55 protein-coding genes (2 of these 55 cut by a window edge) are annotated in these 56,421 nt (G+C 62.4%); 36 read left to right on the forward strand and 19 right to left on the reverse strand.

All coding sequences use genetic code 11. The annotated features are described in order from the left end of the window. The 5 genes from VNC39_RS10050 to VNC39_RS10075 all read left to right on the forward strand — a co-directional run. Positions 1-513: the 3' portion of an acyl-CoA dehydrogenase family protein gene (locus VNC39_RS10050; protein ID WP_325398737.1), read on the forward strand. It extends 630 nt beyond the left edge of the window; 513 of the gene's 1,143 nt are visible here — the last part of the coding sequence; the start codon falls outside the window, past its left edge; it ends in the stop codon at positions 511-513. After that, positions 510-1,847 (forward strand): FAD-dependent oxidoreductase, encoded by a 1,338-nt coding sequence (locus tag VNC39_RS10060; RefSeq protein ID WP_408840520.1) that lies wholly within the window; start codon positions 510-512, stop codon positions 1,845-1,847. Before VNC39_RS10050 ends, VNC39_RS10060 begins: the two co-directional genes overlap by 4 nt. Before the next feature lie 46 nt (positions 1,848-1,893). Continuing rightward, a complete protein-coding gene (gene cynS / locus VNC39_RS10065; RefSeq protein WP_325398739.1) occupies positions 1,894-2,343 on the forward strand; it encodes a cyanase in 450 nt (149 codons plus the stop codon). Between the two features lie 284 nt (positions 2,344-2,627). Next, entirely contained in the window at positions 2,628-3,407 is a 780-nt protein-coding gene (locus VNC39_RS10070; protein WP_325398741.1) for a sulfite exporter TauE/SafE family protein, read from the forward strand. A 16-nt stretch (positions 3,408-3,423) separates the two neighbouring features. Next, positions 3,424-4,350, forward strand: a complete 927-nt coding sequence (locus VNC39_RS10075; protein ID WP_325398743.1) for an MBL fold metallo-hydrolase — start codon at positions 3,424-3,426, stop codon at positions 4,348-4,350. 108 nt (positions 4,351-4,458) lie between these two features. Here the strand turns inward: VNC39_RS10075 and VNC39_RS10080 are convergent, their stop codons facing one another. Beyond that, the gene (locus VNC39_RS10080; protein ID WP_325398745.1) at positions 4,459-5,391 is read right to left on the reverse strand and encodes a DMT family transporter; all 933 of its coding nucleotides are present in this window, start codon (positions 5,389-5,391) and stop codon (positions 4,459-4,461) included. A 94-nt stretch (positions 5,392-5,485) separates the two neighbouring features. Between VNC39_RS10080 and VNC39_RS10085 the strand changes: the two genes are divergently transcribed. Next, positions 5,486-6,415 (forward strand): LysR substrate-binding domain-containing protein, encoded by a 930-nt coding sequence (locus VNC39_RS10085; RefSeq protein ID WP_325398747.1) that lies wholly within the window; start codon positions 5,486-5,488, stop codon positions 6,413-6,415. Positions 6,416-6,482: 67 nt separating this feature from the next. On the opposite strand, the gene VNC39_RS10090 is transcribed toward VNC39_RS10085, so the two are convergent. The 5 genes from VNC39_RS10090 to VNC39_RS10110 all read right to left on the reverse strand — a co-directional run bounded on the left by VNC39_RS10090 (position 6,483) and on the right by VNC39_RS10110 (position 11,937). Then, positions 6,483-7,808, reverse strand: coding sequence for an MFS transporter (locus VNC39_RS10090; protein ID WP_325398749.1), 1,326 nt, complete (start codon positions 7,806-7,808; stop codon positions 6,483-6,485). 120 nt (positions 7,809-7,928) lie between these two features. Further along, positions 7,929-9,077: a mandelate racemase/muconate lactonizing enzyme family protein gene (locus tag VNC39_RS10095; protein WP_325398751.1), complete on the reverse strand. Its 1,149-nt coding sequence runs from the start codon at positions 9,075-9,077 to the stop codon at positions 7,929-7,931. Beyond that, positions 9,074-10,372, reverse strand: coding sequence for an MFS transporter (locus VNC39_RS10100; RefSeq protein WP_325398753.1), 1,299 nt, complete (start codon positions 10,370-10,372; stop codon positions 9,074-9,076). Before VNC39_RS10100 ends, VNC39_RS10095 begins: the two co-directional genes overlap by 4 nt. Before the next feature lie 85 nt (positions 10,373-10,457). After that, positions 10,458-11,549 carry a mandelate racemase/muconate lactonizing enzyme family protein gene (locus VNC39_RS10105; RefSeq protein ID WP_325398755.1) on the reverse strand — a complete coding sequence of 364 codons (1,092 nt, stop codon included), beginning with the start codon at positions 11,547-11,549 and terminating at the stop codon, positions 10,458-10,460. Positions 11,550-11,559: 10 nt separating this feature from the next. After that, positions 11,560-11,937, reverse strand: a complete 378-nt coding sequence (locus tag VNC39_RS10110; protein WP_325398757.1) for a DUF4440 domain-containing protein — start codon at positions 11,935-11,937, stop codon at positions 11,560-11,562. Positions 11,938-12,044: 107 nt separating this feature from the next. Between VNC39_RS10110 and VNC39_RS10115 the strand changes: the two genes are divergently transcribed. From VNC39_RS10115 to VNC39_RS10135, 5 genes are all read left to right on the forward strand, one after another. Continuing rightward, entirely contained in the window at positions 12,045-12,962 is a 918-nt protein-coding gene (locus VNC39_RS10115; RefSeq protein WP_325398759.1) for a LysR family transcriptional regulator, read from the forward strand. 444 nt (positions 12,963-13,406) lie between these two features. Then, complete coding sequence (locus VNC39_RS10120; RefSeq protein WP_325398761.1) at positions 13,407-15,536, forward strand: hypothetical protein; 2,130 nt, start codon at positions 13,407-13,409, stop codon at positions 15,534-15,536. 73 nt (positions 15,537-15,609) lie between these two features. Then, a complete protein-coding gene (locus tag VNC39_RS10125) occupies positions 15,610-17,007 on the forward strand; it encodes a M20 family metallopeptidase (RefSeq protein WP_325398763.1) in 1,398 nt (465 codons plus the stop codon). 21 nt (positions 17,008-17,028) lie between these two features. Beyond that, positions 17,029-18,159, forward strand: a complete 1,131-nt coding sequence (locus VNC39_RS10130) for a serine hydrolase domain-containing protein (protein WP_325398765.1) — start codon at positions 17,029-17,031, stop codon at positions 18,157-18,159. A 331-nt stretch (positions 18,160-18,490) separates the two neighbouring features. Further along, entirely contained in the window at positions 18,491-20,017 is a 1,527-nt protein-coding gene (locus VNC39_RS10135) for an ABC transporter substrate-binding protein (protein ID WP_325398767.1), read from the forward strand. Between the two features lie 92 nt (positions 20,018-20,109). On the opposite strand, the gene VNC39_RS10140 is transcribed toward VNC39_RS10135, so the two are convergent. The 6 genes from VNC39_RS10140 to VNC39_RS10165 form a co-directional block, all read right to left on the reverse strand. Further along, positions 20,110-21,087: an ABC transporter ATP-binding protein gene (locus VNC39_RS10140; RefSeq protein WP_325398769.1), complete on the reverse strand. Its 978-nt coding sequence runs from the start codon at positions 21,085-21,087 to the stop codon at positions 20,110-20,112. Beyond that, positions 21,084-22,076 (reverse strand): ABC transporter ATP-binding protein, encoded by a 993-nt coding sequence (locus VNC39_RS10145; RefSeq protein WP_325398771.1) that lies wholly within the window; start codon positions 22,074-22,076, stop codon positions 21,084-21,086. The genes VNC39_RS10140 and VNC39_RS10145 overlap by 4 nt, the downstream gene beginning before the upstream one ends. Further along, positions 22,073-22,948, reverse strand: a complete 876-nt coding sequence (locus VNC39_RS10150; RefSeq protein ID WP_325398773.1) for an ABC transporter permease — start codon at positions 22,946-22,948, stop codon at positions 22,073-22,075. The genes VNC39_RS10145 and VNC39_RS10150 overlap by 4 nt, the downstream gene beginning before the upstream one ends. After that, positions 22,945-23,859, reverse strand: a complete 915-nt coding sequence (locus VNC39_RS10155) for an ABC transporter permease (protein WP_325398775.1) — start codon at positions 23,857-23,859, stop codon at positions 22,945-22,947. Before VNC39_RS10155 ends, VNC39_RS10150 begins: the two co-directional genes overlap by 4 nt. Before the next feature lie 212 nt (positions 23,860-24,071). Next, positions 24,072-24,749, reverse strand: a complete 678-nt coding sequence (locus tag VNC39_RS10160; RefSeq protein ID WP_325398777.1) for a GntR family transcriptional regulator — start codon at positions 24,747-24,749, stop codon at positions 24,072-24,074. Between the two features lie 10 nt (positions 24,750-24,759). Further along, positions 24,760-25,893: a mandelate racemase/muconate lactonizing enzyme family protein gene (locus tag VNC39_RS10165; protein WP_325398779.1), complete on the reverse strand. Its 1,134-nt coding sequence runs from the start codon at positions 25,891-25,893 to the stop codon at positions 24,760-24,762. Between the two features lie 101 nt (positions 25,894-25,994). On the opposite strand from VNC39_RS10165, the gene VNC39_RS10170 reads away from it, so the two are divergent. Both VNC39_RS10170 and VNC39_RS10175 read left to right on the forward strand, forming a co-directional pair. Next, positions 25,995-26,579 (forward strand): type 1 glutamine amidotransferase domain-containing protein, encoded by a 585-nt coding sequence (locus VNC39_RS10170; protein WP_325398781.1) that lies wholly within the window; start codon positions 25,995-25,997, stop codon positions 26,577-26,579. Between the two features lie 88 nt (positions 26,580-26,667). Beyond that, positions 26,668-27,978 (forward strand): MFS transporter, encoded by a 1,311-nt coding sequence (locus VNC39_RS10175; protein WP_325398783.1) that lies wholly within the window; start codon positions 26,668-26,670, stop codon positions 27,976-27,978. 111 nt (positions 27,979-28,089) lie between these two features. Here VNC39_RS10175 and VNC39_RS10180 read toward each other — a convergent pair whose 3' ends face one another. Next, a complete protein-coding gene (locus tag VNC39_RS10180; protein ID WP_325398785.1) occupies positions 28,090-28,428 on the reverse strand; it encodes an ArsR/SmtB family transcription factor in 339 nt (112 codons plus the stop codon). A 107-nt stretch (positions 28,429-28,535) separates the two neighbouring features. Between VNC39_RS10180 and VNC39_RS10185 the strand changes: the two genes are divergently transcribed. The 8 genes from VNC39_RS10185 to VNC39_RS10220 all read left to right on the forward strand — a co-directional run bounded on the left by VNC39_RS10185 (position 28,536) and on the right by VNC39_RS10220 (position 36,927). Next, positions 28,536-29,282: a glucose 1-dehydrogenase gene (locus tag VNC39_RS10185; RefSeq protein ID WP_325398787.1), complete on the forward strand. Its 747-nt coding sequence runs from the start codon at positions 28,536-28,538 to the stop codon at positions 29,280-29,282. 144 nt (positions 29,283-29,426) lie between these two features. Next, positions 29,427-30,638 (forward strand): MFS transporter, encoded by a 1,212-nt coding sequence (locus VNC39_RS10190; RefSeq protein WP_325398789.1) that lies wholly within the window; start codon positions 29,427-29,429, stop codon positions 30,636-30,638. Positions 30,639-30,730: 92 nt separating this feature from the next. Next, a complete protein-coding gene (locus tag VNC39_RS10195) occupies positions 30,731-31,387 on the forward strand; it encodes a DsbA family oxidoreductase (protein WP_325398791.1) in 657 nt (218 codons plus the stop codon). A 166-nt stretch (positions 31,388-31,553) separates the two neighbouring features. Next, the gene (locus VNC39_RS10200; protein ID WP_325398792.1) at positions 31,554-32,441 is read left to right on the forward strand and encodes a LysR family transcriptional regulator; all 888 of its coding nucleotides are present in this window, start codon (positions 31,554-31,556) and stop codon (positions 32,439-32,441) included. Between the two features lie 99 nt (positions 32,442-32,540). After that, entirely contained in the window at positions 32,541-33,764 is a 1,224-nt protein-coding gene (locus VNC39_RS10205) for a YbfB/YjiJ family MFS transporter (RefSeq protein ID WP_325398794.1), read from the forward strand. Beyond that, a complete protein-coding gene (gene sdhA / locus VNC39_RS10210) occupies positions 33,761-35,557 on the forward strand; it encodes a succinate dehydrogenase flavoprotein subunit (RefSeq protein WP_325398796.1) in 1,797 nt (598 codons plus the stop codon). Before VNC39_RS10205 ends, sdhA begins: the two co-directional genes overlap by 4 nt. 48 nt (positions 35,558-35,605) lie before the next feature. Beyond that, positions 35,606-36,319: an SDR family NAD(P)-dependent oxidoreductase gene (locus tag VNC39_RS10215; protein WP_325398798.1), complete on the forward strand. Its 714-nt coding sequence runs from the start codon at positions 35,606-35,608 to the stop codon at positions 36,317-36,319. Positions 36,320-36,441: 122 nt separating this feature from the next. Next, the gene (locus VNC39_RS10220) at positions 36,442-36,927 is read left to right on the forward strand and encodes a YybH family protein (protein WP_325398800.1); all 486 of its coding nucleotides are present in this window, start codon (positions 36,442-36,444) and stop codon (positions 36,925-36,927) included. Between the two features lie 41 nt (positions 36,928-36,968). On the opposite strand, the gene arsH is transcribed toward VNC39_RS10220, so the two are convergent. Beyond that, on the reverse strand, positions 36,969-37,697 hold the full coding sequence (gene arsH / locus VNC39_RS10225) for an arsenical resistance protein ArsH (protein WP_325398802.1): 729 nt from the start codon (positions 37,695-37,697) through the stop codon (positions 36,969-36,971). A 66-nt stretch (positions 37,698-37,763) separates the two neighbouring features. After that, positions 37,764-38,144: an ArsR/SmtB family transcription factor gene (locus VNC39_RS10230; RefSeq protein ID WP_325398805.1), complete on the reverse strand. Its 381-nt coding sequence runs from the start codon at positions 38,142-38,144 to the stop codon at positions 37,764-37,766. Between the two features lie 246 nt (positions 38,145-38,390). Between VNC39_RS10230 and VNC39_RS10235 the strand changes: the two genes are divergently transcribed. From VNC39_RS10235 to arsB, 5 genes are all read left to right on the forward strand, one after another. Next, positions 38,391-38,807 (forward strand): arsenate reductase (azurin) small subunit, encoded by a 417-nt coding sequence (locus VNC39_RS10235; RefSeq protein ID WP_325398807.1) that lies wholly within the window; start codon positions 38,391-38,393, stop codon positions 38,805-38,807. Positions 38,808-38,823: 16 nt separating this feature from the next. Continuing rightward, entirely contained in the window at positions 38,824-41,409 is a 2,586-nt protein-coding gene (locus tag VNC39_RS10240; RefSeq protein WP_325398809.1) for an arsenate reductase (azurin) large subunit, read from the forward strand. A gap of 370 nt (positions 41,410-41,779) precedes the next feature. Beyond that, entirely contained in the window at positions 41,780-42,343 is a 564-nt protein-coding gene (locus tag VNC39_RS10245; protein WP_325398928.1) for an arsenate reductase ArsC, read from the forward strand. An 8-nt stretch (positions 42,344-42,351) separates the two neighbouring features. Then, a complete protein-coding gene (gene arsC / locus VNC39_RS10250; protein ID WP_325398811.1) occupies positions 42,352-42,786 on the forward strand; it encodes an arsenate reductase (glutaredoxin) in 435 nt (144 codons plus the stop codon). A gap of 38 nt (positions 42,787-42,824) precedes the next feature. After that, positions 42,825-43,847, forward strand: a complete 1,023-nt coding sequence (gene arsB / locus VNC39_RS10255; RefSeq protein WP_325398930.1) for an ACR3 family arsenite efflux transporter — start codon at positions 42,825-42,827, stop codon at positions 43,845-43,847. 128 nt (positions 43,848-43,975) lie between these two features. Here the strand turns inward: arsB and VNC39_RS10260 are convergent, their stop codons facing one another. Together VNC39_RS10260 and VNC39_RS10265 are read right to left on the reverse strand one after the other, a co-directional pair. Next, positions 43,976-44,239, reverse strand: coding sequence for a DksA/TraR family C4-type zinc finger protein (locus tag VNC39_RS10260; protein ID WP_325398813.1), 264 nt, complete (start codon positions 44,237-44,239; stop codon positions 43,976-43,978). 96 nt (positions 44,240-44,335) lie between these two features. Continuing rightward, positions 44,336-45,259, reverse strand: a complete 924-nt coding sequence (locus VNC39_RS10265; RefSeq protein ID WP_325398815.1) for a LysR family transcriptional regulator — start codon at positions 45,257-45,259, stop codon at positions 44,336-44,338. 129 nt (positions 45,260-45,388) lie between these two features. Here VNC39_RS10265 and VNC39_RS10270 point away from each other — a divergent pair, with 129 nt between their 5' ends. The 9 genes from VNC39_RS10270 to VNC39_RS10310 all read left to right on the forward strand — a co-directional run bounded on the left by VNC39_RS10270 (position 45,389) and on the right by VNC39_RS10310 (position 53,662). Then, entirely contained in the window at positions 45,389-45,817 is a 429-nt protein-coding gene (locus VNC39_RS10270; RefSeq protein ID WP_325398817.1) for a DoxX family protein, read from the forward strand. Further along, positions 45,795-46,499, forward strand: a complete 705-nt coding sequence (locus tag VNC39_RS10275; RefSeq protein ID WP_325398819.1) for a pirin family protein — start codon at positions 45,795-45,797, stop codon at positions 46,497-46,499. Before VNC39_RS10270 ends, VNC39_RS10275 begins: the two co-directional genes overlap by 23 nt. 106 nt (positions 46,500-46,605) lie before the next feature. Continuing rightward, positions 46,606-46,884 (forward strand): metal/formaldehyde-sensitive transcriptional repressor, encoded by a 279-nt coding sequence (locus VNC39_RS10280; RefSeq protein WP_325398821.1) that lies wholly within the window; start codon positions 46,606-46,608, stop codon positions 46,882-46,884. A gap of 7 nt (positions 46,885-46,891) precedes the next feature. Then, a complete protein-coding gene (gene dmeF, locus VNC39_RS10285) occupies positions 46,892-48,124 on the forward strand; it encodes a CDF family Co(II)/Ni(II) efflux transporter DmeF (protein WP_325398823.1) in 1,233 nt (410 codons plus the stop codon). A gap of 28 nt (positions 48,125-48,152) precedes the next feature. Then, positions 48,153-49,391 (forward strand): FAD-dependent oxidoreductase, encoded by a 1,239-nt coding sequence (locus VNC39_RS10290; RefSeq protein WP_325398825.1) that lies wholly within the window; start codon positions 48,153-48,155, stop codon positions 49,389-49,391. Positions 49,392-49,507: 116 nt separating this feature from the next. Further along, positions 49,508-50,935: an MFS transporter gene (locus tag VNC39_RS10295; RefSeq protein ID WP_325398827.1), complete on the forward strand. Its 1,428-nt coding sequence runs from the start codon at positions 49,508-49,510 to the stop codon at positions 50,933-50,935. A 293-nt stretch (positions 50,936-51,228) separates the two neighbouring features. Further along, positions 51,229-51,765: a Dps family protein gene (locus tag VNC39_RS10300; RefSeq protein ID WP_325398829.1), complete on the forward strand. Its 537-nt coding sequence runs from the start codon at positions 51,229-51,231 to the stop codon at positions 51,763-51,765. Positions 51,766-52,020: 255 nt separating this feature from the next. After that, positions 52,021-52,215 carry a DUF3311 domain-containing protein gene (locus tag VNC39_RS10305; RefSeq protein WP_325398831.1) on the forward strand — a complete coding sequence of 65 codons (195 nt, stop codon included), beginning with the start codon at positions 52,021-52,023 and terminating at the stop codon, positions 52,213-52,215. Between the two features lie 13 nt (positions 52,216-52,228). After that, complete coding sequence (locus VNC39_RS10310; protein ID WP_325398833.1) at positions 52,229-53,662, forward strand: sodium:solute symporter family protein; 1,434 nt, start codon at positions 52,229-52,231, stop codon at positions 53,660-53,662. Between the two features lie 205 nt (positions 53,663-53,867). On the opposite strand, the gene VNC39_RS10315 is transcribed toward VNC39_RS10310, so the two are convergent. After that, on the reverse strand, positions 53,868-54,878 hold the full coding sequence (locus VNC39_RS10315) for an alpha/beta fold hydrolase (protein WP_325398835.1): 1,011 nt from the start codon (positions 54,876-54,878) through the stop codon (positions 53,868-53,870). 387 nt (positions 54,879-55,265) lie between these two features. Between VNC39_RS10315 and VNC39_RS10320 the strand changes: the two genes are divergently transcribed. Next, the gene (locus VNC39_RS10320) at positions 55,266-56,264 is read left to right on the forward strand and encodes a lipid A deacylase LpxR family protein (RefSeq protein WP_325398837.1); all 999 of its coding nucleotides are present in this window, start codon (positions 55,266-55,268) and stop codon (positions 56,262-56,264) included. Between the two features lie 93 nt (positions 56,265-56,357). On the opposite strand, the gene VNC39_RS10325 is transcribed toward VNC39_RS10320, so the two are convergent. After that, positions 56,358-56,421 carry the 3' end of a TetR/AcrR family transcriptional regulator gene (locus VNC39_RS10325; RefSeq protein WP_325398839.1) on the reverse strand. 515 nt of this gene lie beyond the right edge of the window, so the window shows 64 of its 579 coding nt (coding positions 516-579); its start codon lies beyond the right edge, outside the window; it ends in the stop codon at positions 56,358-56,360.

A 56,421-nucleotide genomic window follows, 5' to 3' on the forward strand; every position in this document is an offset into this window, starting at 1 on the left:
ACGGCCACCTGGGGCGTGCGGCTCGTCGATTACTTTGTCTCGGAGGCCGATCTGGTCGCCGACCCGGCCCGGCCGCTGATCGCGCGGATCCGCGGCGCGTTTATCCTGTTGCAGACGGGCATGGCGCTTGGCGTCGCGCAGGGCAGCATCGACTCGATCCTTGAGGTCGAACCAATGCTGGGTCACGTCAACCAATTCCTCAGCGAACGGCCGGACGAATTGCGCGGCGAATTGGACGAACTTTCGGGCCGCATCATGGCGCTCGCCCAAACCCCTTATGATGGCAGCCGCGATTACCTGCTTGATGTGCTCGACGCCCGCGTGCAAGGGGCCGAGTTCGCCCTCCGGGCGGCGCAATCAGCTTTGCTGCACCAAGGCGCGCGTGGTTATCTGATGACGTCAGCACCGCAACGGCGCATTCGCGAATCGCATTTCGTCGCCATCGTCACGCCGGCGATCAAGCATCTGCGTTGGGAAATGGCGCGGCTCTCCCGTGAGGAGCTGCCCGCATGAGCGCGGCCCTGGCAGAAGCGGCTGCGGCCGAAATATGGCGCAAATTCCTCTGCCGCGCCTGTGGCCTGATCTATGACGAGGAGTTGGGCGATCCGGATAGCGGGCTCGCTCCCGGCACGCGCTTCGAGGACATTCCGGATGACTGGGAATGCCCGATCTGCGGCGTGAAAAAAACCGATTTTGAACCATATAACGCCCGTGAAGCGCCGCCTGTGCTGAGCCTGCCCGTTCTGCGGCACGCCAAACCCGGCGTCGTCGTCGTCGGCGCCGGTGTCGCCGGCTGGGCGGTCGCCGAGGCGGTGCGCGCCCTGAGCCCATCGACGCCGATCATGCTCGTCACGGGCTGCACCGGAGAGGTCTACAACAAACCCGAACTCTCGGTTGCACTCGCCCGCGGGCGGACACCGGCCTCGCTTTGTCGCGAAGCGGGGGCCGCCATCGCCGGGCGTCTCGGTGTCCGGCTGTTGACCGACACGATTGCGGTCGGCATTTCTAAAGCACGCCGCGAACTGCGCACGACCCGCGGCACGATCGCCTATTCCCATCTCGTGCTGGCCCATGGCGCGCGTCCGGCATCGCTGCCATCGCTGCCGGCGTCCCTGTGCTGGAGCATCAACCATTTGGCCGCGTGGTCCGGACTGTACAAACAATTGGCTGACGGCACGAAGCGCATCGCCATCGTCGGCGCGGGCATGGTGGGCTGTGAACTGGCCGAGGATTTCGCCCGCGCGGGACATCGCGTCACGCTGCTCGACCGCGAAGTCGCGCCGCTGGCCGGGCTGCTGCCGGAGCCCGCTTCAGCGCGGGTTGAACGCGGGCTTGGAGCGCTCGGCGTCCGGTTCGTCGGCCAGGTCATGGTGGCTGGGGTGGTTGCGGGCGCCGATGGCGGAAAGCACATCACCACGGCCTGCGGTCAGGCTTTCGATGTCGACATCGTCGTCGCCGCGACCGGGCTGGTCACCGAAAGCCGGCTCGCGCGCAATGCCGGTCTCGCGTTCAATCAAGGTGTTGCCGTCGATCCCGTGACCTTGCGGACCAGCGCGTCGCATATCTATGCGCTGGGCGACTGCATCAGCCTGGGCGGTAGGCCCTGCCGCTTTATCGAGCCGATCGCCAAGCAGGCAGAGACCATCGCCCGGGATATCCTGGAGCTGGGGCATGACGGCTACAGCCATGCGCAGCCGGTCATCCGCCTGAAGACGAAATCGGCGCCCGTCATGCTGCAAGGCGTCCCGCATCCCGAGGCATCCTGGCGCACCATCCGCGACGACGCGACCGCACTCGTCATGGAACAATGGCGCGGCGACCAACTCACTTCCAGGCTTTCCGTATAGCGGATTCACAACCCGTTATTTTTATCACGACACAATGGAGTACTTCATGATTACCGATCGTTCTGACGTAACCACCCTGATTCGTGCCGCCAAAGTACGCAAGAATCTCAAATGGGCCGACATCGCCAAGGCGGTCGGCCAGAGCAAGGAATGGACGACCGCCGCCTGCCTCGGCCAGATGACCTTCACCAAGGCGCAGGCCGAGATCGTCGGCAAGCTGTTCGAACTCTCCGACGAAGCGGTCGCCTGGCTTCAGGTGACGCCGTATAAAGGCTCGCTGCCGAGCGCCGTGCCGACCGATCCTCTGATCTACCGCTGGTACGAAATTGTCTCCGTGTATGGCAGCACGGTCAAGGAGCTCATTCACGAAGAATTCGGTGACGGCATCATGAGCGCGATCGATTTCTCCATGGATATCCAGCGGGAAGCGGATCCCAAGGGGGATCGCGTCAGCGTCACGATGTCAGGGAAATTCCTGCCCTATAAAACCTACTAGAATGTGATCCTTCTCAGTTGACACGTTTCGGTGTGTCAACTGAGAAATCAACAACCTCTCGCTTCCCGAAAATGGTATGAGCGCCGTCGCTTCCCCGTGGGCCGTGTTCCCGCGCAAACGACGGTGAACCGCATTTTTTCCTGGAGCATTACGGATAGAATGGCTTTCAAAACGCTGATTGACGATGTTGCGGTTGCCACGCCGATCACGGGATCTGACGTCGTCGTAGAAAGACCCGACCGCTTGCACGCCACGCACGATGATCGGGCCGGTTGAGCATGGACATGCTGCACATTGGCCTTGGCGCCATATCGGGTGTGCTGGTGGGCTTTACGCTCGGTCTGGTCGGCGGCGGCGGCTCCATCCTGGCTGTGCCGCTGATGGTTTATCTGGTCGGCGTCAAAAATCCGCATATCGCCATTGGCACCAGCGCCTTCGCGGTTGCCGCCAACGCCGCCATCGGGCTGTTGAACCACGGCAAAGCCGGCAATGTGAAATGGCGTTGCGGTGGCCTCTATGCCGCGGCGGGCATCGCCGGCGCCATCCTCGGGTCGAGTGCCGGCAAGGCGTTCAACGGCCAGAAATTATTGTTTCTCTTTGCGTTGATCATGGTGCTGGTCGGTGTTCTCATGTTGCGCGGCCGCAAGAATGCCGGCATCCCAGGTGCGACATGCAATCGGCACAATGCCCCGAAAGTGCTGGGCTTCGGCGTTGGCACCGGGCTGTTCTCCGGCTTCTTCGGCATTGGTGGCGGATTTTTGATCGTGCCCGGTCTGGTCGGTGCCACGGGCATGCCTATTCTGAACGCCGTCGGCACCTCGCTGGTCGCCGTCACCGCGTTCGGGCTGACAACCGCTTTGAATTACGGGCGATCCGGTCTGGTCGATTGGAATCTGGCCCTGGTGTTTATCATCGGGGGGATCGTCGGCAGCTTTTTCGGCTCCCGGATCGCCAGGCGCCTCGCCGGCAGCACTGGCCGGTTGACCACGGTTTTCGCGGCGCTGATTTTCGTCGTCGCCTTTTATATGATTTTCCGCAGTCTATCGACGCTGTTTCAAACCTAGCGACAGGATGACGGGCATGAACCAAGACATCGCCGATACGCCACTTCACGCGGACCACAACGTCGCCACGCGGCCACGGGTCCAGGCATTCTTCGACCCACGGACCTACAGCGTGCAATATGTCGTGAGCGACCCGGCCACCCATCTCTGCGCGATCATCGACCCGGTCTTGGATTACGACGAGAAATCGGGTTCCACCGCAACGACATCGGCGGACGCCATCCTTCACTATGTCCGGACAAACGGGCTGACCGTCGCGTGGATTCTGGACACGCACCCCCATGCCGATCATTTTTCGGCCGCCTCCTATCTCAAGGAGCTTACGGGCGCGCCGACCGGGATCGGCGAGCATGTCGTTGGCGTTCAACGAATCTGGAAAAATCTCTATAATTTCCCTGATGATTTCCCGACGGACGGCTCTCAATGGGATCATCTCTTCGCGGATGGAGAGCGCTTCCGATTGGGCGAGATCGAGGGACACGTGATGTTCTCGCCCGGTCACACCCTGGCTTCGATCACCTATGTCTTCGGTGATGCAGCCTTTATTCACGATACACTGTTCATGCCCGATAGCGGAACCGCGCGCGCTGATTTTCCAGGCGGCGATGCGCACGCACTTTGGCGCAGCCTCCAGAGCATTCTCGCTTTGCCGGATCAGACGCGGCTCTACACCGGACATGACTATCAACCCGGTGGCCGCGCGCCGGCTTGGGAGAGCACGGTCGCCCAGCAAAAAGCGCAGAACGCTCATATCTGCGGACAGGACGAAACGAGTTTTACAAAATTGCGGACGCAGCGCGACAGGACCTTGCCGATCCCGAAATTGATGCTCGCCGCATTGCAGGTCAACATCGCCGGAGGGCGGCTTCCGGAAGCCGAGAGCAATGGGCGCCGGTATCTCAAAATCCCCCTCGACGCCTTCGAAAATGCTGTCTGGGGCTGAACGACACGAAGACCTGTATGCAGGGGAACCTGGCGGCCACGCCGGCAAGGGAGAGTTCGCCGCCGAGACGGACCGCAGCGGAGTCATTTCGGGATATTTGACGGCTCGCTAACATTTGGCGTGAATTGTTGTGGGCTTTCTCATCGGGGAGCTGACCAGATAGATGCCAGCGGCCACGGGAATGATCCCCAGCAGATCATAGGGGAACAAGGGTTCGCCCAATACGACCCACGCCAACAGCATGCTGAGCGGTGGCATCACGAAATGGAACGAGCTTGCCTTTGTGGCGCCGCAGACCGTCAGCAGGTGAAACCAGAGCGCGTAGGCGAGAATTGAACCGCCCAGGACCAGGAACGCGAACGCAGCCAGGAAACGGGCACTGAGCTCGATGCCACCCCAGGCGGAGACGGACAGCGCGAATGGCGTGAGCAGGAGGCCGGCCGCAAGATTTTGAATGCCGTTCCCGATCCAGAGATTGCCTTGCGGGGCGAGCCGCTTGAACAGGATGGTTCCGGCGACGATGGAGGCAAGCGCGGCCACTGTCAGCAGAACGCCGGTGGCGTTGTCGGTCCCCGCCGAAAGCCGGTGGGCGACGATGATGGTGACGCCCGCAATGCCAAGCGCCAATCCCAGCAGCTTCCGCCCCGTGAGTCGTTCACCAAGGAGAAGTGCCGCGAAGATCGCCGTGAAAATCGGATTGGCGCTGACAATCAGGCCGCCGAGGCCGGCCGAGATCGTCCGCAGACCCATATAAGCCAAGCCGAGATAGAGCGCGTTGTTCACGATCCCCAGCAGCGCGAAGACCCAGACGTCACGCCACGAAAATGTCCACATGCCACGGCGCCCGAGGGAGACGCCCAGGATCAGGATGCCGGCCAGTGAAAACCGGGCCGCGAGCAGGACCAGGGGAGGGCAGTTCGTGACGCCGATTTTCCCGGCAACAAAGGCGGTGCTCCAGAGCAGGCAGAAGGCGGCGATGGAGAGTGGCAACAGGTTGGCGGTGGGCCGGGCGATGGCATCGGAAGGCGAGGCGGACATCATGGTTCTCCTTTGCCGCCCGATATGGCCTCACGGCTTCATATTTGGAAATTAAATGATATAATTGTCTCTAGTGGATAAATGAATGTTGTGAACCATGCTTGACCTCGAACTCCTGCGTAGCTTTGTCTCGGTCGTGGACGCCGGCGGATTCACACGCGCGGGTGAGCGCGTTCACCGAACGCAATCGACGGTCAGCCAGCAGATCCGGCGGCTGGAGGATGATCTGGGCAAACTGCTGCTGAACCGAACCGGCAAGCAGGTTTCCCTCACCGAGGATGGCGAGCGCCTTCTCTCTTATGCGCGGCGAATTTTGTCACTGACGGAGGAGGCGCGTGATGTTCTGACGCGCCCCACCCAGAGCGGTGTCATCCGGCTTGGCATTCCGGAAGATTTTGCGGCGTACCGTCTGCCTCGGCTTCTGGCGCGTTTTGCCCGCTCACGGCCAAATTTGCGGCTCGACGTCAGGGCGGACCAGAGCGTGTATCTTCGTCGTGACCTGGAACGTGGTGAACTCGATCTGGCGCTGCTTAAGCGCGATGCCGGCGAGGCAGGCGGCATCGCGGTCTGGCCGGAACGCATCCACTGGATCACCAGCCGGGACCATCGGATCGATCTTACCGGCTCGTCCATTCCGTTGATCGGGTTTCCGCAGGGGTGTCTTTACCGCAATCGGGCCATCCATGCGATGGAAGCCGCGGGACGCTCCTGGCACATGGCTTATACGAGCGCCAATTTGACCGGCATTCAGGCGGCTGTCGCTGCCGGGCTTGGGCTCGGCATTCTCTCGGAGATCGCCATTCTTCCTGAGCACCGCATCCTGACGCCGGAGGACGGGTTTGCGCCAATCGACCAGACGGAGATGGCACTGGTCGTTGCGCCGCAGGCGAATCCTTTGGCGTTGCAACTCGCGGGTGGTCTCGCAGAATTTTGCGACGCGGCGCAGATGGAGATCGGGCAGGGCCGTTCATCGAGCCAGGGCTTACAGGGCGGTGGGAGCGTGAACATGGTGTCGCGCACAAGCTGAAACGGTAGCTGATACGGTGCCTTCTCCCGACGCTTGATAAGTTATGCCGCCATTCGTTCTCCGGAGATCATCTCTCAATGTCGCGGCGCAATCCGTCTTGCATGAGCATGTTCACGACCAGCACCATGCAGGCCGCCATGGTCATGACGGCGGCAAGAAACACGAGAGAGCTTGAAAATCCCCCGGTCTGCGTCCGGATCCAGCCGATGACGTAGGGACCGATGAATCCGCCAATGCTGCCAACCGAATTGATGAGTGCGATTCCTGCCGCGCTGGCCGTCCCGGTCAAGAGTTCCGTCGGCAACGTCCAGAAGGATGGAACCGCCGAGGAAATCCCCGCCACGCCAATGGCGAGCCCGAGCAAGCCGAGCAGCGGCGAATGGACCGATGCCGTGATGAGGAAGCCGCAGGCGGAGCAGAGAAAGGGCACCACCACATGCGCGACCGGACGCCCCGTGCGGTCGGCGTTCCAGCCGCAAAACAGCACCGCGCCCACCGTGAAGAGCGACGGAATGGCTGCCACGAAGCCCGTTTCCAGAGCCGAGAAACCAAAGCTCTTCACGAACAGGGGCATCCAGATCGCGGCACCGGTGGTTCCGATGACAATGCCCACCGATACGAGGCACATCAGCAGGACCCGCCGGTCGCGCATGGCATCGCCAACGGAAAAACGTTGCCGGCGTTCGCGCTCGCGGCGCTCACCGGCGATCAGCGTGGCGACGGTGCTCTGCTCCGTCGGCGTCAGAAACGATGCCCGTGTGGGATCGCGGGGCAGAAGGACAGCGATGAGCAGGCCAATGATCACCGCCGGGGCGCCCTCGATCAGGAACACCCACCGCCAGCCGTCCAGGCCGAGCCAGCCATTCATGGCGGTCAGGATCAGGGAGGATAGAGGAGAGCCGATCACGGATGAGATCGGCACCGCGATGGTCGTGAGCGAAAATATGCGCGCGCGGTATTTTCGCGGGAACCAGAGCGTGAGGTAGAACATCAGGCCGGGATAGAAGCCGGCCTCGACGGCGCCGAGCAGGATGCGCACGGCGTAGAAACCGTGGCGGCCGGAGACGAAGCCGGTTACGGCCGAGACCAGGCCCCAGCTGATCATGATCCGCGCGAGCCAGACGCGCGCGCCGACTTTGGCCAGGATGAGGTTGCTCGGCACCTCGAGCAGAACGTAACCCAAAAAAAACAGCCCGGCGCCTGTGCCGAAGACCAGCGACGTGAAGCCCAGATGGCTGTTCATCTGCAGCGCGGCAAAGCCGACATTCACGCGATCAAGAAAAGCGGAGACGTAAGCGAGGAGAAGCAGCGGCAGGATGCGCCAGCCGATTTTCTGGAACAGCGCATCGGTTTCTTCGATGGATAAGGTTGTTGGGGCGACGATGTCACTCACCTTGTGTTCCCCCTGTTATTTTTTGTGATGTCTTGGGCGGTTCCGCGCGCCAAGCGCCCTGCCTGCGTCAGGCCGGGCGCTTGGCGCCGGTTTCGCCAATTCCGGGTGGTCTGGCGCCGTTCAGTCGAGCGCGACATGCCAGTGATCGGACAGCCACGGGCTGAGACGTTCGGGCGACAGCGAAATGCCAATGCCGGGCGCGTCAGGCACGGCGACCGTGCCATCTGCCCCGAGCTCGGGTTCGCCAAGCAGAGCGAGCAGCGGGTTCGGTGTGACGTCATATTCGATGAATGGATAGGCGAACGGTCCTCCGCCCTTGCGCGGCGGAAGCACGGCAGCGGCCTGTAAAGCCGCGGCGAAATTGACGATCGTGCCGAACACGTGGGGCATGATCGGGACGCCGAACGCTTCCGCGAGTGCGGTGATCTTGCGGAAGCCGGTGAAACCGCCGCAGACGGTGAGATCCGGCTGGAGGACGGCAAATGCGCCGGCCTGCAGGAAATCGCGGAAAGCGGCCAGGCTTGCGAGCGCCTCACCGCCCGCGATGGCGCAGGGTGCGGCCCGCGCCACGGCCTGATAGCCGGGGATATCCTCAGGCGGCACGGGCTCCTCGATCCAGAGCAGCCCGGCGGCTTCCATACGCCGCGCGGAGTCGATGGCCGCGGCGGCCGTGTAGCCCTGGTTGATATCGACCATGAGAGCGGGCTCCGGGCCCATGACGTCACGGAGGCGGCTGACCATGACGCCATCCGCCTGTGGGGTCACCCCGGCGCGCGGCTTGATCGCGCGAAAACCACGTCGCAGCAGTGCTTCGACCTTGGTCGGATAGGCCTCGTAGGGATCGGGGCCCTCGACCAGAAACGGCCCGCTGGCATAGGCCGGAATCCGCTGGCGCATCGCACCGCCGAGCAGTTCGGCGACGCCGATGCCCTGAAGCCGGGCGACGAGGTCGTGCAGCGCCATATCGACGGCCGAAACGGCCATCATGGCGGCGCCCCGGCGATCATAGCCGAGCCTGGCGACCATATCATGCCAGATCCGGCCGATGTTGTGCGCCGGTTGCCCGAGAATGATGCTTGCGAGGTTATTCTTCAAAAACGCGCCGGCGGCATAGGGAGAGGCGAACACCTCACCCCACCCTGTGGTACCGTCGGCCGCCCGGATGGCGACAAGCATGAAGTCGCGCCGGCGGATAAAGAGGGAGGCATTGCCGAGGGCCGGCTTCGGAGCGAAGCCAACATAATAGGCGTCGATTCGTACGATTTTCACGCGTCCTCCAGCGTTGTTTGGTTTGAGTGAGGCTTTGAAAGGTTGGAATTGCGGCCGATCCCGGTGGCGCGGTGGTCCTTGATCTGAGTCGCGAGCAGCGCGCCGATCCATAGGCTGCCCACCAGGATCATCGCGCCGATCGTGAAGGAGCCTGTCTCCTGGCGGACATAGCCCACTGCATAAGGGCCGATGAACGCGCCGATGTTGCCGATCAGCGAGATCATCCCCATCGCGGCGCCGCGTTGTTCGGGGGCGAAAAGTTCGGCCGGGATCGCCCAGAAGGGGGCATGCGGCGCGAATAGAAAGAAGCCCGCACAGACGAGGAAGGTGAGGGAGAGAATCTCATTGTGCGCCAGCACCGAGATGAGCAGGAACAGGCCGAGCCCGAAGAGCGAAAGCGACACGAGGCGCTTGCGAAGGCCGGTCCGGTCGGAGAGGCGCCCGATTACCAGCAGCCCCAGAAGCGCTGCAAGATAGGGCAGGGTGGAGAGAAGGCCGGTCGCGACCACGCCGTGGTTGGCGAGCGACTTGATGATCGCCGGCACCCACATGAAGAGCCCGGCCGCGCCCACCAGCCAGAAGCAATAGGTTGCACTCATCAGCAGCACCCGCCGGTTCAAAATGGCGGCGCGGTAACCACCATGCGCAACAGCGCCCCGCCGTACCGTCTGCTCGGCGAGAAGATGCGCGCGCTCGCCTGCGCCGAGCCACGGCGCCTCTTCGGGGCGGCTGGCCGAGCGCAGGAAATAGAGCAGGCCGAGGCCGATCGCGGGCAAGCCTTCGATGATGAACAGCGCGCGCCAATCGAATGTCGAAAGCAGCAGGCTGGAAATCGGGCCCATGATGATGAAGGAAAGCGGCAGGCAGGTGAGCCAGATGCTGTTCGCCGTCGCGCGCTCCCGCCCCGGAAACCAGCGGGCCAGCACGACGAGGATCATGGTCCATACGCCGCCATCGATGAGCCCCAGCAGGAAGCGGAGGATGAGGAGTTCTGTGCCGTTCTGCGCGAAGCCGGTTGCCGCGGCGACCACGCCCCAGGCGACCGAGAACAGCATGATGAGCGTCTTCGCGTCGTACGTCTCCACAAGGATGCCGCTTGGGATCTGCAGGAGTATATAGCCGAGATAGAATATGCCGCCGGAAAGTCCGGCCTCGGCCGGACCGATATGCAGATCCTTATTCATCCCGCCGATGACGGCGAAGCCGATATTGTTCCGGTCGATGAAATTGATGATGTAGAGCGCGAGCAGATAGCCCAAGACCCGCGTCCAGCGAGAGCCGGCCTGGAATGGCATTTCGGACGTTCCCTTCGAATTCTTGTTGCCGAAATCTTATGTTTCTTGTCGCGATGGGACCGCCCGCGCGGCGGCCGATCTCCTCCTATGTGACGCGGTAGCGTTCGATCACCGCCGGGTCGGGATCGCAGCCGAGGCCAAAGGCTGTTGGCATTTTGATGCGGCCCCCCTGAGGTTCCGTGTAAGGGCTGAACGGACTCGCCTCGAGATCCATGAACAGCCGCTCGAGCGGTTCCGCCCGGGGCAGGCAGGCCGCGATATGCATCGAGGCCAGGTAGCCGGGCCCGAAATAGGCGCAATGCGGCACCACGCGGACGCCGAACGCATCGGCCAGTGCGATGATCTTTCTGACTTCGCTGATGCCGCCGATCTTGGTCACGCTTGGCTGCGCGATATCGATCGCGCCATGTTCGAACATCGCGCGGAAATCCGTGAATCCCGCCGCGTTCTCACCGGCGGCGATCGGAACCCCTTCCTTGCGCAACGCGGCGAGCAGCTTGTGGTCCTCCGGCCGCCAGATCGGCTCCTCGACCCAGGCAATGTCGTAGCCGCGCATGGCGCGCACCTTGTCGACCGCCTCGCTGAGTGTCCAGGGGCAGTTGGTGTCGACAATCAGCCGGGGCGCCGCGCCGATGGCCTCGCGCGCGATGCCGACGAGTTCGGGGTGGATCTCATGCAGCTTCACGTCTTGGTAGCCGAGCTCCACGGCATGGCGCGCGTTCCGCGCCAGCGTCTCCGGTTCACCGTAGCGCAGCAGGCTCGCATAGACCGTCAGCTCATCGCGGAAGCCGCCGCCGAGCAGCTTGTAGAGCGGCATTTGCGCGCGTTTGCCGGCAAGGTCCCAGAGCGCGATGTCGAGACCGGAAAGGGCGTAGATGACGGGCCCGTTGCGGCCGAACAGATGGAGCGCTTTGGTGAGGTCGCTCATCAGCTCGTCGATGCGCGACGCGTCGTGCCCGATCAGTTGCGGCACGATCATGCCGTCGAGGATCAGTTTGGTTGCGGGCGCGACGGCGTGGCCGAAACCCTCGCCCCAGCCGACCAGTCCGTCTTCCGTCTCCACGCGCAGCATGAGAATATTGAGCGCCGAGGCTGGCTGCCCTGCGATTTTCCGTGCGCCGCCGCCGATCTCGTAGGGGATTTGCAGAAGCACTGTTTCCGCTTTGATGATCTTCACGGTCGCCGCCTCACGCCGCCGGAAAGGCCGAGGAATGGTGGTGGATGATTTGCCAGCCCGCTGCCGCGCGTTGCAGCGCGAAGGTGAACCGCGCCTGCACGCTCTCCGTCTCGCCGTTGCGCCGGCGCTGGAACATGTAGGTGCCGACCGCCAGCGCATGCGTATCGCCAAGCCGGTCGACGCGTTGCCCGATGAGTTCAACGGTCGAGGTGCCGGAGAAATAGGCGTGGATGTCCTGCTTGCCGGTCCGCAACGGGCCCTTCGAGGTTCCGAACAGCGTTGCGTCGTCGGCATAAAGGGCGACGATCTGCGGTACTTGTCGCGAATTGAATGCGGTGACCCAGGCAGGCACCAGATGCTCGGGAGCATCCACTTTCATGGTCGACATGATTTCCTCCGATTGCGGATTGAGTGCCGCTTATATCGAGGATGCGAACCCAGGGCTATTCTGTCAAATAAGAAACCAGGCTATACGCATAACCAATGGTTATGGGTGTGAACGCCAGGCATCTTGAGCTGCTCCGCTGCGTTATCGAGGCCGGCAGCCTTACCGCCGCCGCCGCGCGCCTTGGCATCTCGCAGCCGGCCGTGACCAAGGCGGTGCGGCTTATGGAGGACCAGCTCGGCTTTCCGCTCTTTTTGCGCCAGCGTGGCCGCCTGGTGCCGACCGCGGAGGCGCGCATGTTGCTGCCGGAAATCATCCGCGCGACCAGCGCGCTCGACGCCGTCAACCGCCTTGCCGAAGATCTTCAGGGCCTGCGCGCCGGCATCGTCACCCTCGCCACGACGCCGGTGCTCGCCAACAGCATTGCCGCCGAGGCGGTGGCGCATTTCCAGTCACAGCACGGCGGCGTGGCCGTGGACCTGCAGGTGGTGCTGAATCACGAAGCGGTGGCCGCGGTCGCCGACCATCGTGTCGATTTCGGCCTGGTGCTGGCGCCGGCCGAGCATGCGCATGTCTCCGGTGAGGATGTATGTGCCGCAGAGCTCATTTGCGTCATGGCGCCCGGCCATCCGCTCGCGCGGTCCAGCTCCATCTCGGTCGCCGAACTGGCCCGGCACAAGCTGATCTCTTTCGATCGCCAGCAGCCGCTGGGCGCCCTGGTCGACGAGGCGTTCAAGGCCGCCGGCCTGCGCCGGGTTGTCGCGGTGCAGGTCTCGCAATCCACTACCGCCTGCGCGCTCGCCAGCGCCGGGGCCGGGGTGGCGGTCATCGACGGTTTCACAAGCGCGGAAGCGCGGGCGGCGGGACTCGTGGTCCGCCCGCTTGCGCCGGCCGTTCTGGCCGTCGCGCGCCTGCTCCTGCCGCGGCACCGGCCGCTGTCACGCCCCGCAAGCCGCTTGATCGATGCGATCCGTGCCGTCGCCGGCGACATGCGCTTCGAAAATGTCGGGAGCAGGGGAGGATGTTAGTTGTGCGCGCCGCCCTTGGAAAGGCAGGACTTATTTTGGCGCATTTTTTGCTTGTTAGCCGCGCACAAGCTAGGAGAGTCGGATGGCATCGCGTGAAGAAGCTGTTGCACAAGCAATAGCCTGTTGGCTGCCTGGGGCGCAGGGGAAACATCGCGCGCAACAACGCCATCGCTGCCATGCTGGCCAAGGAAATGTCTTGGTCGCAAATACAAGATGCAACTGGCTGTAGCCGTGGGACGGTCACCAAAATAGCGCCGCGGCTTCGGGCTGAGGCCGAGGCTGCATAATACCGAGCATCGCCGGGTGCGCCGCCCCCTGAGTTTTGCCCGCTGACAATTTTTTGGCTCTTTGATAGTATTTGATAATGACTTCCGAAGTCTTGACGTCGCTCGGCCAGTCAGGAGGGGCGATAGCAGCACCCGGTTATTGTGTAGGGAAAAGCCAGTGAACCAAACGGGCAAAAGCCAAGGTGAACTTCTAAATGCGATTCAAGCATCGCGCGGAATGGAACACATTAACAGGTCCCATCACCGAACGTTTTCGCTGAATATTTTTCAGATGAATGCCCAAGAGTTGATCGATATAGCCAATCGCGTAAACGACCCTGATGAAGGTCTGCGATTGATGTCACAAGACAATCGAGAGGCAGGTGATCAGACGCACAGGGAAGTCACGCGGCGGGTTCACAATTTCGTCGCGGCCGCTCTCACGCTCGTAGAACATACGCGCGTCTTTATGCGTGAGCAATATGCTAACACACCTGTACTGGCGCGCTTTGAACAGAAGATTTCCGCTGAGCTTGCCAACGAGCCCGTTGTGAAATTTGTCCAGAATCTACGCAATTTTATGCTGCACAAAGGCTTGCCTGACTCTGAAATGTATTTGCATTTCCAGTCAAATCCGGACTCACATACTAAAGGAGGGGAGTTGACTACAGGCATACACATCCGTGCAGCCAAACTCTTGGAGTGGGACGGCTGGTCGCCCCCAGCGCGTGCGTTCATCAAAGGTTCGGGCGAATTCGTCGATATCCGCATTTTTGCGAAAGCGTATACTGACAAGATAGTGGCGTTTCAGGATTGGTTGAAAATAGAGCTTAATAAGGTTCATGCGGGTGACATAGAAGAATTGCGTGCGCTCCAAATGGAAATGGGCGAACGCTTTCCGCTCCCACCGTCGATGGCAGAACTTGCCGCGCCGCCTCAAAATACTGCGGAAAATGAAGACAAGTATGCTTTCACTCCTGACCGCAGCAGTGCACTAGATGCGGCAGCGGATGAGCTTTTGAAAAAAGTCCGTAAGATCGAGTTGCCGGATCGGCGTGACGTGGCCTTTTTCGGAGAGCGCCCGATTAGTGGGACCATTACCGACCGAGACATGGTCGAAGAGCCCCTTTTTTGGGGTTTCGACACGGCAGGCCGTCATGTGTTCACTTTCATTTACAGGGACGATGGCGTTTTCGGACTAGACGAAAGCATATTCGCCGAAATACAAATGCTCGTAGACGGTGTTTTGAAATCACAATGGGCAGGAAAGGCGCTTAGCCGTTCATTTATCGAAAAAATTACGATCAAATGGCTTCAGTCGAAATTCAAAGGGGTGGAATCGCAACCGTTCTCCAAGGCAGTATCAACGGAGAGTGAAGAGGCCGTGAAGCCTCTAGAATTCTGGGCTCCGATTGCATTCCTCGAAGTAGAAACATCCTTTCTTCTGGGGCCAGCTGAAATTGCACCCTTTTCCAAAGCTAAGATGGACGCTTTGGAGGCCAAGGCTTTGGCTGGCGCCCCTGCATCACACGAGAATATTTCCCAACTATTCGGCCAAATGCGTAAACGTATGCAAGGTTTGGCGGCTGTGGTCTATCGGATGGAAGCGGAGCCGGTACGGATTGAAGAGGAAGGCGAAGCTCTTGCCCGGATAGCGATTGATCTTCTGAGATTTTTCTCTCCTGCTGCTGCGAATTTTCCGGCCGTGTGTGCAAATGCGCTTCTTGGGTCGGAAGTTACACCCACGTCAAATCTGCTGGTTCTAGGCGACACCTCATTTAATTATAGCGAACGGAATCTCCTTCGTAGTGTACCCAACTGGCAACTGCCTGATGGGGTCGTGCGCCAAATGCGGCCTGCCTTGGACGCGATTGGAAAACTTGTGCGACCCGACGGACTTAGCCATTTCGCCTTATCCATCAGATCGAGCGTAACGCTTTTCGGCACCGGAGCGACCTTTGTAAATCTGATGGAGCGTCTAACATATTCGCTTTCGGCCCTCGAAGCCGTATTGCTCCGGCATTCTGCTGAACCTGTCGAGTTCAATGTAGCAGAGAGAGCGAGCCTGCTGATTGGACAAGAACGGGTGTCGCGCGAGGATGTGGTGCGTAAGGTGCGGGAAGCGTATCGACTTCGGGCGCGCCACGACATCGCGCCACTTACTCCATTTGAACTGGGATCGGTGGGGACCTTTTTCCGCTACGCTCATCAGGTGGTCTGTGTTGCACTTGCAAATGCCGACACGTTCGGGACAGTCGTCGAGTTCGTTGCTTTTGTTGAGGGCATTAAGCTGAGCCATCCCGCGTAGACTAGACGCACGCACACTTTGGCGCGTTTATTGCAGGTTTTTCTCCGTATCGTATTGCCGGGAGCAAAGAAGAATGGGATCACGTGAAGAAGCTGTTGCACAAGCGATAGCCTGTTTTGACCAGGGTCAATTCCAGCAGAAGCTGGCCGAATTGGTAAACATTCCCAGTACCTCGCAGGATGCCGGCTATGCCGCCGATGTCGCGCGTTATGTGCAGGGGGCGATCCGGCCCTGGCTGGAGCAGATGGGATTTTCCGTCGAGATTTATGAAAATTCCAACCCGGCTGGCGGCCCGATTCTCGTTGCGAGCCGCATCGAGGATCCCGCCCTGCCCACCGTCTTGACTTATGGTCATGGCGACACGGTGCGAGGGTTGGACGAGCAGTGGCGGGAAGGGCTTTCACCCTGGGTGCTGAAGCCCGAGGGCGCGCTTTGGTATGGCCGCGGTTCCGCCGATAATAAAGGCCAGCACGCGATCAATCTGATGGCGTTAGAGGCCGTGCTGGCCGCGCGCCGGGGCCGGCTTGGCTATAACGTGAAAATGCTGCTGGAGATGAGCGAAGAACGTGGCTCGCTGGGCTTGCGCGAATTCGTCGCCGCGCATCGCGAGCTGTTAGCGGCCGATGTGCTGCTGGCCTCTGACGGGCCGCGTGTGGCGCCCGAGACGCCGACCATCGCGACCGGCACGCGCGGAACCTTTCATTTCGATTTGGTGGTGTCGCTGCGCCCGGGGGCAGTGCATTCCGGCCATTGGGGCGGGCTGATCGCCGATCCGGCGCTGATCCTGGCGCAGGCCTTGGCCAGCATCTGTGACCGCAAGGGGCGCATTCTGGTGCGCGACTGGCTGCCGCCGGGCGGTGTGCCGGCGAGCGTGAAACAGGCGCTGGAGGGGTGCGTGGTGGGCGGCGGCGGCGAGATTGAGCCGGACCCGGACTGGGGCGAGCCTGGCCTGACCGCCGCGGAAAAAATCTATGGCTGGAATGGCTTTATCGTCCTGGCCATGATTTCCGGCCGGCCGGAGAATCCGGTCAATGCGGTGGCCGGCGAGGCGCGGGCGCATTGCCAGATCCGGTATGTCGTCGATGTGCCGCCGGAAACCTTCGTGCCGGTGCTGCGCAGGCATCTGGATGCCGCCGGCTTCCCGGACGTCGCGATCGAGAAGGCGGCGGTGCGGCTGGCGGCGAGCCGGACGGACCCCGCCAATCCCTGGGTGCGGTTCGCTGCGGCCAGCATGGAAAAAAGCCTCGGGAAAAAAATCCAGGTGATCCCGAATGCCTCAGGCGGCTTGCCGGGCGATATCTTCATGGATCATCTCGGCGTGCCGCTGGTCTGGGTGCCGCACAGCTATAACGGCTGCAAACAGCACGGGCCGGACGAGCATCTGTTGGCCCCGATCGCCCGTGAAGGCTTTGCCGCCTTTGCCGGGCTATGGTGGGATCTCGGTGAAGGCAACACACCGGCGTCACGCTGACGCGGCGCGAAAGGAAAGACGATGTCCACGGAAAATGACGTTCCCTCAAGGGACGAATGGCAAAACCTGTCCGTCGCGGCAGCAGGGTTCGATCCGGACCGGCTGCAGGAGGCGATTGCCTTCAGTGTTGCCAATGAATGCAAATGGCCGCGCTCGATGTACCTGCCGGACGGGCAATATATCGGCACCGCGCATATCGGCGACAAAGCCGAGCATGCCGAAGTGCTGGGCCCTGTGGTGCCGCGCGGCGGGCCCAACGGGCTGGTGCTGCGGCATGGCAAATTGGTCGCGGAATGGGGCGATACGCGCCATGCCGACATGACGTTTTCGGTGACCAAAAGTTATATCGGCATGCTCGCCGGCATCGCGGTGGCGGACGGGTTGATCGCGGATCTCGATGCGCCGGTGGGCAAGGACGTGGATACCGGCTGGTTTGATGGTTCCCATAACGCGCGCATCACCTGGCGGAATCTGCTTCAGCAGACCAGCGAATGGCAGGGTACGCTGTGGGGCAAGCCGGATTCGGCGGACCATAACCGCGTGGTGGGTGGTACGGCCAGCGGCGGCGCGCATAAAGGCACGGTGCGTGAATTGCGGGCGCCGGGCACGCATTACGAATATAACGATGTGCGTGTGAATCTGCTCGCGGCGTGTCTCACGCATCGCTTCCGCCGTTCGCTGCCGGAGGTGCTGAAGGAGCGCGTGATGGACCCGATCGGCGCCAGCCGCGATTGGCAATGGCATGGCTACCGGAATGCCTATCTGGAGCTGGACGGTAAATCCGTACCCAGCGTTTCCGGCGGCGGACACTGGGGCGGCGGCATGGTGATTTCCTCGCGCGATCATGCGCGCATGGGGCTGCTCATCGCCCGCGGCGGGCGTTGGGGGACGCAGCAGATCCTCGCCGCAGATTGGGTGGCACAGATGCTGACCCCATCGCCCGCTCTGGCCCAATACGGGTTCTTGTGGTGGCTGAATGGCACCGGCGGCAAACGTTATCCGAGCGCGACCGAGCGCAGCGTGTTCGCGCAAGGTGCCGGGGCCAGCATCGTCTGGATCGAGCCCGATCTCGACCTCGTGGTGGTGACGCGCTGGATCGCCGGCGAGGCGGTGGACGGCTTTACCGCGCGGGTGCTGGCAGCGCTTGGATAGGGAAAGCGGCCGCTTTTTGAAAAAAGCGGCGCAAAAACTTTTATTATGCTGGGTCATGGGCGTTGTCGCCGACAAAGCCCATGGCCCAGAGTAAACAAAGTTTTTTTGCTACTTTTTGTTCACAAAAAGTAGCGTCTTCCTTTTTCTCGTCCGCGCTATCTTGTGGTGCATTTTTGCGCTTTTGCTAAAACGTTGGATGATAACTGCATTCTTTTGGCGCGAATGCGGTTTCTCCGCGCCCGATTTTTGGCGTTCTCAGGTATGATTTGTTTTGCGGCGCCACCGATGCCTGCTATCTCTTCCGAACAAGAATATGAGAGGCGAGGCTTCGATGAAGATTAAATCCTGGCTGCGTTCAGCTCTGCTGGCAGCGTGTGCGAGCAGTGCAATCGTCGCGCCGGCGCTGGCGCAAAAGTCGCAGGACACGCTGCGGATCACATGGCGTGACGCGATTCCAGATGTCGATCCCTATTACAACTCGTTGCGCACCGGCATGGTCTTGGCCTTTCTCGCCTACGATGGCCTCGTCTATCGTGATCCGGTGACGGGGAAGATCGAGCCTGACCTCGCCACCTCGTGGACCCAGGTCGACCCCACCACCATCGATTTTACCCTGCGCAAGGGCGTGACTTTTCAGAACGGCGATCCGTTTACCGCCGATGACGTGGTGTATACGATCAATGACATCATCCACGACAAGCAGGTCGCGATTCCAAGCTATTACCGGTTTCTTGCCGGCGCGGAAAAAATCGATACCTATCATGTGCGGCTGAAGCTGACCGGCGTGTCTCCGGCGGCCCTGCAATATCTGGCGATGGTGGTGCCGATCTGGCCGAAGAATTACCGCGAGAAGGTTGGCGCCGATGCCTATGCGCAGGCGCCGATCGGCACCGGGCCCTATCAGATCATCAAGGTGGATGGCACCACGGAGATCGATCTCAAACGTTACGATCATTATTTCGCCGGAGGGCCGCGTCGGCCGGCTTCGATCGAATATATAAAAATTCACGAAGTGCCCGACGAAACAACGGAAATGACCGAGCTGCTCGGCGGCCAGGCAGATTGGATCTGGGGTTATAATCCGGACCAGTATGCCGATGTGGCGCGTATGCCGATGCTGCATGCGCTGCGTTATCCGACCATGCGTGTGTACTACATGACCATCGACGCGGCAGGTCGTACCGGTGCGCATAACCCGCTGACGAATGTCAAAGTCCGGCAGGCGATGATGTATGCCATTGACCGCGTGACCATGGCGAAGCGGTTGCTCCCGGGCGGTTCGCAGGAGATCGATACGCCATGCTATCCGTCGGAATTCGGCTGCGATGTGTCGGCGGCGGTGAAATACCCGTATGATCCGGCGAAAGCGAAGCAGTTGCTCGCCGAGGCAGGTTATCCAAACGGTTTTACCACCACGCTCGTTTCCTATATGCCGCCGCAGTTCAATGCCGCGATTCAAGACTATCTGCGCGCCGTCGGCATCAATCTGCAGATTCAGCAGTTGCAGATCGGGGCCGCGGTGGCGGCGGCACAGGCAGGCAAGACGCCGCTCTGGGGCGGTAGCTGGGGCAGCAATTCCATCAACGATGCATCTGCCTTTATGCCGTATTTTCTTGGTGGCGGGGCAGATGATTACGCGCAGGATCCGGAAGTGCAGAAACTGCTGCAGGAGGCGGGCACCTCTTCCGACCTTGCTCAGCGCAAGGCGCTGTACGCCCAAGCGATCCACATCGTGACGCAGAATGTCGAGTTTATTCCGCTGTTCAACGACGTACGCACCGTCGGATTTTCCAAGAACCTGACCTTCCAGGGATTTCCGGACGATCTGCCGCGCTTCTATCTCTCTTCCTGGAAATAGATTTCCGCTGCGGGCCGAAGTTTCGCTGGAGTCGGAAGACTCCAGCGAAACTTCATTATATTCTGGATGCATGAAGCGCCCGTCGGGCGGCGTCAGCTACCGAGGCATTGGGCTGCGGCTTTTGCCGGTTCGGATCGATCTGCCGCGAGCAGGCATTCAGCGAAATGCCGGCCGTAGGCATGCATATCCGGCGTGGTCACCGCGCACTCGGAAAATGCTTTTGGGCAGCGCGGATGAAAACGGCAGCCACTCGGAATGTTCGATGGGTCCGGCGCGGTCTGGCCGAGCCCGACATCGGGAATGCCGCGCCCGGGTTCCGGCGTGAGCACCGAGGCGAGCAGCGCCTGCGTGTAGGGATGGGCGGGATCGCGGAACAATGCCGCCGAGGGCGCTTGTTCAACGATGCGGCCGAGATACATCACCGCGACATGGCTCGCGATATGCTCGACCACCGCGAGGTTGTGGCTGATGAACAGCAGGGTCAGGTTCAGTTCCCGCCGCAATTCGGCAAGGAGGTTCAGAATCTGCGCCTGCACCGAGACATCGAGCGCGCTGGTCGGCTCGTCGCACACCACGATGCGCGGCTGCAGCACCAGCGCACGAGCGATGGCGACACGCTGGCGCTGGCCGCCGGACAGCTGCGCCGGCAGACGTTCCGCCATGTCCGGCGAAATGCCGACGCGGTCGAGAATTTCCATGACGCGCGCCTTGCGGACCGCAGCGGAGAGATGACCTTGTGCTGCGAGCGGCAGTTCGACGATGTCGCGGATACGCTGGCGTGGGTTGAGCGAGGAGAACGGGTCCTGAAATATCGGCTGGATGAGCCGGGCGCGTTCGCGCCGGCCCATGCCCGCGAGGGCGTGCCCTTCCACCAGCACCCCGCCGTCGCTGGGCGGCAGCAGGCCCATGATCAGTCGCGCCAACGTGGATTTTCCGCAGCCGGATTCCCCGACGATGCCGAGCACGTCGCCGGTATTCACGGTGAAGCTGACGCCATCCACGGCGCGCACAACGCGGCCGCTTTGCGCGAAATGACGGTGCAGATTGGTGACTTCGATCGCAATCGTCATACCGTCTCCTGGGTCCAACCCGGCGCCAGGCGGCAGAGATAATCATGGCCCGAGCCGGGCGACTGTGTAGGGACGGCACCGGCGCATTCGGGCGCGGCGCGGCTGCACCTGTCGCGGAAACCGCAGCCGGTGAAGCCGTGGGCAAGGCGCGGCACGGTGCCGGGAATGTTGCCGAGCGGCGCGCCGCTCTGGCCGCCGCCAGGAACGGGGACGCAGGCGAGCAGCCCGCGCGTATAAGGGTGAGACGGAGCGGCGAAGAGCGGTTGCACCGGCCCGCTCTCCACCACCTGCCCAGCATACATCACCGACACATGGTGTGCCATGCGCGCGACCACACCGAGATCGTGTGTGATCATCAACAGCGCCAGGCCGCGTTCCTGCTGGATCTCCTGCAGCAGCCGCAGGATCTGCGCCTGCACGGTGACGTCGAGCGCGGTGGTCGGCTCGTCGGCAATCAGCAATTCCGGGTCGCACATGAGAGCCATGGCGATCATCACCCGCTGGCGCAGCCCCCCGGAGAGCTGGTGCGGAAACTGGCCAAGCCGCATCGCGGGCGCGGTGACGCCGACACGGGCGAGCAGGTCGGCTGCCTTGTCGAGCGCCTGGCGCCGTGTCGCGTGGCGGTGGCGTTCCAAGACCTCCGCCATCTGTGAGCCGATCGTATAAGCGGGGTTCAGGCTGGTCATCGGCTCCTGAAAGATCATCGCGATCTTATCGCCGCGCAGCCGCGCCATTTCGCGTTCAGGAAGTTTCAACAAATCCTGCTGATGAAAGAGGATATGATCGGCAGAACGCGTTACCCCCTTGGCGAGCAGGTTCATCACCGACAACGCGGAGACGGATTTGCCGCAGCCTGACTCGCCAACCAGGCAATGCGTCTCGCCGCGATGAATGCGCAGCGAGAGGCCGCGCACCGGTTCGGCCCGCGTGCCGATGGCGATCCGCAGATTGGCGATATCCAGTACCGGATTGACGGACGACACGCTCATTGCAGGCGATCCGCGCCGAGCAGGTTGCGCAGACCATCGCCCAGCAGGTTGATGCCGAGCACGAGCACGAACAGAGCGATGCCGGGAATCATGATCACCCAGGGGCTGAAAAACATGTAGTCCTTGGCTTCGGCGATCATCAACCCCCAGCTTGGCAGCGGCGGCGGCACGCCGAGGCCAAGGAAGGAGAGTGAGGCTTCCAGCATGATCGCCAGCGCCATTTCCAGCGTCGCCACAACAATCAGATGATTGGCGATGTTGGGCAGCACTTCGCGCAACAGAATATGCAGGCGCGACGCACCAGCGGCTTCGGCGGCGGCGACATAGTCGAGATGGCGCACTTGCATGGTGGCGGTGCGTGCGACCACGGCGAACCGGTCCCAGAGCAGCAGGCCGAGTGTGAGGATGACGAGCGTGAGCGAACTGCCAATCATCGCCACCACGGTGAGCGCGACCAGGATGATCGGGATCGACAGGCGGCAGGTGATCAGGAACATCACCGCATCGTCGACGCGGCCGCCATAGAACCCGCCGAGCAGGCCAAGCGTGATGCCGATCAGCCCCGAGGCGATAACGGTGGAAACGCCGATAATGATCGAGATGCGCGCTCCGAAGATGAGGCGGGAGAAATAATCGCGGCCGAGCTGGTCGGTGCCGAGCAGATGGCCGGGTTGGCCGCCCATCCAAAGCGGCGGGATCAGGCGATTATTGAGATTCTGCACGAACGGATCATGCGGCGCCAGAAGCGGCGCGAAGATGGCGACGAAGGTTGCGAATCCGACGATCGCCGCGCCAAGCAAGGTCAGGCTGTGGCGCAGGATCGGAAACCGTACGCGCCGCCTTATGGCAGGCAGGGGAGCCACGGCGCTCATCGCCGCAGCCTCGGATCGAGCAGGGCGTTGACAAGATCGGCCAGCAATGTGAGCGCAATGTAGATGAGGGCCAGGAACAGTACGATCGCCTGCACCACCGGAAAGTCGTTTTTGGTGATGGAATCCCAGGCGAGATAACCGACGCCCGGCAGCGCGAACACCGCCTCGATGACCACGGACCCGCCGAGCATGTAGCCGAGCTGCACCGCGGTGATCGCAACCACCGGCATTGCCGCGTTGCGCAGCGCATGTTTGAGAACGATCTTGCTGCGGCTGAGGCCTTTGGCCCGCGCGGTGCGGATGTAGTCGGCGGCCAGGGCCTCGATCATGCCTGAGCGGGTCAGCCGCATCAGCGCCGGCACGGCGGAGAAGGCCAGGACAATGGCCGGCAGGATATAGCCGCGCCAGCTATCGACCCCGGAGATCGGGAACCATTGCAGATCAAGCGCCAGGTAAATGATCAGCACAAGGCCAAGCCAGAAACTCGGCATGGCCTGGCCGATCAACGCGACCAGCATGATCGCGCGGTCCGCGATCGTGCCCTCACGCGCGGCGGCAATGATGCCGAGTGGGATTGATATGGCGAGTGCGATCACGATGGCGGTCAGCCCGAGCGTGAGTGTGATTGGCAGGCGTTGGCGGATCAGGTTCCAGACCGGCACGTGATAGAGATAGGAGCGGCCGAGATCGCCCTCTGCGGCGTGCCGCGCCCAGTCGAGGAACTGCACCGGCAACGGGCGGTCGAGGCCATAATTTTTGGTGATGATGGCGATGTCGGCGGCCGAGGCGTTGGGCCCGGCAATGGAGGCGGCGAGGTTGCCGGAAAGGCGCGTTAGCGTGAAGCTGATGACCATGACGGTCACGCAGGCGAGTATCGCAAGCAGCAATCTACGCAAGAAGAACAGCCACATGCCTAATGCCTACGTCCCGACGTTTGATGACGCAACCACAAGAAGTTGAAAAAATAGCCGTCGCCGCCGCAAATGAAAATATTTTATGCAAAATATAGGCGTCGTTATAAATGGTTGGGCAAAAGTTAGGCGTGCCAGGCGGTGCGGCGTTGCTGGTGAGGCCCGAACGGGGATGCTGCAGGCACCCTCCGTGCAAGGCGTCTAAGCCGCTCTTAAGAAACGGCTGCTTTCCTCCCGGCGAGGACGAGGCGAATGAGGTCCTGTAGGGAGCGGTCGATGTGCTGCTCGAGCAGCGCTGCCGCGCGGGGGCCGTCTTGTGCTTCGATGGCCGCGATGATCGCGTCATGCTCCGCGACCAGCACAAGACTGCGCTCCGACGAGCGGCCGAAGCGGACCCTGAGCGGGCGGATCATTTTATAGTGCCGCGCGAGGACCGACAAAGCCTCTTCGTTCTGGGTCGCGGCAACAATCTGGCGGTGAAACTCCCAGTCGAGATCGTGAACCATGCCGTTATCCTGCCGCGACAGGGCGGCGGCGTGGCGTTGCACGGTGCGGCGCAGCCCGGCGATGTCGGCGCGGGTGACGCGCTCAGCGAGGCGTTGCACGAAGTAGCTCTCCACCGCGCGGCGAATCTCGTAGATCTGGTTGAGGAACTTTGCGTCGATCTCGCGCACGCGCGCGCCGCGATTGGGCTCGATGGCAACGAACCCCTCGCCGCAAAGCTGCTGCAGCGCGTCGCGGATCGGTATGGCGCTGATATTATAGCGTTCGGTAAGGTCGGAAACTTTGAGGCGTGAGCCGGGCGGGAAGATGCCGGCGACGATATCCTCCCGGATCGCGTCGCGCAGCATGTCGTAGTTGGTCATCCCGATCGTACGATGGGCCCCCATTTACGCGCGGTCACACATAGGCGGGGCCAACCTCACCGGGATAACGCAAGATCATCTCCTCATCGACCTCGATGCCGAGCCCCGGGCCTTCGTTGGGGCGAATTGCGCCATTGGACACGCGGACGGCCGGATTGACAAGACTATCGCGCAGCGGATTGTCAACTGAGCAGTCAGCCTCGAAATAGCCGGAATTTTCGATCGCGCTCAGCACATGGACGGTCGCGACCATGTTGATGCCCATGCTCGAATGGCAATGGATCGGCAGCTTGACGGCCGAGGCCATGGCGGCGATGCGCATTGTCTCGGTGATGCCGCCAGTCTTCGAGATGTCGGGCTGCAGGAAGGCGACGGCGCCTTCCTCGATCAGCCGGGAGAATTCAAAGCGCGTGTAATGGTTCTCGCCGGCGGCAAGGGGGAGGTGGGAGATGGCGTGAAGGTCGCGGTAGCTCCGCCAGTCATGGGCGGGGAACGGCTCTTCCAGCCAGGTGAGGCCGGCCTCCTCGTACGCGGGCACGACGCGCCGCGCGTCCTCGGCCGTATAGCCGGCATTGGCATCCGCCAGGATGACCAGGTCGTCGCTGAATGCGGCGCGGACCGCGCGGGCGCGCTCGGCATCGCGGGCCGGTGTGTCACCCACGCGGAGCTTTACGGCCTTGTAGCCGGCGGCGACGAAGCTGCCCACTTCCTCGACGAGGGACGCGGGCGGCTGGTAACCCAACGAGATCCCGCCGGCATAGGCCGGAATGTCGCGCGCGGTGCCGCCGAGAAGCTTGTAGATCGGCCAGCCGACTGCCTTGCCGCGAATGTCCCACAGCGCGATGTCGATCCCGCTCATCGCCATGGCGCAGGCGGCGCCCATGCCGTGGCTGGCAAGCTGGAACTTGTAGATCCGGCTCCAGACGCCGTTCACGTCCGTCGCGTCCATGCCGAGCACGAGCCCTTTGAGCGTCGTGTTGACGAGGGCCGCGATGGCGAGATGCGCGCGGCCGTGATGCGATTCGCCCCAGCCGACGAGGCCGTCATCTGTCGTTACCTTCACGAACACGCTGTCACGCTTGACCATCGTGCCGATGCCGAGCGTGACCCGGCGATGTTCCGGCACGGGCACGCTGACGGGATAGGCGACGATATCGACGATTTTCATGGACGGCTTCCTTTCCGTTTGACTTTCTGACAAAGACAAATATTTTATAAAATATATAGTTAATCGGGCGCCTGTCGAGAGCTGCCAAGAGGAGAACGTCAATGAAATTAACGGGTAAATCGATCTGCATGCCGGTCGCTCATGAATTTGAGGACGTCGAGCTGCTATATCCGATGATCCGTCTCGCCGAGGAGGGCGCCCGTGTGGTCCTTGGCACCTACCAGGCGAGTTTCCATGCCCGCCCGTATCTCAAGGAGAAGCCGATCAGCGGCCGGCTTGGCTATCCGGTCCCGCCGGTGCCGATGGTCGAAGGGCGGCTATTCCAGCTTGCCGACATGTTGACGCTGAGCCCCGACGATTTCGACGCCGTGGTGATTCCGGGAGGTTTCTCGCCGGACATCCTGCGCCGCGAAAAGCGGATCGTCGACTTCGTCCGGGATAGTTTTCTTGCAGGCAAGCCGGTCGCGGCGATTTGTCATGCTCCCTGGCTGGCGATCTCGGCTGGAATCGTGAAGGGCCTGCGCGCGACAAGCTGGATCAGTCTGAAGGACGATCTCGTGAACGCTGGCGCACTCTGGGAAGACAATGCGGTCGTCGTCGATCGCGGTCTGATCACCAGCCGCTGCCCGGATGATCTGCCGGAATTCTGCCGCGCGGTGATCGATGCCCTCGCGGAAGAAGGCTGAGGCTGCGGAGACGGAAAGCAGCCGGTTTTGATCGTGGCTGTTCAAAAAGACTTCAGAAAAATCAAAGAAATAAAGCGAGGAGAGAGACGTGTCGATTGTCATGACCGAGGACAAGGAGGACCCGGGGCGGACCCGTTGGCTCCACATCATCCCGATCGTTTTCCTGCTCTACACCATCGCTTTTTTCGACCGCGTCAATATCGGTATGGCCTTGCCGAGCATGTCGAAGGATCTCGGCCTTTCGCCGACGCAGGCCGGATTTGTCGGCGGGATATTCTTCTGGGGCTATTTGATCGGCTTTCTGGCGGGTGGTTGGCTCGCGCTCAATTTCGGCGCCAAGCGGACGGTGCTGTGCTGCCTGCTCGCGTGGGGGCTGTTCTCGATGGCGACTGGTTTCGCGCCTGATTTTCGCGCCCTGGTCATCCTCCGCTTCTTCCTTGGTCTCGCGGAAGGGCCGCTCTGGACCTCGCTCGTGGCGCTGCTGTCGCAGTGGTTCCTGAAATCGGAGCGCGGGCGCGCGATCGGCTTGTGGAATCTGAGCTTGCCTTTCGGCGCGCTGCTCTCCGGGCCGATCTCCGGCATCGTCCTCACCCATACGAACTGGCATGTGATGTTCGTGCTCGAAGGCTTGCCCGCCTGGATCTGGGCGGGCGTCTGGTGGCGCGGGATTCCGGCCGGACCGGAACAAGCAGGGTGGCTTCCGCTCTCGGAGCGCACGCAGCTGGAGGCTGGGCTGGCCACCGAACGCGCCGCCTTCGCGGCCGCGCAAGCGCCATCGGACTGGCGGGGCATGCTGCGTCAGCCGGCGGTCTGGCTGCTGCTCGGCGCCACCTGCTTCAACAATATGACGTTCTACGGCATCGGGCTCTGGCTGCCCTCCGCGATCAAGGCGGCGAGCGCGCTCGACATCGGCCGGGTCGGCTGGCTCAGCGCTTTGCCTTATCTTGCGGCGATCGCGGGGGTCCTGCTGGTCACGCAGAGTTCAGACCGACGGAAGGAGCGCCGGCTGCATGCGGCGATTCCGATGATCGTCGGCGGTCTTCTGCTCTATGTGGGTTCACATGTCGCAACCCACTCGGGTATCGCGCAGGTCGTGTCGTTCACGTTGATCGGGTTCTTCATGTTCATGACGTTGCCGCTGATCTCGACATTGGTGACCGACATTCTGCCGCGCCCGCTTGCGGTGCCCGCGATCGGGCTGATCGGTGGCGTCGGCAATCTTTTCGGCGGTTTCGTGGGGCCGCTGCTGATCGGCTATCTCAAGCAGACAACCGGCGGGTTCTCGCTCGCTTTTGGGCTGCTTGGGTTGTTCGGCGTGATTGGTGGCCTGTTCGTCCTCGGTGTGCGCACAACGCGGCGGCCCGTCTCTCGGGTCGCAACAAGGAGGCCCGCCCAATAGGTCTCCGGGGGCACTGACGCCGTCTAACCGTCCGCGTGCCGGCCCATCGCGGCCGGTGCGTCCCCGGGAAGCAGACCGGGGAAAGCCGACGCGCCGTGCGCGCTCATCCGGTCAGGTTCGGCGAATGTCGCGCGCATGGGCGTTGAGGATGGCGGGGATCAGGCCGGGGAACCGCTCCTCCACCTCGCTGCAGCGTGAGGTGTTGCGCATTTCCACGCCATGGCGCTCGGAGCGGATCAGCCCTGCCTCGCGCAGCGCTTTGAAATGCTGCGACAGGGATGATTTGGGAATGACACGGTCGCCGACGCTGGCGAAGGCCGAGCAGATCTGGCTGCATCCCGCGCCGGCAATCTCGACAAAAATAGCCGCCCGTACCGGATCGGATAGCGCATGGAGGATCGCCTCCAGCCGCACATCGTCCATCGAGGGGTGAAATAAGGGTCTCATCATTTTTAAGGTAGGGGGACTTGACGTTAGGTTCAATAGTTCCAAAATTCGGAACTAATGGACAAGGGGGCCGTTCCGGCGATCCATCCAGCATCCTAAGGAACTGAGACATGGCAAAACTCGTAGGGAAAGTGGCGGTGGTCACCGGGGCGTCCAAGGGCATCGGCGCCGGCATTGCCAAGGCGCTTGCCGCGGAAGGTGCGGCGGTCGTGGTGAATTATGCGTCGAGCAAAGCCGGCGCGGACGCCGTGGTCCAGGCCATCACCCAAAATGGCGGTCAGGCTCTGGCGGTGCAGGGAGACGTGTCCAAGGCCGCGCAGGCCCAGGGCGTGATCGATGCCGCGGTGAAGGCTTTTGGTCGGCTCGACGTGCTGGTCAACAATTCGGGCATCTACGAATTCTCGCCGATCGAGGACGTGACGGAGGACCAGTATCGCAGAATGTTCGATGTCAACGTCCTGGGCGTGTTGCTGACCACTCAGGCCGCCGCCAAACATCTCGGCGAGGGGGCGAGCGTGATCAACATCTCCTCCGCGGTGACGAGCATTTTTCCCCCGCAGTCGGCGATCTATACCGGCACCAAAGGCGCGGTGGATGCCATCACCGGCGTGCTCGCGGCCGAACTCGGTCCACGCAAGATTCGCGTCAATGCGATCAACCCGGGCATCGTGGAAACCGAGGGGACCCGCAGCGCGGGCTTCATCGGTTCGGAGTTCGAAAGCCAGTTCGTGGCGCAGACCCCGCTCGGCCGCGCGGGCCAGCCGGACGACATTGCCGCGGTGGCGGTGTTTCTGGCGTCCGACGATTCGCGCTGGCTGACCGGTGAGAAAATCACCGCCAGCGGCGGCTTGCGCTGAAGTCCTGCCAAATGCTTGCTCCCCGCTCATGGGGAGCAGGCGACAGCGGTTGGGGTTGACGGGCACCTCCTGGTTCTGGAATGGGCTGTGCCATTTCGGGATCGAGCCGCTCGATCCCGGCCTCCCATGTTGAAGGATTGGACGATGACGTTTGCGAAGAATGGCAGCGACACGCCGCTTTACGCGACCAGCTCGGAATGGCTGGCGGTCGCTTCGGTCGCTCTCGGCACTTTCACGCTCGTGACGAGCGAATTTCTGCCGGTGGGATTGCTGACCAAGGTCGCGGTTTCGCTTCATGTCTCGGAAGGCTTGACGGGCCTGATGGTGACAACGCCGGGAGTCGTTGCGGCCATCGCGGCCCCGGCGGTCATGATGGGGGCGGGCAGGCTCGATCGGCGAATCATCCTGTGGATTCTGAGCGCCATTTTGGTCGTGTCAAATTTGACCGTCGCGCTGGCACCGAGTTTGCCCATCTTGCTGCTTGGCCGTGTGATGTTGGGCATTGATGTCGGTGCCTTCTGGGCCATCAGCAGCGTCATTGCGACAAAGATGGTGGCGCCGTCATCAGTCAGCCGCGCCAATGCGATCATCTTCGCGGGGATTTCGGTTGGCACCGTCGTGGGCGTGCCGGCCGGCGCGCTGATCGGCGATGCGTTCGGCTGGCGCGCGGCCTTTGGCGGCATCGCCGCATTCGGCATGCTGGTCCTGGTCGCGCAATTGCTGTTCCTCCATCGCCTGCCGCCCTCCGAGATTGTGAGTCTCCGGCATCTGACGGCATTGTTTGGCATCCCCAAAGCGAGGCTCGGTCTTTTGGCGACGATGCTGGCGATCGTCGGGCAGTTTGGCGCCTACACTTACATGGGGGCATTTCTGGAGCAGGTGACGTTGGCACCGCCGGCCTTGCTCTCGGCGCTCTTGCTCGGCTACGGCATCGCCGGTTTCATCGGAAATTTCCTTGGCGGTGCCGCCGTCGAGCGCAATGCGCGGCGGACGCTGGCCGGGACGGCGCTGCTGCTGGGGGCCTCGATCGTCCTGCTGCCGGCCATCGGCTGGTTGAAAGTGCCGGCGGCGGTTCTGGTGATCCTGTGGGGTCTTGCTTTCGGCGCCTTGCCGATCGCGATGCAGGGCTGGATGCTGAAGGCGGCGCCCGACGAGATGGAAAGTGCGAGCGCCATGTTCATCTCGGTCTTGCAAGTGGGGCTCGCCTCCGGGGCCTTGCTGGGCGGCGTGGTGGTCGATCATTTCGGTTTGGATGCAACCCTCGTCAGCGCCGGCTGCGTGGCGCTCGTCACCGCCGGCCTCGTGTGGGTGTTCGGGCGGGACCGAAACGCTTTTGTCCCGCAAGGTGCCGACTAGGAGGCCGTCGGCGCCGCCGGCCGACCGGTCCGTTGATGCATTCTCTGGGCCTGTCCCTATATAGGCAATCCACAGATTGAAAGGATCCAACGATGGCGCGGACGTTTAGGATCGATTTCGTGTCGGATGTCTCTTGTCCATGGTGCATCATCGGGCTGCGCGGCCTTGAGGAGGCGTTGGCGCGGACCGGAGATATCGTCGCCGCCGAGATCAGCTTCCAGCCCTTTGAACTCAATCCCGACATGCCGCCCGAGGGGCAGAACATCGTCGAGCATATCGCCCAGAAATATGGTTCGACCCCTGAGCAATCCGCCGCCAATCGCAAGATGATCCGGGACCGTGCGGCCGCCCTTGGCTTCACTATGGCAATGTCGGACCAGAGCCGCATTTACAACACGTTCGACGCGCACCGCCTGCTGCATTGGGCCGAACAGGAAGGGCGGCAGATGGCGCTCAAGCACGCGCTGTTCGACGCCTATTTCACCGAGGGCAAGAGTCCCGCCGACCATGAGGTGCTCGCCGCCGCCGCGGAAAAAGCCGGCCTCGACGGCGCCGCCGCGCGCGAGATCCTCACCTCCGGCCGCTACGCTGAAGAGGTGCGCCGCGCCGAGCAATTCTGGCGGTCGCGCGGCATCAATGCGGTGCCGGCTGTCATCGTCGACGGGCGCTATCTCATCTCTGGTGGACAGCCGCCCGAGGCTTTCGAGCAGGCGCTCCGGCAGATTGCCGCGCAAGCGGATGAAGCATAACGCCCGGCCCGGCAGCCACGACGGTCGTTCTGTAGGAGGGGCTCCCACCTCACGGAACCATCCCGGCGGCGTATTGAACATCAGGCAGGAGAGAGCAATTTGCCGAGTCGCGCCGCAGGTGGCATGAAAAATCATCTTGCGATGGTTGGCTGCGCCAGGAGTTGACATGGAATACGCAGATCTTCGTGTGTTGGAGATTGTTGCCCGGCACGGAAGCATGAACCGCGCCGCAGCTGAATTGCACACGGTGCAGTCGAACGTGACAGCACGGATCCGTGCGCTTGAAGAGCAGGTAGGGACCGCGCTGTTTGAACGAAGCCGCCGTGGCGTGGTTTTGACGGCTGCGGGCCAGCGCCTGTTGCCTTATGCCGCGCGGCTGGCGGCTCTCCTCCGGGAAGCGCGGGAGGCAGCTTGCGACGACGGCACGCCGCGCGGCACCCTCCGTGTGGGCTCACTTGAGACTTCGGCCGCACTCCGGCTGCCGCCGTTGCTCTCAGCCTATGCGCAGGCCTATCCGGAGGTTGGCCTGCTTGTCACGACCGGCACGAGCGGCAGCCTCGTCGCGGATGTTCTGGAACAGCGGCTTGACGGTGCTTTTGTATCCGGGCCGGTCCAGCACGCAGATCTGATCGAGGAGGCGGTTTTTCGCGAGGAGCTGATGCTCATCACGGCGCCGGGTCTGCGGCATATGGACGCGCTTGACGGTCAGCGCGAACTCAAGATCATCGTCTTCCGGCGCGGCTGCTCGTACCGGCAGCGGCTGGAAAATATCCTGGCCCAGCGCGGCATCCAGACCGCGCAGCCGCTTGAATTCGGCTCGCTGGAGGCGATTTTGGGTTGTGTCGCCGCAGGGGTCGGCGTCACCCTTCTGCCCAAACCGGTCGCCATGCCCTTCTGGCGGGACGGCCGTGTCGCGGCCCATGAGCTGCCGCCCGAGCAGGCACGTGTGGACACGGTTTTCATCCGCCGCCGTGCGACGCGTCTCACCAGCACCCTCGCGGCTTTCCTGGCGATCGCCCGGCCGGCGCCGCTCAAACTCGCTGCCGGAAGCTAATCGGGCAATCTGTTTCAGTGATTGCCGTTCTCGGAACAAATCGTTACCGCTGATAGCCCTGGGAGCCTACCTTAGCCGCACAGTGATGGTGGAGGGGGTATGCAGCGATCGAACACAAACGAGGCGGCGCGGTTCGCGAAGCCGGAGATCAGCGGGTGGCGGGCAACCTTGTCGGCCTCCTGTGCCAGCCTTGTCGGCATTGGCCTCGCCCGTTTCGCCTATACTCCGCTGCTGCCGGCCATCATCGGGGCGCACTGGTTCGCGCCCTCGGCCGCGGCCTATCTCGGAGCGGCCAATCTCGCGGGTTATCTCGCCGGAGCGCTCCTGGGACGGCCACTGGCCACGAAGATTCCGGCGCCGATGCTGTTGCGCGGCCTGATGCTGCTTGCGACGGTCGCGTTCTTTGCCTGCGCGACGCCCCTCTCGCTGGGATGGTTCTTCGCCTGGCGGCTCCTGTCCGGTATTGCCGGCGGGTCGCTGATGGTGCTCGCGGCGCCGACCGTGTTGCCGCACGTGCCGCATCGGCGGCGTGGCGTCGCTAGCGGCGCGATCTTTGCCGGTGTCGGCCTCGGCATCGCCGCTTCGGGAACGCTCGTGCCGTTGCTTCTCCGAGAGGGCCTTACGGACGCTTGGTACGGCCTCGGCGTGCTCTCTCTGGTCTTGACCCTTGTCGCGTGGGCCGGCTGGCCGGCCGGGAAGCCGGCGCCGCAAGTCGTCCCCGGCGCTCACAGCCACCATCCCCGGCCGACCCGCTTGTTGCGGGCACTTTACGTTGAATACGCGCTGAACGCGGCGGGCCTTGTGCCGCACATGCTTTTCCTCGTCGATTTCGTCGCCCGCGGCCTTGGCCAGGGGCTCGACAGCGGGGCCCAGTATTGGGTGCTGTTCGGCCTCGGCGCCATCGTCGGCCCGGTGCTGAGTGGGCATCTGGCGGACCGCACCGGCTTCGGACCGGCTCTGCGCCTGGCGTTCTTCGTGGAAGCGGTGGCTGTGCTGCTGCCGGCATTGGGAACCGGCACCGCTGGACTGATCGTCTCCAGTCTCGTCATCGGCGCGTTCACGCCGGGGATCGTGCCGCTTGCCCTTGGGCGGATCCACGAGTTGCTGCCGCATGACGCAGCCGCCCAGAAATCCGCCTGGAGCGCCGCCACGACGGGCTTCGCCCTGCTGCAGGCGGCCGGGGCCTACGGGCTGACATTCATCTTCGCCCAGACCGGCGGTGACTACCGGCTCCTTTTCGTCATCGGGGCCGCCGCCTTCGGCCTGACCTTGGGCATCGATCTCCTCGTTGGCATCTCCGCCGCGCGCCGGAGGCTGGCATGAGCAGAACCTATGAAATCATTGAGCACGACTACGACGTCGTGGTTCTTGGCGGCGGCGGTGCCGGCCTGCGGGCGACGATGGGGATGGTTTCGGCCGGTTTGAAGACCGCCTGTGTCACGAAAGTATTCCCGACGCGCAGCCACACTGTCGCCGCGCAGGGCGGCATCGCCGCCGCGCTCAACAACATGGGAGACGGCGACGATTGGCGCTTCCATTTCTACGACACGGTCAAGGGCTCCGACTGGCTTGGCGACCAGGACGCCATCGAGTACATGTGCCGCGAGGCGCCCGCCGCGGTCCTTGAGTTGGAGCATTTCGGCGTGCCCTTCTCGCGCACCGAGCGGGGGCTCATCTACCAACGCCCATTCGGCGGCCAGACCTTGCGCTATGGCGAGGCGATGGCGCGCCGGACCTGTGCCGCGGCCGATCGCACCGGCCATGCGATCCTGCACACGCTCTATCAGCAATGCCTGAAGCATAATGCCGAATTTTTCGTCGAATATATCGCCCTCGACCTGTTGATGGACGCGGAAGGGGGCTGCCGGGGATTGCTGGCGTGGTGCATGGAGGATGGCAGCCTGCATCGCTTCCGGGCCCACCAAACCGTCGTCGCCACAGGTGGTTATGGTCGCGTCTATTTCTCCTGCACGGCGGCCCATACCTGCACCGGCGACGGCAACGCCATGGTCCTGCGGGCCGGGCTGCCGCTCCAGGACATGGAATTCACGCAGTTCCACCCGACCGGTATTTACGGTGCGGGTTGTCTGATCACGGAAGGTGCGCGGGGCGAAGGCGGATATTTTACCAACGCCAACGGCGAGCGCTTCATGGAGCGATATGCGCCGACGGCGAAGGACCTCGCCGGGCGGGATGTGGTCTGTCGGGCCTTGACGGTCGAAATCCTTGACGGGCGGGGTTGTGGCCCGAACAAGGATTATATCGAGCTCCAGCTGTCGCATTTGCCGCGCGAGCTGCTGGAGGAGCGGCTGCCCGGCATCATGGAGACCGCGCGTATCTTCGCGGGCGTCGATCTGACGCGCGAACCCATTCCGGTGCTGCCGACGGTGCATTACAACATGGGCGGCATCCCGACGAATATGCATGCCGAAGTGGTGACCCTGCGAGAGGGTGATCCCAATGCGAAAGCGCCTGGCCTAATGGCGATTGGCGAGGCGGCTTGCGTGTCCGTCCACGGAGCGAACCGGCTTGGTTCGAACTCGCTGATCGACCTCATCGTTTTCGGACGTGCGGCTGCCATAAAAGCGGCGCAGACCGTAAAGCCGGGTGAACGTCACGCGCCCCTTGGCATGGAGAGTGAGGACCGTGCGCTCGCCCGCTTTGACCGGATCCGTTGGGCTGCAGGGACACGCAAATGCAGCGAGTTACGGATCGAGATGCAGCGAACCATGCAGCGTCACTGCGCTGTCTTTCGTGACGGCCCGCTTCTCGATGAAGGAGTGGCGGCGATCGAACGCCTTGGTGCCGGCCTGCGCGATGATCTCAGCCTCACGGACCATTCTCTTATCTGGAACAGCGACCTCGCTGAGGCAATCGAGCTTGACAACATGATGGCCCAAGCGAGCGTCAGTCTTCATTCAGCGGCGACCCGAACCGAGAGCCGCGGTGCCCATGCGCGGGAGGACTACCCGGCGCGCGATGATGTAAACTGGCTCAAACACACGCTCGCCTGGATGGACAAGGACGGAAGGGTATCGATCGACTTTCGACCGGTCCATCTCAACACGCTTTCCGACGAGGTCAAACCGATCGCGCCCAAAACACGTGTCTACTGAGCGGGCCCGGGTATTCCGCGGGCTTTCTTTGCAGTTTTTATGAGGTGAATGATGAGTATGGAACCAAAAATTGCTGTCATTACGGGCGCTTCGCGGGGCATTGGTGCAGCCCTGGTGAAAGCGTTCCGCGACCAGGGTTATCGGGTGGTGGCCACGTCGCGTTCAATTGAAGCGAGCGACGATGCGGACATCCTCTCGATTGCCGGTGACATCGGTGATCCACAGACCGGCCAGAACGTCATCGGCGCGGGCCTGGCGAAATTCGGCCGCATCGACACGCTCGTCAATAACGCCGGCATCTTCGTTTCCAGCCCGTTCACGCAATACACCGATCAGCAATATCGTGACATCGTCTCAACGAATCTGAACGGCTTCTTCTATATCACCCAATCGGCGATCGAGGTGATGGAGACGCAAGGCAGCGGACATATTGTTAATGTGACAACGAGCCTGGTAGATAACGCCAATTCAAAGGTGCCGTCGGTACTGGCCTCGCTCACCAAGGGCGGGTTGCAGTCAGCCACCAAAAGCTTGGCGATCGAGTATGCGAAACGCGGTATCCGCGTCAATGCCGTTTCCCCCGGCATCATCAAGACGCCGATGCATCCGGCAGAAAAATATGAAGCCTTGGCTTCCATGCACCCGATGGGGCGCATGGGTGAAATCACCGACATCGTCGGCGCGATTCTCTATCTCGAGAGCGCCAGTTTCGTCACCGGTGAAATTCTGCATGTCGACGGTGGACAAAGCGCCGGCCGCTAGCGGTCGTCTCCTCCCATCAAGCGGAAGCGGTGCGGGCCTCTCGCGGAATCGACACATCGTGCTGACGAACCGACGTTCGTCGGCTTTTGGATGACAACACGTTGTATAAAGGGAAAACGGCTATGTCAGGAGTTTTAACGGAGATCAGCGGCAACGAAACGATGGAGGATCCCGCAAGCCCCATTGCCGCCCTCATCGCGTTCTATCGGGCTTTCAATGCCGGCGATCTGGATGGGCTCGCCCGCAACTGGCTGGAGGGTGGCGAGCCCAGCATGAGTAATCCCGTGGGCGGACTCCGTCGCGGCTGGCCGGAAATCCGCGATGGCTATGCCCGGCTCTTCGGCGGCGTTGCCCGCGTCCAGGTGGCGTTCCATGACTTCACCGTCCACGAGGATAACGGCGCCTGCGTCTTCGTCGGCCGCGAGAAGGGCGCTTGCGAATCACCGAGCGGCAGGCTTGCCTTGAGGATCAGGACGACGCGGTGGTTCGTCCGGAGGAACGGCATGTGGCGGCAATTGCACCATCATGGGTCGATCGAGGCGCCGGCGTTGCTGGCGGCATATCAGAAAGTCATTTTCGGCGCGCCGATCGACACCCGACCGCTGTGACCCAGACTTCCGTTCCAGCCCGATTCTTTGGCGCTCGAACGTCACTCGGGAGCATCGGTTAGCGTTGCGGCGAGAGGGGCCGCGCCGGTCACCGCCCGGCCGGCTTCCTTGCGCTCGCTATAGCGGTCGACAAGATAGGCCGCGTTGTCGCGCGTCAGCAGCGTGAATTTCACGAGTTCCTCGATGACGTCGACAAGGCGGTCATAGTAGGGCGACGGCTTCATGCGTCCGGCTTCGTCGAATTCCTCATAAGCCTTGGCCACGGAAGACTGATTGGGGATCACGATCATGCGCATCCAGCGGCCCAGGATGCGCAGCGCATTGACGGCGTTGAACGATTGCGACCCGGCATTCACCTGGCAGACCGCCAAAGTGCGCCCCTGGGTCGGCCGCACGCCGCCGGCCTCCAGCGGCAGCCAGTCGATCTGGGATTTGAAAATGCCCGTGATCGTTCCGTGTCGTTCCGGGCTGCACCAGAGATGGCCCTCCGACCACAACGACGCCTCGCGCAGTTCCTTGACCTTGGGGTGGTCAGGGCTGGCGTCATCGGGTTGGGGAAGCCCGCGAGGATCATAAATCCGCGTCTCGGCGCCCAAACGCCGCAGCAGCCGATCCGCCTCTTCGACCAGCAGGCGGCTATAGGAGCGTTGCCGGAGCGAGCCATAGAGCAGCAGGAAGCGAGGAGGGTGGGTTGCTCGCTCCGGGGGCGTCAGCGCGCCGAGGGTGGGGTGGTCGGCGAACGCTGATGAGAGCGCGGGAAACTCGTCCATGCCTTCACTCTGTCTGGTTGTTGTCAGGCGGTCGGAAACAGGCATTTCGGGGCGATGACGGCAGATTTACGCCGAGCGCCGCTTGGCCTTCAGGGCCGCCTGGGGCTTGCTGGGGCGGGCGGGATCGCAAACAGGCACGCAAACGTCCTGGCCGCAGCAATTGGCAGCCAGGAAGCCGACAAGCCCATTCATGGCGGTGAAGTCGGCCGCATAAATGACATGCCGGCCGGTGCGCCGCTGGGTCACCAGGCCGGCGCGGAGCAGCGCCTGGATGTGGAACGTCAGCGACGACGCCACGAGACCCAGCCTTTCCGCAATCTCGCCGGCCGCGATTCCGGCCGGCCCGGCCTCAACCAGCAGCCGGTAGGCCGCCAGCCGATGCTCATGCGCCAAGGCGGCCAATGCCGTGACGGTCCAGCCGCTATCCGGGGTCTTTGCTCGTGCCATTTCTTCCATATTTCTTGAAATGTCACCCAGCTATGGGCTCATCTGGAGATCCGTCAAGTTGAAATCCGCCTTCATGAAATATTGTTGACAATATTGTCGTTGCAATAACATAATAATTGTATAATTATTGAAATATAAAATCAAACGGGAGCAACGCCGATGAGCTTGTCGCGACGGACGTTTGTCCAAGCTTCTGCCATCGCCGCCGCAGCCGCCGATCCATTGCGGGCAAGAGCCCAGTTGTTCATGGCCGATGGGCGGCCCTGGCCTTCCGTCAAAATCGGCAATCTGCAGCAATTGGCAGTCGAAAAGCCGGTTTCATTCCAGTATCCGGATCGCACATCGCCGGCCATGATGATCAAGCTTGGCGCGCCGGCCTATGAGGGGGCCGGTCCGGATCGTGATGTCGTCGCCTTCTCCTCCATCTGCACGCATATGGGCTGCCCGATAACCTACAAAGACGGGCGCTTCCTGTGCCCATGCCATTATTCCATGTTTGACCCGGCCAGGAATGGCGTGCCCTACCAGGGGTTGGCGTCGGATTATCTGCCGCAAATCACGCTCCGGGTCGATGCGGGGACCCATGACATCTATGCCGAGGGCATGTCCGGTCTGATCTGGGGCCGGACGCAGGATGTCCCCGTACCGACTGCAGCTGGTTAAGGGGGGAGGAACGGCCATGGCTTTGTATCGACGCGAGGAATCGGTTCCGCTGCCGCCTGGCAACGCGGAAGCTTACAATACCGTGTGCCAATACTGCACGGTCGGTTGCGGCTATAAGGTGTATGTGTGGCCGGAAGGCGAGGCCGGCGGCGCGAAGGCCAATGAGAATGCTTTCGGGATCGACTTCACCTCGCCGCAAGCCCCTCTGGTTGGCTTCTCCTACACCGAATCCATGCATTCCACGATCCAGCGCCGCGATGGGGGCACGTATCACGTGGCCATCGTTCCGGCGCATGATTCGCCGATCAACCCGCAGGGCAATCATTCAAGCCGTGGCGCGATCAACGCCAAAACAACCTGGTCCGACAGCCGGCCGACGCAGGCGCGGTTGCATTACCCGTTGCTGCGCGTCGGCGATACGTTCAACCCGATCCCCTGGGAGTCGGCCATCGAGCTGCAGGCGCGCGTGCTCAAGGGAATCATGGACAAGGACGGCTCCGATCAGCTCTGCGCGAAATGCTACGACCATGGCGGCGGCGGTGGCGGCATGGAGAACACCTACGGCACCGGCCGGCTGTTCTTCACCGGGCTGCAGATGAAGCATGTCGGCATTCATAACCGCCCGGCCTACAGCTCCGAGACCTGGGGAACCCGCGACCGCGGCGTGCACGAGCTGAATTATTGCTACGACGATGCGCGGCTTGCCGATACGATCGTGTTGTGGGGTTCGAACGCTTACGAAACCGCGACGGTCTTCTTCGCGGCCCATATGATGCCGAATCTGCAAGGCGCCACCGCAAACGAGAAGAAGGGCGCCTATGCCGATGGCGAGCCGATTGCGGCCGCCCGAATGGTTGTCGTCGACCCGCGCCTTTCAGCCAGCGTGAATGCGGCGCGCGCGACCGGCGCAGAGGTTTTGCACCTCCGGCCGAATCTCGGCACCGACTACGTCCTGGCGAATGCGGTCGCCCGCGTGGTGTGGGAGAGGAAATATTACAACGCGGATTTCCTGAAGCAGCATACCGATCCGGCGACGTTCGAAGTCTACAGACAGAAAACCTTGGAGCTGGACACGCCCTACCAGGACTTCATGACACGGGCGACTGGGATCACCGGTGTTCCCGTCCGCGATATCGAGGAGGCCGCCGTTTGGATCGCGCAGCCGAAAGACGGCGGCCATTGGCGGCGCTCGTTGATACTCTATGAGAAGGGCGTGATCTGGAACTATCGGCAATATGACACGGTTGCCGCGATCGCGCAGCTCGGCGCGCTGAGCTTCAATATCGGCCGGCCGGGCACCGGTACCGGGCGTACCGGCGGTCATCAGGAAGGCTATGCCCGGCCGGATTATCCGGGGCCTCGGCCGCCCCCGGATGTCGACAAATTCCTTCAGGACGGCCATGGCAAGAGTCTCTGGGTCGTCGGCTGCAATCCCTACCTGTCCGCGCAGAACAACGCGTATTTCCGCAAGCGGATCGGCCAGCGCGCGCAAAGCCTGACGAATTTTCTCTCTCTGGCCAAAGGCGAGGCGGGCGAGCCGGCGACGATCCAGGCGCTGGCAGAACGCATCCTTGACGGGCTCGACCAAACCGGCGGCCTGTTTGTCACCGTGCAGGACATCTACATGACCGAGACCGCGCGGGACGCTCATCTGATCCTTCCCGCGGCACAATGGGGCGAAGCGGAGCTCATCTCGCTCAATTGTGGCGACCGGCTCTTGCGCCTCGATGACCGCTTCATGGACCCGCCCGGCGAGGCCAAGCCCGATTGGGAAATCCACGGCCTTGTCGGCCAGAAGCTGGAAACGCTGTATGCCCAGGAGGGCAAAGCGGACGTCGCCAAGCGGTTCTCGGGCATGGGCTGGAAGCATGGCGCCGATGTCGTCGCCACGATCCAGGCCGACCTCTATGCCGGCGTGGACACGCGCGTGCCGGCATCCGAGGCCGGCAAGCTCGATCCGGAAAGCTTCAAAGGTGTCGACTATACCTATTTGCGCAAGGTCGGCCAGCAAGGCATTCAGACGCCGGTGCGCCTGAATCCGGAAAGCGGCCAGCCGGTCGGGACCAAGCGGCTTTATCCGACCTGGAATTTTGCGACCAAGGACGGCAAGTTCAGCTGGTACGCCACGCGCCCCTGGGACGAGTTTGCCTCGGCCAAGGTCGTCGCCACCTATCTCAAGTCGAAGGCGCAGGAATATCCGTTCTGGTTCAGCATGGGGCGCAGCCAGCCTTTGTGGCAGACCAGCTATCATATGCGCTTTCTGCCGGAGAAAAACCTCACGGTCCCGCTGCCTTATGTGGAGATCAATCCGGCCGACACGCAGAAGCTTGGCGCCAGCAGCGGCGACATCGTGATGATCTACAACGACCAGGGCAACGAGACCTTCGCGGTTTATGAGAGTGATGCCGTACCGCCCGGCACGGTGTTTGCGCTGATGTATCATTGGCTCGGGACGTCCAACAGCCTGACCTCCCCTTACACCGATTCGATGAGCACCAATCCCTGGTACAAGGGCACCCGCGTCGGCATCAAAAAGCTGGCCGGGGGGCTCCCGAGCGTGCTTGCAACGACCAGCTTCCGCCCGACGAATAAATTCACCTGATTGCCTTAGGCCAATCATGCGCCGCGCCGGGGGGCAGGTCGAGAAAAGCGGCGCAAAAACTTCTTTGACGCTGGGCCATGGGCTGTGTCGCCGGCAACGCCCATGCCCTCCGGGGCTATTCCAACGGTGCTACGCACCGCCGGAACCTTCAGCCCCTTCGCCCAGCATAAAAAAGTTTTTTTGCTTCTTTTTGTTCACAAAAAGAAGCCTTCCTTTCTTTTTCCAGATCGGGAAAGGATCTCCGCGATCGGGCGCCTTCCTGCGTCGCCGGAATTATACATTTTGACTATTATTGAAATATAAAATAGTCTCATGCCCGTCGCCGTATTCCCGGCGTCCGCGGTCTACGCGCTAACGCAGGAGGGCTGACATTGTGGAGCGGATTTATAACATCCTGTTTCTCTGCACCGGCAATAGCGCCCGTTCGATCATGGCGGAAAGCATTCTCCGCAAGGACGGCGCAGGACATTTCAACGCCTTCTCGGCAGGCAGCCATCCCAAACCCCAGGTGAACCCTTTCGCGCTCAAGGTTCTGGAGAGCTATGATTACCCGATCGACGGCCTGCGCACGAAAAGCTGGGAAGAATTCGCGGTTCCCGGCGCGCCCGAAATGGATTTCGTCTTCACCGTCTGTGACAATGCCGCGGGCGAAATTTGTCCGGTCTGGCCCGGCCAGCCGATGACGGCGCATTGGGGGATCGAAGACCCCGCTTCACTCGTCGTCGGCTACGACATCGAGAAGGAAAGGGCCTTCGTGCAAGCCTTCAAATATCTCCGCAACCGCATCAGCGTCTTTCTCAGCCTGCCGCTCGCCAGCATCGAGAGGCTGGCCCTCGAGAAGCGCCTGCGCGAGATCGGCAGGCTCGAAGGCGCGACCGGCCGCAGCAAGGCCGGCCGGCCAATGCCTCCACCAAATCTTACCACGGCTCCCTGAGGTTCTTGATGACGATAACCATTTACCACAACCCCGCCTGCGGGACATCGCGCAACGTGCTGGGCCTGATCCGCAACAGCGGCACGGAGCCGGTCGTCATCGAATATCTGCAGACGCCGCCTTCGCACGCCGAACTCGTCAGCCTGATCGCGCGCATGGGGATTTCCGTGCGCGATCTGCTGCGGCGCAAGGGCACGCCGTATGACGAGCTTGGGCTCGACGACCCGGCGCTCACCGACGAACAACTGATCGATGCGATGATGGCGCACCCGATCCTGATCAACCGGCCGATCGTGGTGACGCCGAAAGGGGTGAAGCTCTGCCGCCCGTCCGAGGCCGTGCTCGATATTTTGCCGGATGCACAAAGCGGCGCCTTCACCAAGGAAGACGGCGAGGCTGTGGTCGACGCGGCGGGCCATCGCGTGACGAGAGAGAGACCGTGAGCGACGCCGCGGTTACGGCGCCGGCCGCTGCGCCGGGGATGGGCACGTTCGAGCGCTATCTGACGCTTTGGGTCGCGCTCTGCATCGTCGCCGGCATCGGGCTCGGGCGGATCATTCCGGGCGTGTTCGCGGCGTTGGGTGATGCGACGGTCGCCCATGTGAATCTGCCGGTCGCCGTGCTGGTCTGGCTGATGATCGTGCCCATGCTGCTGAAGATCGACCCGCGGGCGCTTCGCGAGGTGGCCGCGCATTGGCGCGGCATCGCCGCGACGGTGGGCGTGAACTGGCTGGTCAAGCCGTTCTCGATGACGCTGCTGGCCTCGCTCTTCATTGGGCATCTGTTCCGCCCGTTCCTGCCGGCGGGGCAGATCGATGGCTATATCGCCGGGCTGATCCTGCTCGCGGCCGCGCCTTGTACCGCGATGGTGTTCGTGTGGTCGAATCTGGTCGAAGGAGAGCCGCATTTCACGCTCTCGCAAGTGGCGCTGAACGACACGATCATGGTGGTCGCCTTCGCGCCGATCGTGGCCCTGCTGCTTGGCCTCTCTTCGATCGTGGTGCCCTGGAACACGCTGATGGTCTCGGTCCTGCTCTATATCGTCGTGCCGGTGGCGGGGGCACAATTGTGGCGGCGGTCATTGCTGCGCGCCGGCGGCCCGGTCGCCCTGGCGCGTGCGCTCGGCACGCTGGGGCCGCTGTCGCTCGGCGCACTCCTGCTCACACTGGTGTTGCTGTTCGGTTTGCAGGGCGCAGAGATCATGCGCCAGCCGCTGGTGATCCTGCTGCTCGCGATACCGATCCTGATCCAGGTCTATTTCAATGCCGGCCTCGCCTATTGGCTGAACCGGCGGCTTGGGGTCGCCTGGTGCGTGGCGGGGCCATCGGCACTGATTGGCGCCAGCAATTTCTTCGAACTCGCGGTCGCAACGGCGATCGCGCTGTTCGGGTTCCAGTCGGGGGCGGCGCTCTCAACCGTGGTCGGCGTGCTGGTCGAAGTGCCGGTCATGCTCTCAGTCGTGCAGATCGTACGGCGCACGCGCGGCTGGTACGAGCGCGCGTAACGGCGAAGTGAGTGGGCGAGACGAGTGGCCCGTCTTCACCCATGGTCGGTACCCTGGGAAGCGTTATCGGCGCATGTCAAAACGCCTTGCGGTCGGGTGAAAATTCCCGAAAGGCGCGCGATCGCCTCTCAGCGAAGCTGGCTATCCTTGCTGCCCCGCCGATTGATGCCCGGGGTTACTTGTCGGGCGTCGCGGGCCGACTGGCATTCGACGCAAGTACGCACGCCAGGTACGGCGCGGCGTCGCCCTTCGGGGATCTGCTCGCCGCATTCCGCGCAACATGTCTGGCCTTCACCGGCGGGCAGTCTCGCACGCGCAATCATCACCGCGTCCGCGACCGTGTCGTCGATCTGATCTTGCACCGCTCCATCAGGCGCCCAGCCGCTGGCCATTCCCATGCTCCTCTTTCGTGACCCGACAGCGCAGATGGGGAGGTGCGGCCGCCATTCACAGTGCGGTGGATCGAACTCAAGGGATTGTGCTGTGGGCTAAGGCCCTTCCGCCCTTGCCCAGGGCGCGCCGGCGAAACGACGCAAAAGAAATTCAATCACCGCGGTGACGCAAGCCGGGCGAAAATTGCCCGGTGGCGTGACGATGTTGAGTGCGATCGGGGGCATGGACCAATCGGACATCGCGATTTCAAGCCGGCCCGCTTCCAGATCCTCCGAGGTCAGAAACTCAGGCTGCACCGCCAGGCCCATTCCGGCCAGCAGCATCGGTCGCAGCGCATCAGCGTTATTGGCCCGCAACTGGCTCCGCGGCGTCACGCTCACTTCCTCGCCCGTCGCGCGGATGAAGCGCCAGCGATCCTGTGTCGGCAGGTAAGCATAGCCGAGGCAGGCATGCTCCGCGAGATCGTCAGGATGCTGCGGACGGCCGAGGCGCTCAAAATATTCGGGAGCGCCCACGAGCAAACGACGTATTTGGCAAATGCGACGGGCCCGTAACGTCGAGTCCGGGAGTGCGGCGATCCGCAGGGCGATGTCGAAACCGCCAGCCACCAAATCGACCACCTCATCCGCCAGATGCAAGTCGATCGACACGTCCGGGTAGGTTTGGAATAGCTCCGGCAGGATTGGCGCGACGTGCGCGAGCCCGAACGACATGGGCGCGGTCAACCGCACCAAACCATGCGGCGCCACGGCCTGCGCCATCGCCTCTGCTTCCAAAATCTCCCCCTCGGCGAGGATACGGGCGGCACTCGTGGCCATATGGCGGCCGGCTTCGGTCAGGGAAAGGCTGCGTGAGGTACGGTTCAGCAGCGACATGCCGATCCGCGCTTCCAGCCGGGCAATGGCTTTCGACACCGTCGCCTTTGAGATGCCAAGCTCATCGGCCGCGCGCGTGAAGGAGGAGGTCTGCGCCACTTTCGCGAACAGCACCCAGGCTTCGAGGTCGGGGAGACGAGGCATGGTGAAATTCCGAAACAATGAGTTTCTATTGTTTCTCTTTTTTTACCATGACGCCTGTCCGATAGTCAAACCCGGAAAGACACCAGCAACCAGACCGCTCAACCGGCGGACTCATCACGGAGATCACTCATGACCAGTTTCGGCTCGCAAAGGATCAAGGACGAGGTCATCCTCGCCGCCCGTCTTCTTCTCGTCGCCCTGTTCCTCATCTTCGGTTGGAGCAAGCTTACCCATTACGCGGGCACGGTCGCCTATATGGCGCAGACCGGTGTGCCTGTCCCCTCGGTCGCAGCGCTCGTGGCGATTGCCATGGAGTTCTTCGTCTCCATCGCGCTCGTTCTCGGCATCGGGACGCGTCCGCTGGCCGTTCTGATGGGCGTTTACACGCTGGCAACCGCGTTTTTGGGGCATCCTTATTGGACCATGACCGGCGCGGCCCAGTACGCGAATGAGATCAATTTCTACAAGAATGTCAGCATCATTGCAGGGTTTTTCCTGCTCTATGTCACCGGCGCCGGCAAATACGCCAGAAACCATGATCGACGTACGACCCTATAATAGCCTGGGTGGCGGCCATGAAGGATGGCTCAATACCCGTCATCATTTCTCCTTCGCAGGGTATCATGATCCGAAGCGGATGCATTGGGGCGCACTGCGCGTCTGGAACGATGACGAGATTGCGTCCCAGAACGGTTTCCCGCCGCACCCGCACGCCAACATGGAAATCATCACCTATGTGCGCCAGGGCGCGATCACGCATCAGGACAATCTCGGCAATCGCGGGCGCACGGAGGCCGGGGATGTGCAGGTGATGAGCGCCGGAGACGGCATCCGCCACGCTGAATACAATTTTGAGCCCGGCGTCACCAAGATTTTTCAGATCTGGATCATGCCGCGCGAGCAGGGCGGTGCGCCGTCATGGGGCACGAAGCCGTTCCCCAAAGCCGCGCGGACCGGACGGTTCATTACCCTGGCAAGCGGGTTTCAGGCCGATCAGGATGCCTTGCCGATCCGTGCCGATGCACGCGTGGCCGGCGTGACGCTGACCGCGGGCCAGACAACGGAATACCGGCTTGGCAGAGGCCGGAAAGCGTATCTGGTCTCGGCCGAGGGCGAGGCTGAAATTAACGGCGTGCGCTTCTCGGCCCGCGATGGCGTGGCCGTAGAAAACGAAGACGTCCTGCTGATCAAAGCGATCGAGGATGCCGAAATCATCCTGGTCGACACGGCTGATATCTAGGAGCCAAGTTTCGTGTCCCTCGCCGCGGTGGCTGGCCGCCGCGGCGGGGGCCGCGCGCATAGCGTGTCATTTGAAATAGGGTAGGGGGGTATGCTATAGGGACGCCATGACCCACACCATCCGTGAAAAACAGCAGCTTCTGGCCCGTGTCCGCCGCATGCGGGGCCAGGTCGAGGCGATCGAACGCGCGCTTGAAAATGGCGCCGAGTGCGAAAAGGTGATGCACCTGCTCGCCGCCGTGCGCGGGGCGGTCACGGGGCTGATGGGGGAAGTCGTCGAAGAGCATGTCCGGACGCATCTCGTCGACCGCGAAAAATATCCCGACGCGCTCAATGCCGATGCCGCCGAGCAGCTGCTCGACGTTGTGCGCAGCTATTTGAAGTGAGGTTCCCATGAGCGCTGCCGCTCAAAGCCATATTTTCCTGGGTGCGGACCATGAGCGGAGTGAACGCCGGACATGGTGGGTCATCTGGTTGTGCGGCGCCATGATGGTTGCGGAAATCGTCGGCGGGCTGCTGTTCGGCTCGATCGCCCTTGTGGCCGACGGGCTGCACATGAGCACCCATGCCGGCGCGTTTCTGCTGGCCGCCTTGGCCTATCGTTATGCGCGCAAACATGCGAACGATCCGCGTTTCAGCTTTGGCACCGGTAAATTCGGCGATTTGGCCGGCTTCACCAGCGCGATCATCCTCGCCATGATCGCCCTGCTCATCGCGTATGAAGCCATCCACCGGCTCTTTTTCCCGGTGCCGATCCATTTCGCAGCGGCCATTCCGATCGCCTGCCTGGGGCTTGGCGTCAATCTCGTCAGCGCTTGGTTGCTGGCGGGCGGGCACCATCATGAGCATGGCCACGGCCATAGCCACGGCGCGGCGCATCATGACCATGAGGCCACGCACCGGCTTGTCACGGACCAGGGCGTCGTCGCGCTGGAAATCTTTGAGGACGGTGTGCCGCCATGTTTCCGGGTGCGGCCTGAAAACGGCCAGATCCTGTCGGCATCCGCGACGACCGTCGAAACGATGCGGCCGGATGGAACAAGCCAGGTTTTCACGTTCCAGGACCAAGGCGGCTATCTCGAATCACGGGAAGAGATTCCCGAACCGCATGCCTTCAAGGCGCATCTCCGGGTCGGACCGCATGTCAGCGCCGTGACCTTCGAGGAACATGAGCATGCAGGCGGGGCGGCGCACCGTGACAACAACATGCGCGCCGCGGTCGTGCATGTGGTCGCCGATGCCGCCGTCTCGGTTCTGGTGATTGCCGGTCTGCTCCTGGCCAAAGCTTTTGGCTGGAGCTGGATGGATCCGCTCGTCGGCATTGTCGGTTCAGGGGTGATCGCCAGCTGGGCGTTCGGCCTGATCCGCGATACGGGCGCAATCCTGCTGGATATGACCGCCAATCGGAGCATGGCGGAAAAACTTCAGCAGGCGATCGAGGCAGAGGGCGACGAGGTGTCCGATCTGCATCTCTGGCGCCTGGGGCCGGGCCATCTGGGGGCAATCATTTCCCTCAGGACGGAAAAAACGCATGGGCCGGCCTTCTACCGCGCGAAGCTGGCGCGGTTCCGGTCTCTGTCTCACGTCACAATCGAGGTGGAGCATCTGACGGCGAAATTTCAATGACGCCGGCGCCGTGAAGGGTGACGCGCGCTTGAGCGGAATCATGCCCTCGATCGAGACCGACTGCGCCATCGTCGGCGCCGGCCCGGCCGGTCTCATGCTCGGCCTGCTTCTCGCGCGTGCCGGAATCGATGTCACGATCATCGAAAAGCACGGTGATTTTCTGCGTGATTCCCGCGGCGACACGATCCACCCTTCGACGCTGGAAATCATGCATGAGCTGGGCCTGCTCGATGGCCTGCTCGCATTGCCCCACACGCAGGCGCCCCGTCTCCATGCCGAGATTGCGGGCAGGGATGTGACGATCGCCGATTTCTCCCGCCTGCCGACGCAATGCCGTTTCATAGCCTTCATGCCGCAATGGGACTTCCTCGATTACCTCGCGCGGGCGGCGGCACGGTACGAAAATTTCCGTCTCGTCAAGAATGCCGAAGCCACGGAGCTGATCGAAGCAAATGGCCGCATCGTCGGCCTGCACGCGCAAACGCCGGAGGGAAAGCTGGCGGTGAAGGCGGCCCTCGTCGTCGGCGCCGATGGTCGCAACTCCATCGTCCGGGACAAAGCCGGTCTCGCGGTGGAAAGTTTCGGTTCCCCGACCGAAGTGCTGTGGATGAAACTGTCGCACCAGCCTGAGGATCCGCCCTACACGATGGGTCATGCCGGGCCGCGCCAGGGCTTCGTGATGGTGGACCGCAGCGATGCCTGGCAGTGCGGCTATGTCCTGCGCAAAGCCAGCTTCGCCGATATACAGGCGCAAGGGCTCGAGGCGTTCCGCGCCGCCGTCGCCGCGGTCTCACCCCTGCCGCCGGAGCGGATGCAAGAGGTGACGTCCTGGCAGGATGTGCATCTGCTCACGGTGCGCATCGACCGGCTGACACGCTGGTGGCGGCCGGGATTGCTCTGCATCGGCGATGCCGCGCACGCGATGTCCCCGATCGGCGGGGTCGGCGTGAATCTCGCCATTCAGGATGCCGTGGCGGCGGCGAACATCCTCGCCGTGCCGCTGAAGAACAAAATCCTTGCCGACCGTCACCTCGCGTCCGTCGAGGCGCGCCGGCTCTGGCCGACGAAAATGACGCAGAAATTGCAGCTGATGATGCGCGGCAGCCGGCGCCGGCGGGGGCGCAATGGCCCGCCTGCCTTCATGCGCTCGATCGCACGCTGGCCGGTGCTCGCGCGCCTCGCCGGCCGGCTGATAGGGCTCGGCTTCCGGCCGGAGCATGTGCGGGAAGTAAGGAAGGAAGACCTACTTTTTGTGAACAAAAAGTAGCAAAAAAACTTTGTTACTTTGGGCCCGTGCAGTTTCAACGCCTCAGGCCCAGTTTAAAGAAAGTTTTTGGTGCCGCTTTTTTCAAAAAGCGGCCTCTTTCTTCCTGGGGACACACCATGGCGGTCGTGGAGACTGACGTGCCGGCGCGGTTGGATCGGTTGCCCTGGTCCCGGTTCCACTGGCTGGTGGTGACCGGTCTCGGGATCGCCTGGGTTCTCGACGGGTTGGAAGTGACCCTGGTGGGGTCCTTGTCCGGGGCGATCGCGCAAAGCCCGGTATTACATATGTCGGCCGCGCGTGTGGGCGCCAGTGCCAGCGCCTATCTGGCGGGTGCGGTCGCCGGCGCGCTTGGTTTCGGCTGGCTGGCCGACCGGTTGGGGCGCAAGCGGCTGTTTGCGGTGACGGTGCTGGTCTATCTCACCGCGACGCTCGCCACCGGCCTTTCCTGGAGCTTCGCCTCGTTTGCGTTGTTTCGCGCAATTACCGGGGCTGGCATCGGCGGCGAGTATGCGGCGGTAAACGCGGCGATCCAGGAACTCATCCCGGCGCGGCGGCGCGGCTTTACCGATCTGGTGGTGAACGGCTCGTTCTGGATCGGCGCCGCGATCGGGGCCGGCGGCTCGCTGGTCGCGCTCGATCCGCGTTTGATCCCGCCGGAACTGGGCTGGCGGGTCGCGTTCGGGCTCGGCGGGGTTCTGGGGCTCGGCGTGCTGGCGCTGCGGCGCTGGATACCCGAAAGCCCGCGCTGGCTGATGACGCATGGCCGGCCGGAGGCGGCGGAGCAGGTCGTGCGCGGGATCGAGGCGCGCGTGGCGGCCGAGACCGGGGAGCTGCCCGCGGTGCCGCCGGGCCGGTTGCGGCTGCGCACGGATGTGCGGTCCTGGTTCGGCGCCGGGATGATGGCGCTGGTGACCCAATACCGCCGGCGCACTGCGCTGGGGGTGGTGCTGATGGCGAGCCAGGCCTTCTGCTATAATGCGGTCTTTTTCACCTACGCCCTGATCCTCACGCGGTTTTACGGCGTCGCGGCCGGGCGGGTGGGGTTGTTCATCCTGCCGTTCGCCGTGAGCAATTTTCTGGGGCCGCTGCTGTTGGGGCGGCTGTTCGATGTGGTCGGGCGGCGGGTGATGATCGCCGGAACCTATGCCGCCTCCGGCCTGCTGATGGCGCTGACGGGCGGGCTGTTCGCCTATGGCGGGCTGTCGGCGGTGGGGCAGACCGCCTGGTGGACGGCGATCTTTTTCGTCGCCTCGGCGGCGGCGAGTTCGGCCTATCTGACGGTGGGCGAAAATTTCCCCTTGGAGGTCCGCGCGGTGGCCATCGCGCTGTTCTACGCCTTCGGCACCTTGGTCGGCGGCCTGGCGGGGCCCGTTTTGTTCGGGGCGCTGATCCAAAGCGGATCGCGGGGGGCGCTGATGGGGGGCTATGAGTTCGGGGCCGGCCTGATGCTCGTCGCCGCGGCGGCGGCCTGGCGGCTGGGGATCGCCGCCGAGCGCCGCCCGCTGGAGGAAGTTGCGCCGCCGCTGGCCAGCGTAGGCAAGTAAGCAAGGCTACTTTTTGTGAACAAAAAGTAGCAAAAAAACTTTGTGATGCTCGGCCCGTGCCGTTTCAATGCCCCAGGCCCAGCGTCAATAAAAGTTTTTGTGCCGCTTTTTTCAAAAAGCGGCCGCTTACTTTCTTGATCCGACTTGGGCGGCGTTTTGCGCTTTGTTCTTGTTATGCTCCCTCTCGCAAAAAATTGTTTCCCTGCCGTTTCCCGTTGAAAAATCGCCGGGGCGACGGAATATGATCTGGACGTCACCGTGAACCCACATGTCAAGCCAAAGGAGCGGTAACCATGAGCAAGGTGAAATCCCCGGGCGACACGCATACACGCGAATATCTCGGCACACCGACCGATTTATCGGCGCAGGCCACGCAGGATATCGCCGCCGCCCTGAGCGGGCTGCTGGCCGATGTCTTTGCGCTCTATATGAAAACGAAGAATTTTCACTGGCACATGAGCGGCCACCATTTCAGGGACTATCATCTGCTGCTGGACGAGCACGGGAACCAAATTTTTGCGATGACGGACCCGATCGCGGAACGGGCGCGCAAAATCGGCGGCACCACACTGCGCTCCATCGGGCAGATCGCCAAGCAGCAACGCATCCTCGACAATGACGCAGCCTATGTCGAGCCGCAGGACATGCTGGCGGAATTGCGCGACGACAACAAGCAGCTCACCTCGATCATGCGCCAGGTCCATAATGTTTGTGAAAAACATGGCGATGTCGCCACCACGAGCCTGCTCGAGGTCTGGATTGACGAGACCGAGCGGCGCACCTGGTTCCTCTTCGAAGCGACCCGGGGCATGTTTGGCCGCAACGAATAACGAAGTCTGCGCTGTGCCGCCGGGGGGAGAGACCCCGCCGGCGTGCGCGGGCAGGGCACGCGCGGATAAAAGCGACGGCCAACCCGTCCGCCTGGAGCGAGGGCGGCAATACATTAAGGCAGTTGATTAAAAAACAGGGTCCCTCTGCCGAATTTTGCGGCCGATCGTCATGGATCGGCTTTTCCCCATAAGCGATTCCGGGTGGCATGCCGCTTGCTCCGCAGTCACCGTTCGCGTGGCTGGCAGGGAAAGTAAATGCTGAGAGTTTTGATTGGGCTTGGAATACCGTTCATCGCCATTGTGGCGGTGCTGCCTTGGGTGAATGAGGCGACGTTCACTCTGTTCAACATCCCGTTTCTTTATCTGTGGATGTTCTCCTGGTTCCTCCTGACCTCGATTTGCATGGGCGTCTGCTGGCTGTGCTTCGACCGGCACCGGCCGGATTATTGAGGAGCCCACCCACATGGCAACCATCGTCTTCGCAATTCTCATCGCGCTCTCGCTCGTGCTCGCCGTCGCGGCCAAAAAGGGGCATGCCACGACCAGCGTTCGTGACTTCTTCATCGCGTCTCGGCAGTTCGGGGGCTTTCTCGTTTTCTTTCTCTCGGTCGGCGAAATTTATAGCGTCGCCACCATCATCGGCTTTCCCGGAAGCATCTATGCCAAGGGTGGGGCCTTCGGGATCTGGTTCCTGGGCTATATCCTGCTCGCCTATCCGGTGGCCTATTTCGTCAACCCGTTGATCTGGCGCGCCGGCAAATTATACGATGCGGTGACCATCGCCGATCTGTTCAAGGGGCATTTTAAAAACCATGCCGGCGGGCGGGTTCTGGAGCTGACGGTGACAATCACCGCCATCACGTTTCTGGTACCCTGGGGGGAATTGCAGTTCGGCGGCCTTATCGTCGCCCTGGGCGGGCTGGGCTGGCATATCAGCCCGGCGATTCTGGTCACGTTCGCCGCGGCACTCGCCTTCTTCTATATCGTGATTTCCGGGATCCGGGCGCCGGCCTATGTGGCGATCCTGAAGGACGTGTTGATGATGGTGGCGATCGTCGTCACCGGCGGCGCCGCGCTGTCCCAGACACATCTTTCCACCATCTTTCACGCGGCGGGCCCGTTGGCGAGCAGCCATCTGACGGCGCCGGAACTGCGCTTCACGATGTCCACCATCGCCTTCCAGGCGATCGGCTTCTTCATGCTGCCCTTCAACACGCAGAACCTGTTCACGGCGAAATCCGAGCAGACCATCCGCCGCATGCAGATGTTCATGCCGCTTTACATGGTGATGTTCCCGTTCCTGGTGATCGTGGCCTATTACCAGCTCGGAACGCATGCGCATTTGAGCGCGCCGAACGGCGCCTTCATGGCGGCGGCCGTGCAATTGCTGCCGGGCTGGATGCTCGGCGTCGTCGCGGCGGGCGCTTCGCTCGCCGGCTTGCTGGTGCTCGCCGGCATCAGCCTCGCCATCGGCCCGCTGGTGACGCGCAACCTGTTCGGCCATGTGCCGGAGCGCAAACAGCGCAGCCTGGCGCAGATCGTGATTCTGCTCTATCTCGCCTTCTCGATCACGCTGACATTGCTGGCGCCGACCCTGCTCGTCACCATTCAAAACACCGCCTTCTTCGGCTTCACGCAATTCTTCCCCGGCATGATGGCGATCATGTTCTTCCGTCGCGCCAATCCTTTGGCGATCGCGGCGGGCATCATCGTCGCGGATGTGCTTGCGGTCGCCTTCTTCGTGATGAAGGTGCCGACGCATGATTTCAACATCGGCGCGGTGTGCCTGCTGATCAACGTGGCCATCCTCATCGGTGGCAGCCTGCTGGCGGGGCACCAGCAGGTGATGCCGGTCGCGTTGCGCCGCACCGCGGCGGTTCCCGCCGCGGGGGATTAAGGAAAGAAAGGAAGCGATACTTTTTGTGAACAAAAAGTAGCAAAAAAACTTTATGAATCTAGGCTATGGGCGTTGTCACCGACACAGCCCATGCCCTCCGGGGCTATTCCAACGGTGCTACGCACCGCCGGAACCTTCAGCCCCTCCGCCCAGCATAAATAAAAATTTTTGCGCCGCTTTTTTTAAAAAGCGGCTGCTTTCTTTCTCAGTCGAGCCAGCGGCGCACGGCAGCTTTCAAAAAGGCGGCGTCGGCCGGGCTGGAGGCGGGGTTGCCGGCGCGGTGGCCCCACACGCTGGGGATCGGCAGCAATTCGGCCTTGGCGAGGTGCGGCAGTTCCAGCGCGCTGTCGGCGACACGGAAATACAGATCGGTTTCGCCAGGCATCAGCAGCATTTTCGCCTTGATCGCCCCCAGCGCCTTCGCGAGATTGCCGCCGTAAAGGAGGTTGGCGCTGATATCGTTATGCAGCCAGGTGACCAGCTGGGCGTAGCAATCCGCGGCATGGCGCTTCTGGAACGAGGCTTCCCAATCGTTTTTCAGATAGGTCTCCAGGTCCGGCGCGCCGAGGGCGGTGAGATGCAGGCGTTCGCGGTAGAAATCCTGGCTCAGCGCCCAGCCGGCATAGATATGGCCGATGGCGCGTAGCGTACCGAGCGGCGGGGCGGAGAAGCGGCCATGGCCGATATGCTCCGGCGCCGCCTCGAAGGTGCGCAGCAGGCCGGAGATGAAAACTTTGTTGTGCACCGCGGTTTTGGCGCTGCTGCAAATCACGATGGCGCGGTCCACCGCATCGGGGAACATCGCCGCCCATTGATAGGCCTGTTGCCCGCCCATCGAGAAGCCGTAGGCCGCATGCAGCCGTTCGATGCCGAAATGCTCGAGCAGCAGCCGGCGCTGCGCCGCCACATTGTCCCATTGCGCCACCACCAGCGGGTAGTCCGGCGTGTTGCCGGCGCCGGAGGAGAGGCCGTTCGAGAACATGTTGGGGATGACGATGAACCAGCGTGTCGGGTCGAGGATTCCGTCCGGCCCGATCAGCCACTCCATGTCGCTGTGCTTGGCACCGTAACTGCACGGGTAGAGAATGGCATTGTCGCGGGCGGCATTCAGCGTGCCGTAGGATTTCCAAACGATCTTGGCGTCGCGCAGCACTTCGCCCGATTGCAGCGGAAAATCCCCGAGATGGAATTCACCGCTTTCCGTTGGCCAGTTCATGTCAGCAGATTTCCTTTCCAGTGATGGCCCCCTTTGCGGCGGAGGCGACCAAGGCAGGCTTATCACCCAAATGGCGGCGGTGGAAAATGGGCCGGCGCCCGGCACGGCGATGATTCATGTCCGGCGCGGCCCGTGGCCTTGACTTGGTAGAGCCTGTCATGCGACGCGCTTATACCCCATGGACGGCTTTTGGCGGTGTCGCCGCCGGGCGTTCATGTCCTAACTTGCTTTGGAGGTCGCCCACTTGTCCATGTACAGGCTCGGCTGACAAGCCGTTAAAGCCCCGCAGGTGCGGCAAGCCTGCCGGCTTAAATTGCGTATATTAACTTTTGTCGAACCCTCTTAAACCGAGGGCCTCCCAAAGCAGTTACGGATTCAGAGAGCTTAATGAAAATATTTATCTCGTGCGTCGCTGTCGGCGCCTTCGGTATCGCCGGCCTCAGCCCCGCGATGGCGCAAAGCGCGCCAGGCTTCCCCTCCGGCATCTGGACGATCCAGGATGAGAACGCCTCGATCAGCACGGCGAAACCGACGGATCGCAACTATGTCAACGGCTTCAACCTCAACTGGACGTCGAACCCAGGTGCGGTGCCGTCGTTCGTCGCCAATCTCGGCCATGCGATCTGGGGCAACGGCACGCAGCGCGTCAGCCTCGGCATCGTCCAGCAGGTCTATACGCCCACGGATACGGAGGCCATCAACCCGCCGACCAATGATGAGCCTTATGCCGGCTATCTGGTCGCCCGGTTCGGCCTGATCCAGGACACGGCAAACACCCGCAACGTCATTATGCTCGATGCCGGCGTCGTCGGCCGTGATGCCGGCGCGGAGCTCGTGCAGAACGATTTCCATTCCGTCATCGGCCAGAAAGGGACGCATGGCTGGGCCTTCCAGCTGCCGAGCGAGCCCGCCTTCAATGGCCTGATCTCGCGCACCTGGCGCTTGCCCATCGCCAATTTCGGTGGGCTGGAGACCGATGCCCTGCCGCAGATCGCCGGGGCGCTCGGCACCACGCAAATCTATCTCCAGCCGGCGGTTACATTCCGCATTGGGCAGGGGCTGAACAGCGATTTCGGCGCGCCGCTGATCGCCTGGGGCCCCTCCGGCACCGATGCCTATCAGCAGACACGGCCGGTTGTCTGGTATGTGTTCGGCGGCGCTTCGTCGCAATTCGTCGGGTATAACGAATTCCTCCAGGGCACTGACTTCCAGTCCAGCCGTTCCGTCGACCCGTATCGCGTGGTCGGCGAGGCCGATGTGGGGGCCGCCATTATCTGGCGCGGCCTGCGCTTCAGCTATACGCAGGTGTTCCAGACCCGCAGCTATTACGGCGAGGTCGGCAACCTGCACGAATACGGATCGTTCGCGGTCTCGGGCACGTTCTAGGCTCAGGTGCGTTCCGGACATGACGGAGCTGTCTTCGTCATGTCCGCTGACCTCAGGAAAACCCGACACCGCGCGGTTCGCAATAATTATTTCTTAGTTCGTGCGAATTCCTGCGATCAGGATATCGACGAGGCGCCTTGCGTCCCGTTCGCCATTG

This window comes from Acidocella sp. (assembly GCF_035535915.1).
Taxonomy (GTDB): Bacteria; Pseudomonadota; Alphaproteobacteria; order Acetobacterales; family Acetobacteraceae; genus Acidocella.

Excerpts from the sequence above, each read along its gene's own strand:
- arsB (WP_325398930.1), top strand. The coding sequence starts at position 42,825 with ATGGGCACGTTCGAGCGCTATCTGACGCTTTGGGTCGCGCTCTGCATC.
- VNC39_RS10275 (WP_325398819.1), top strand. The coding sequence starts at position 45,795 with ATGATCGACGTACGACCCTATAATAGCCTGGGTGGCGGCCATGAAGGA.
- VNC39_RS10145 (WP_325398771.1), bottom strand. The coding sequence starts at position 22,076 with ATGAGCGTGTCGTCCGTCAATCCGGTACTGGATATCGCCAATCTGCGG.
- arsH (WP_325398802.1), bottom strand. The coding sequence starts at position 37,697 with ATGGACGAGTTTCCCGCGCTCTCATCAGCGTTCGCCGACCACCCCACC.
- VNC39_RS10170 (WP_325398781.1), top strand. The coding sequence starts at position 25,995 with ATGAAATTAACGGGTAAATCGATCTGCATGCCGGTCGCTCATGAATTT.
- VNC39_RS10205 (WP_325398794.1), top strand. The coding sequence starts at position 32,541 with ATGCAGCGATCGAACACAAACGAGGCGGCGCGGTTCGCGAAGCCGGAG.
- VNC39_RS10235 (WP_325398807.1), top strand. The coding sequence starts at position 38,391 with ATGGCCGATGGGCGGCCCTGGCCTTCCGTCAAAATCGGCAATCTGCAG.
- VNC39_RS10200 (WP_325398792.1), top strand. The coding sequence starts at position 31,554 with ATGGAATACGCAGATCTTCGTGTGTTGGAGATTGTTGCCCGGCACGGA.
- VNC39_RS10140 (WP_325398769.1), bottom strand. The coding sequence starts at position 21,087 with ATGACGATTGCGATCGAAGTCACCAATCTGCACCGTCATTTCGCGCAA.
- VNC39_RS10075 (WP_325398743.1), top strand. The coding sequence starts at position 3,424 with ATGAACCAAGACATCGCCGATACGCCACTTCACGCGGACCACAACGTC.
- VNC39_RS10135 (WP_325398767.1), top strand. The coding sequence starts at position 18,491 with ATGAAGATTAAATCCTGGCTGCGTTCAGCTCTGCTGGCAGCGTGTGCG.
- VNC39_RS10100 (WP_325398753.1), bottom strand. The coding sequence starts at position 10,372 with ATGCCATTCCAGGCCGGCTCTCGCTGGACGCGGGTCTTGGGCTATCTG.
- VNC39_RS10150 (WP_325398773.1), bottom strand. The coding sequence starts at position 22,948 with ATGAGCGCCGTGGCTCCCCTGCCTGCCATAAGGCGGCGCGTACGGTTT.
- VNC39_RS10160 (WP_325398777.1), bottom strand. The coding sequence starts at position 24,749 with ATGGGGGCCCATCGTACGATCGGGATGACCAACTACGACATGCTGCGC.
- VNC39_RS10195 (WP_325398791.1), top strand. The coding sequence starts at position 30,731 with ATGGCGCGGACGTTTAGGATCGATTTCGTGTCGGATGTCTCTTGTCCA.
- VNC39_RS10165 (WP_325398779.1), bottom strand. The coding sequence starts at position 25,893 with ATGAAAATCGTCGATATCGTCGCCTATCCCGTCAGCGTGCCCGTGCCG.
- VNC39_RS10300 (WP_325398829.1), top strand. The coding sequence starts at position 51,229 with ATGAGCAAGGTGAAATCCCCGGGCGACACGCATACACGCGAATATCTC.
- VNC39_RS10305 (WP_325398831.1), top strand. The coding sequence starts at position 52,021 with ATGCTGAGAGTTTTGATTGGGCTTGGAATACCGTTCATCGCCATTGTG.
- VNC39_RS10295 (WP_325398827.1), top strand. The coding sequence starts at position 49,508 with ATGGCGGTCGTGGAGACTGACGTGCCGGCGCGGTTGGATCGGTTGCCC.
- VNC39_RS10180 (WP_325398785.1), bottom strand. The coding sequence starts at position 28,428 with ATGATGAGACCCTTATTTCACCCCTCGATGGACGATGTGCGGCTGGAG.
- dmeF (WP_325398823.1), top strand. The coding sequence starts at position 46,892 with ATGAGCGCTGCCGCTCAAAGCCATATTTTCCTGGGTGCGGACCATGAG.
- VNC39_RS10230 (WP_325398805.1), bottom strand. The coding sequence starts at position 38,144 with ATGGCACGAGCAAAGACCCCGGATAGCGGCTGGACCGTCACGGCATTG.
- VNC39_RS10265 (WP_325398815.1), bottom strand. The coding sequence starts at position 45,259 with ATGCCTCGTCTCCCCGACCTCGAAGCCTGGGTGCTGTTCGCGAAAGTG.
- VNC39_RS10110 (WP_325398757.1), bottom strand. The coding sequence starts at position 11,937 with ATGTCGACCATGAAAGTGGATGCTCCCGAGCATCTGGTGCCTGCCTGG.
- VNC39_RS10125 (WP_325398763.1), top strand. The coding sequence starts at position 15,610 with ATGGGATCACGTGAAGAAGCTGTTGCACAAGCGATAGCCTGTTTTGAC.
- VNC39_RS10280 (WP_325398821.1), top strand. The coding sequence starts at position 46,606 with ATGACCCACACCATCCGTGAAAAACAGCAGCTTCTGGCCCGTGTCCGC.
- VNC39_RS10260 (WP_325398813.1), bottom strand. The coding sequence starts at position 44,239 with ATGGCCAGCGGCTGGGCGCCTGATGGAGCGGTGCAAGATCAGATCGAC.
- VNC39_RS10185 (WP_325398787.1), top strand. The coding sequence starts at position 28,536 with ATGGCAAAACTCGTAGGGAAAGTGGCGGTGGTCACCGGGGCGTCCAAG.
- VNC39_RS10240 (WP_325398809.1), top strand. The coding sequence starts at position 38,824 with ATGGCTTTGTATCGACGCGAGGAATCGGTTCCGCTGCCGCCTGGCAAC.
- VNC39_RS10270 (WP_325398817.1), top strand. The coding sequence starts at position 45,389 with ATGACCAGTTTCGGCTCGCAAAGGATCAAGGACGAGGTCATCCTCGCC.
- VNC39_RS10085 (WP_325398747.1), top strand. The coding sequence starts at position 5,486 with ATGCTTGACCTCGAACTCCTGCGTAGCTTTGTCTCGGTCGTGGACGCC.
- VNC39_RS10215 (WP_325398798.1), top strand. The coding sequence starts at position 35,606 with ATGATGAGTATGGAACCAAAAATTGCTGTCATTACGGGCGCTTCGCGG.
- VNC39_RS10315 (WP_325398835.1), bottom strand. The coding sequence starts at position 54,878 with ATGAACTGGCCAACGGAAAGCGGTGAATTCCATCTCGGGGATTTTCCG.
- sdhA (WP_325398796.1), top strand. The coding sequence starts at position 33,761 with ATGAGCAGAACCTATGAAATCATTGAGCACGACTACGACGTCGTGGTT.
- VNC39_RS10190 (WP_325398789.1), top strand. The coding sequence starts at position 29,427 with ATGACGTTTGCGAAGAATGGCAGCGACACGCCGCTTTACGCGACCAGC.
- VNC39_RS10220 (WP_325398800.1), top strand. The coding sequence starts at position 36,442 with ATGTCAGGAGTTTTAACGGAGATCAGCGGCAACGAAACGATGGAGGAT.
- cynS (WP_325398739.1), top strand. The coding sequence starts at position 1,894 with ATGATTACCGATCGTTCTGACGTAACCACCCTGATTCGTGCCGCCAAA.
- VNC39_RS10070 (WP_325398741.1), top strand. The coding sequence starts at position 2,628 with ATGCTGCACATTGGCCTTGGCGCCATATCGGGTGTGCTGGTGGGCTTT.
- VNC39_RS10060 (WP_408840520.1), top strand. The coding sequence starts at position 510 with ATGAGCGCGGCCCTGGCAGAAGCGGCTGCGGCCGAAATATGGCGCAAA.
- VNC39_RS10130 (WP_325398765.1), top strand. The coding sequence starts at position 17,029 with ATGTCCACGGAAAATGACGTTCCCTCAAGGGACGAATGGCAAAACCTG.
- arsC (WP_325398811.1), top strand. The coding sequence starts at position 42,352 with ATGACGATAACCATTTACCACAACCCCGCCTGCGGGACATCGCGCAAC.
- VNC39_RS10320 (WP_325398837.1), top strand. The coding sequence starts at position 55,266 with ATGAAAATATTTATCTCGTGCGTCGCTGTCGGCGCCTTCGGTATCGCC.
- VNC39_RS10310 (WP_325398833.1), top strand. The coding sequence starts at position 52,229 with ATGGCAACCATCGTCTTCGCAATTCTCATCGCGCTCTCGCTCGTGCTC.
- VNC39_RS10155 (WP_325398775.1), bottom strand. The coding sequence starts at position 23,859 with ATGTGGCTGTTCTTCTTGCGTAGATTGCTGCTTGCGATACTCGCCTGC.
- VNC39_RS10080 (WP_325398745.1), bottom strand. The coding sequence starts at position 5,391 with ATGATGTCCGCCTCGCCTTCCGATGCCATCGCCCGGCCCACCGCCAAC.